Raw genomic sequence first — 50,063 nt, forward strand, 5'->3', positions numbered from 1 at the left:
CCGGCGTTGGACCAGCGCAGCCGGGTCAGCCCCGCGGCCTGCTGCTGCGGGCTCTGCTCCAGGCGGGCCACCACAGCGGTGGCGGTGGTGTCGACGGCCAGGCCCTCCATGGTGGCGTCCAGCCCGGTCAGGACCGCCGCCGGGGCGGCTCCGGAGTAGTAGCCGATGCCGCGCAGCAGGGCCCGGATCTGGCCCATGGCGGCGGCGGCGTCCACGTCGTGGCCCATGACGTCGCCGATGACCAGCACGGTGGCCCCGTCGGGCTGGAGGAAGGCGTCGTACCAGTCCCCCCCGACCTGCGCGGCGGTGGCGGCGGGCTGGTAGCGCACGGTGATCTGCAGGTGGTCCGGCTCGGGGGGTTCGGTCAGCAGCGAGCGCTGCAGGCCCTCGGCCAGGCGCTGCTGCTGGGTGTACATCCGGGCGTTGTCCAACGCCAGGGCCGCTCTGTCCCCGACCTCCTCCAGCGTCAGGAGGTCCTCCCCGTCCGGCGCCGTCCGGTGCGCGCCGTAGTAGAGGCTGAGCAGCCCCACGGTGCGGCCCCTGGCCCGCAGCGGCAGGACGACCACGGAGCGCGGCGCCAGCCGGGTCACCAGCTCCCGCGCCTCGCCGGGCGTCAGGGTCCGGATGATCCGCTCGGTGGCGTCGTCGCGGAAGACGTGGGTGTGCCGGTACCCGGTGGCCTGGCGCAGCGGCGCGTCCGGGGCGATCGCCCGCAGGCGCAGCCGCGTGTACCGCTCCAGCACCGGCTGCAGCTCCTCCTCGGCGTGCCGGCAGGAGACGTCACGCAGGGAGCCGTGCTCGTCGACCAGCGTCACGATGCACGCGTCGGCCAGGGCGGGGACGACGTGGTCCGCGAGCCGGCCGAGCGCCTCGTCCACGCCCAGGGCCGCGGACAGGTCCGCGCTCGCCGCGGCGACGCGCCGCAGCCGCTCGGCGGAGCGCTCGGCGGCGTGCTGCGCCCGGCGCCGGGCGGTCACGTCGAGGAAGTACACCGACAGCCCGTCGGGGGTCGGCCACACCCGCAGCTCGTACCAGCCGTCCAGGGGTGGGGGGTAGTACGCCTCGAACGTCACCGGCCGCCCGGTCTGCGCGGCCGTGCGGTACTGCACCTCGAACTCCGAGCCGGCCGCGGCGGGGAACAGCTCCCAGATCACCCCGCCGAGCAGGTCCTCGCGCATCCGCCCGAGGAGCTTCTCGGCCTCCGCGTTGACGTAGGTGAAGCGCCAGTCCGCGTCCAGGGAGTAGAACGCCGCGGACATGCTCTCCAGCACGCGCCCCAGCCGGACGTCGGCCTCGCGGTCGGCGGTGGTGTCCTGGGCGGCCCCCAGCAGGCGCACCGCCCGCCCGTCCGGCCCGGCCAGGGCCTTGCCGCGCGCCCTGACCCAGCGGGTGCGCCCGTCGGGCTGCGAGGAGCGGAACTCCGCCTCGTAGACGCCGCACTCCTCGACGGCGCTGTCCAGGGCCTGGCGCACCCGGGGCAGGTCGTCGGGGTGGACGCGCTCGAAGAAGGCCTCGATGCGCCCGGCGAAGGTGCTGCGGTCGTGGCCGAAGAGCTCCAGCAGGCGGTCGTCCCACTCCAGCGCGCCGCTGACGAGGTCCCAGTCGAAGCTGCCGATGCCCGCCGCGTCGATCGCGAGCTGCCAGCTGAGCTGGTGGGAGGCGAAGTCCAGCGACAGGGCGGACAGCTCCAGCTCCCGCGCGGTGGCGGCGGCCAGCTCCCCCAGGAGGGTCACCTCGCCGGGCGTCCAGCTGCGCGGCTCGGGGCCGAAGACGCACAGGGCACCGACGACGTGGCCGTCCTGCGCGGTGAGCGGCACGCCGAGGTAGGTCCGCACCTGCCCGGACGTGACGGGCGGCAGGTCCGCGACCCGCTCGTCGCGGGCGGCGTCCGGCACGACCAGGGGGGCGCCGCCGGCCGCGGTGACCGTGCAGAGGGAGTCCGCCAGGGCGCCCTCGCTGCCGAGGGCGGGTGCGGCCAGGCCCGCGGCGGCTCCCACGGTCTGCACGTCGCTCAGCAGGGACAGCTGCGCCGCGGGCGCCCCGAGCAGCCGGGCGGCGAGGTCGGTGAGGCGGTCGGCCGCCGAGCCGCGGCTGGTGGTCACGAGCCGGCGCGCGGCCCGCTGCCGCTCCGCACCGCCCGCCAGGGCCCCGGCGGGAGTGGCGGGAGGCTGTGCGCCGGAGCCGGTGTACCTGCCGACGGCTCGCTCGCCGCCCGCCGCGGGCGTCGCCCTCTCGACCACGTCCACTCCCGACCCGGTCCGCGGCTCCTCCGCGGGCTGCACCCGGCCACGATAGGTGACGCACGGCCACCACACCGCCGGGCCCGCGTCCGCGCCCCGGGACCACCGTGCGGGCCCGCCCGGGTTGCCGCACCGCCGGGTGCCGGGGACAGTGGCTGTCGTCCGTTCCGCCGTGCCCGGTACCCGCCGGGGACCTCCGCGCACCGCGCGGACCTACCCGTCGCAGAAGGGTGAGATGAGCCGGCTCGAGGTGGATGCCCAGCCCGCCGCCGTCCCGGCCGCCCGCCACTGGGTGGTCGACACGTGCACCGCCTGCGCGACGTGCTCCGACGATCTGGACCTCGGCGTCCTGGAGCTGCTCACCACCGAGGTCGTCGCCAACGCCGTCCTGCACGGCACCGGGCCGGTGAGCATCGACCTGACGTGCCGGGCCGGCTGCGTCCGGGTGGCCGTGGCCGACTCCAGCTCCACCCGGCCGGTGGTCCGGCACGTCGGGACCGGCGCGACCGGTGGGCGCGGCATGGCCCTGGTGGAGGCGCTGGCGGACCGCTGGGGCAGTGCGGCGGCGCCGGGCAGCGGCAAGACGGTGTGGTTCGAGCTGTCGGCCGACGCCACCGCGGGCTGAGGCCGTACCTCCCGGGACCGCTCCGGACGGCTCAGGAGCGGCGTTCCTCCCGCAGCGGCTTCACCGCCGCCGGCACCGCGTCGCCGACGACCTCGGGGAACTCGCACACGAACCAGCCCCGGTACCCCGCCAGCGGGCCGAACCGGCGGTTGGTGACCCGCACGTCGACGGTGTACCGCTCCCGTGCGTCGTCGTAGCCCTCCCGCAGCTCCGCCGTCCCCGACAGCAGCAGCGGGAAGCGGAAACCCACGGGGCCCTCGTAGAAGCGCTGCCCGCCGGAGAGGATGCGCAGGGAGCCGTCGGGCAGCACCGACGGCTCCAGGTCCACCGCGAGGTGCTGGTGGGTGCCGAGGTAGTCCAGGACGCGCCCGGGCCCACCCGCCACCAGGGTGGCGTCGAAACGGCGCCTGCGCCCGGGGGCGACCTCGAAGGTGCGCACCACGGTGACCGTCTCGCGGCCCAGGGAGTCCACGTAGGCGTAGTTCTCCACCGTGAACGGCACGTCCACCGCGTCGTCCGGCACGAGGATGTTCCGCCACGCCCCGAGGTGCAGGAACGGCAGGGTCCACGCCGGCCCGTGCCAGAGGCGCTCCATCACCCCGCGCCCGACGCAGGAGTACCCCGCGGACGTGGACACCCCGAAGCGGCGCCGCAGCATCGGGTGCAGCCGCTGCGCCTCGGGGCCGAGGGCGTCCAGCACGACGCTCACGCCGCGCCTCCCGCCGCGACCGCACCCGTGCCCGTGCCCGTGCCCGTGGTCGTGGTCGTGGTCGTGGTCGTGCCCCGTCGCGCCGGGCCGGGCAGCGAGGCCAGCGACGACGGCGCCCGGCGCGCGAGCGGGTCCGGTGGCCGGCGCAGGCAGCGGCGGGCCGAGGGGACGGAGGCGGGGACGGGCGCCAGCACCGCCGCGGCCGCCAGGCCCGCCGCCGCCACGGGGGCGCGCCGGACCAGGGCGGCCGCCCCCGCCAGGCCCGCGGCCCGCAGGGCGGTCCACACCAGGGCGCGGTCGCGGGAGCGCGCCGGGTCCACCCCCTCGGCGGCCCACAGGCGCAGCCGGTCGAAGCTCCACGCGGTGGCCCAGCCCACCGCCGGCCGCGTCAGCCACGGGTCCAGCGCGGCCCCGAGGCGGCCCCAGCCGGGCGTGTAGTCGTAGCCGGTGAGGAAGCGCACCGTGCCGTCGGGCCGCGGCACGTAGCGCCAGTAGCCGGCCCCGTCGCCCAGCGGGGACAGCCGGTCCGCCGACGTCCAGCGCAGCGCCGACGTGCCGCGCCCGTCCGCCCGCCGGCGCTGCCCCGCGGAGATCCCCGTGCCGGTGACCCGCAGCAGCGGCAGCCGCGGGGAGGGCAGCGCCAGGGCGTACCCGAAGTGCACGTTGCCGCGCCCGTCCGTCCCCGAAGGGGTGATCGCGGAGAACCGCAGGTCCCACCTCGGGTGCAGCGCGGGGTCCTGCGTCAGCCGCCACAGCCGGTCCACGGCCTCCGGGTCCCCGCAGCGCACGGACGTCTCGACGTAGACCGGGGTTCGCACCGGCGGGACGGTAGCGCGCACCGCGCCGTGATGTTGCGAAACGGTCACATCTGCGGGCCCGGCCGACGGCTGCGCTGGTGGGCGGCGGCACGGGTGGGCAGGGTGGCCGCACCAGCGGCCGACGGAGGGAACTCCCATGCGCACCCTGCCCGCACCCGCCGCCCTCGCGGCCGCCGTCCTCGCCCTGGCGGCGTGCAGCGCGGGGGAGGGGGTCGACACCGGCGGCACCGGCGGTTCCGGCGGCACCGGCGGTTCCGGCGGTTCCGGCGGCGGCAGCCTCGTCGCCGCCATCAGCGCCCAGCCCGACCAGTTCGACCCGCACAAGACCACCGCGTACCCCAGCTTCCAGGTGCTGGAGAACGTGTACGACACCCTCACGGTGCCCTCGGCGGAGGACCAGACGATGCAGCCGAGCCTCGCGGAGTCCTGGACCACCAGCCCGGACGGGCTGACGTGGACGTTCACCCTGCGGGACGGCGTCACCTTCCACGACGGCTCCGAGTTCGACGCCGCGGACGTCGTGTACTCGTTCGAGCGGATCATCGGGGAGGAGCTGTCGAACTCCTACCGCTTCGAGAACGTCACCGACGTCGTGGCGGTGGACCCGCGCACCGTGGAGTTCCGGTTGGAGCAGCCCATGCCGCACCTGCTGTCGCAGGTCGGGGAGTTCAAGGGCATGGCGATCCTGCCCGAGGGCGCCGCCGAGAAGACCGACCTCGCGACGAAGGCCGTCGGCACCGGCCCCTTCACCCTGGAGAGCGCCGGCGCCGACACCGTCGAGCTGAAGGCCTACGAGGAGCACTGGGGCGGCAAGCCCACGGTGGGCGGGGTGGAGTTTCGGTACGTCGCCGAGCCCGCCGCCGCCCTGACGTCGCTCAGGAGCGGGCAGGTGCACTGGACGGACAACGTGCCGCCCCAGCAGGTGGAGACCCTCGACGGGGACGACGCCGTCGAGCTCGGCCGCACCGCCAGCGTCGACTACTGGTACATGTCGATGAACCTGCGCAAGCCGCCGTTCGACAACCGGGAGGTGCGCCAGGCCATCGCCACCGCCGTCGACCGCGCCGCCGTCACCGAGGCCGCCCGGTTCGAGGCCGCGCGCCCCAACCAGACCGCCATCCCCGAGGGCAGCTTCTGGCACCACGAGCACGCCCCCTTCGAGCCCGACGTGGAGGCCGCGAAGCGCCAGCTCGCCGAGGCGGGCGTCAGCGGTCCGCTGCGGATGGGGCTCATGGTGACGTCGGAGTACCCCGAGACCGTCACCGCCGCCGAGGTCATCGCCAGCCAGCTCGAACCGCTCGGTATCACCGTCGACATCCAGACCGAGGAGTTCGCCACCTGGCTGGACCGGCAGGGCCGCGGGGACTTCGACGCGTTCCTGCTCGGCTGGATCGGCAACACCGACCCGTACGGCTTCTACCACTCCCAGCACCGCAGCGGCGCCTCGAACAACTACCAGGGCTACGCCAACCCCGCCGTCGACTCCCTGCTGGACCGGGCCGCCACCGAGCGGGACCAGGGCGCGCGCAAGGCGCTGTACGACCAGGCCGCCACGGCGATCGTCGACGACGTGTCGTACCTGTACCTGTACAACCCCGACGTGGTGCAGGCGTGGAAGCCGGGCCTGGAGGGGTACACCGTGCGGGCCGACCGGGCGGTGAACTTCGAGAAGGTCGTGCTGCCGTCGTGACAGCTCACCTGCTGCGCCGCACCGGGCAGTCCGTGCTCGTGCTGTTCGGCGTGGCCGTCGCCGTCTTCGCCCTCGTCCACCTCGTGCCCGGTGACCCGGTCCGGCTCGCCCTGGGGACCCGGTTCGACCAGGCCGCCTACGACGCGCTGCGCCAGCGGGCCGGCCTCGACCTCCCGCTGCCCACGCAGTTCGTGCAGTGGCTGGGCGGGGCCCTCACCGGCGACCTCGGCGTGAGCTTCCGCAGCGGCGAGCCCGTGACCCTGCTCATCCTGGAGCGGCTGCCCGCGACGCTGTCCCTGGCGTTCGCCTCCATCCTCGTGGCCCTCGCCATCGCCGTGCCGCTGGGGACCCTGTCCGCGCTGCGGCCCCGCTCCCTGGTGGACAGCGCCAGCACCGTCGTCAGCCAGGTCGGCATCTCCGTGCCGGAGTTCTGGATGGGCATCCTGCTCATCCTGCTGTTCGCCGGGGTCCTCGACTGGCTGCCCGCCGGGGGGTACGTGCCGCTGTCGCAGGACCCGGGCGGCTGGCTGGCCAGCCTGGTGCTGCCGGCGCTGACCACCGGCCTGGTCTCCGGCAGCGTCCTGACGAGGTTCACCCGCTCCAGCGTCCTGGAGGCCCTGGGCGCCGACCACGTCCGCACCGCCCGCGCCAAGGGGCTGCCGGCCTCGGCGGTGCTGCGCTGGCACGTGCTGCGCAACGCGCTGCTGCCGCTGGTCACCGTCACGGGGGTGCAGCTGGCGTACCTGCTCTCGGGGGTGGTCATCGTGGAGATCGTGTTCGCCTGGCCCGGTCTGGGGCTGATGGCGCTGCAGGCGGTGCAGGACCGCGACTACCCCGTCCTGCAGGGCGCGGTGCTGCTGTTCGCGGTCGTCTTCCTCGTCATCAACCTCGTCGTGGACCTGCTGTACTCCCGGCTCGACCCGAGGATCGGCGCGTGAGCGCCCAGGCCGCCGCCGGGCGTGCTCCCCTCACCGCGGAGCGGCCCCGCTGGCGGGAGACCCTGGGCCTGCTGGCACGCACCCGCACCGCGGCGTTCGCGGCGGCGGTGCTGCTCCTCATCGTCGTCGTCGCGCTGTTCGACGACGCCCTGGCCCCCGCCGGGCCGAACGAGGTGGACGTGCAGGCCCGCCTGCAGGGGCCCAGCGCGGCGCACCCGTTCGGCACCGACGACCTGGGCCGCGACGTGCTCTCCCGCGTGATCCTGGGCGCGCAGGTGTCGCTGCGGGTGGGGCTCGTCGCCGTCGGCATCGCGCTCGTGGCCGGAACCCTGGTGGGGACGCTCGCGGGTTTCTACGGCCGCTGGCTGGACGCGGTGCTCATGCGGCTGATGGACGTGCTGTTCGCGTTCCCGGCGCTGCTGCTGGCGATCGCGGTCATCGCCGTCCTCGGGCCGGGGGCGACGAACGCGATGATCGCCATCGGCATCACGTACACCCCGGTGTTCGCCCGGGTCTCCCGCGCCGCCGTGCTCGGGGTGCGCGAGCAGGTGTACGTGCGGGCGTCGCGCTCCCTGGGCGCCTCCGACGCCAGGCTGCTGCTGCGGCACGTGCTGCCGAACGCCGCGCCGCCGATCATCGTGCAGACCTCCGTCAGCCTGGCGTTCGCGGTGCTGGCCGAGGCGGCGCTGTCGTTCGCGGGTCTCGGCATCCAGCCGCCCGCGCCCTCCTGGGGCGGGATGCTCGCCGACGGGCGGGACTTCCTGGAGCAGGCGTGGTGGATGGCGGTGTTCCCCGGCCTGGCCATCTTCCTGCTCGTGCTGTCGTTCAACCTGCTCGGCGACGGGCTGCGGGACGTGCTGGACCCGCAGCAGCGCACCGCCATGGACGCCGGCAGGCGTCGGTCGGGCGGGGACGCCGGCAGGCGTCGCAGCCGGAAGGAGGCGCGCCCGTGAGCGACCCCGTCCTCACCGTCTCCGACCTGCGGGTGCGGCTGCGCACGCCCCGCGGTCCCGCGGACGTCGTCAACGGCCTCGGCTACGCCGTGCACCCCGGCGAGACCGTCGCCGTCGTGGGGGAGTCCGGCAGCGGCAAGAGCGTCTCCGTGCTGGCCCTGCTCGGCCTGCTGCCGCGCACCGCGACCGTCACCGGCGAGGCGGTCTTCGAGGGGCGGAACCTGCTCGCCCTGTCGGAGGCGGAGCTGCGCACGGTGCGCGGCAACGGCATCGGCATGGTGTTTCAGGACCCGATGACGTCGCTGAACCCGGTGCTGACCGTCGGGCGGCAGGTCGCCGAGGGGCTGCAGGCGCACGGGAGGGTCACGAGGCAGGCGGCCCGCGCGCGCGCCGCGGAACTGCTCGGGGAGGTGGGCCTGCCCGACCCGCGCGGCACGCTGGACCGCTACCCGCACCAGCTCTCCGGCGGCATGCGCCAGCGCGTGATGATCGCCATCGCGCTGGCGGGGAGCCCGCGGCTGCTCGTCGCCGACGAGGCCACCACCGCCCTGGACGTGACCGTGCAGGCGCAGATCCTCGACCTCGTCGAGCGGCTGCGGGCCGAGCACGGCACCGGGGTCGTGTGGATCACCCACGACCTCGGGGTCGTCGCCGGCATCGCCGACCGCGTCCTCGTGATGTACGGCGGGCGGTGCGTGGAGGACGGCGCGGTGGACGACGTGTTCGACCGGCCCGCGCACCCGTACACCCGCGGCCTGCTCGGGGCGCTGCCCGCGCGCCTGGGTCCGGAGCTGGACGCCGCCGAGCCGCCGGACCTGGTCACCGTGCCCGGCACGCCGCCGCTGCCGACGGACCTGCCGCCCGGCTGCGTGTTCTGGCCGCGCTGCCCCGTGCGCTCCGACCCGCGCTGCGAGCACGAGCAGCCGCCGCTGACCGTGGTGCGTCCCGGTGGGACGGTCCCGCACCGCGCCGCCACCTGGTGCGAGGGAGGTGCCGCGTGAGCGGTGACGTGCTGGTCTCCGCCCGCGGGCTGCAGGTGCACTTCCCCGTGCTGTCCACGGGGTTGCGGCGCAGGCGGACCGGGGCGGTGCGGGCCGTGGACGGGGTGGACCTCGACATCCGGCGGGGGGAGACCCTCGGGCTGGTGGGGGAGTCCGGTTGCGGCAAGTCCACCCTCGGCAACGCCCTGCTGCGCCTCGTGGAACCCACCGGCGGGCGGGTCCTCTTCGACGGGCAGGACGTCACCGCGATGGGCCCGAAGCAGCTGCGGGCCCTGCGCCGGCGCGCCGTCATGGTGTTCCAGGACCCCTACGCCTCCCTGGACCCGCGCATCCCCGTGGGCCGCACCGTCGCCGAACCCCTGGAGGTCCACGGCCTGCACCCCGGCGCCGCCGCCCGGGCCGCGCGGGTCGCGGAACTGCTGGAGCTGGTGGGCCTGGACCCCGGCGTCGCAGGCCGCTACCCGCACGAGTTCTCCGGCGGTCAGCGCCAGCGCATCGGCATCGCCCGCGCCCTGGCCGCCGAACCGGACTTCGTGGTGTGCGACGAGGCCATCGCCTCCCTCGACGTCAGCGTGCAGGCGCAGGTGCTGAACCTGCTGCGGGACCTGCAGCGCAGGCTGGGCCTGACGTACCTGTTCGTCTCCCACGACCTCGCCGCCGTCCGGCACGTCTCCGACCGCATCGCGGTGATGTACCTGGGCAGCGTCGTGGAGGTCGGCACCGCCGCGCAGGTCGCGACGTCTCCCAGGCACCCGTACACGCGGGCCCTGCTGTCCGCTGTGCCGGTGCCGTCCCCGTCGGCGGAGCGGGGCAGGCAGCGGATCGTGCTGCGCGGCGACGTGCCCTCCGCCGCGGCGGTGCCCTCCGGCTGCCGGTTCCGCACCCGCTGCCCCGACGTGTTCGAGCCGTGCCCGGACATCGCCCCCGCCCTCGTGGACCGCGGCGGGGGCCAGCTCGCCGCGTGCCACCTGCACGGGGTGGTGGGCCTGCCGGACCCGGCCGCGGCCCGCCCCGCCTGAGCCCGGTCCTCCCCTGGCTGTCCGCACCACGGGGCGGGGACGTTCCGCCCGCGGCGCGCCGGTGTCGCGCGACGGAACGTCCCCGCCCCGGCCGGGGCCGCTCCGCGCGGGGACGTCCTGCGGCGACACGCCCGCGTGTCGCGTGCAGAACGTCCCCGCCCCGGCCCCGGCCCCGCGCCCGCCCGCCCTGTCACACCCGCGCCCCCGCCGGTGTCTGCATGTCACGACCAGCGGACGAGGAGGAGACATGAGCAGCAGCACCCGGGTCCCCAGGGCCGAGATCACCGGCGTCCACGGCGCCGTGCTGAAGGCGGTGAGCAGGCGGGTGTTCGGTGCGGTGGCCGAGCCCCTGGAGGTGATGTGGCACCACCGGCCCGTGCTCAGGGCGAGCATGAGCGCCGGGCAGCGGGCGGGCAGGTGGCACGAGTGCGACGAGGACCTCAAGTCCTACGCGCACATGGCGGTGGCCTCCCTCGTGGGCTGCACCTGGTGCCTGGACCTCGGCTACTTCCTGGCCCACGACCGCGGGCTCGACGAGGCCAAGGCGCGCGAGGTCCCGGCCTGGCGGACCTCGCAGGTGTTCACGCCGCTGGAGCGCGACGTGCTGGAGTACGCCGAGGCCGTGACGGCCACGCCGCCCACCGTCACCGACGAGCTGTCCGCCCGGTTGCTGGAGCGGCTCGGGGCCCCCGGGCTGGTCGAGCTCACCGCGTGGGTCGCGCTGGCCAACCAGCAGGCGCGCACGAACTCCGCCCTCGGCATCGAGGCCCAGGGGTTCGCCGCGGCGTGCGGCCTGGAGCCGCTGGCCCGGCCGGGCGGCGTAGCGTCACCGGCATGAGCGACGACCCGTTCGTCGCCCACCGCGGCCTGCTGTTCACGGTCGCCTACGAGATGCTCGGCTCCGCCGCCGACGCCGAGGACGTCGTGCAGGAGACGTGGCTGCGGTGGGCGGACCTGCCGGCCCCGGCCCGGGCGGACGTGCGCGACCCGCGCGCCTACCTGGTGCGCACCGTCACCCGGCAGGCCCTCAACCGGCTGCGGACCCTGGCTCGGCGGCGCGAGGAGTACGTCGGCGAGTGGCTCCCCGAGCCGCTGCTCACCGGACCCGACGTGGCCGAGGACGCCGAGCTCGCCGAGAGCGTCTCCTTCGCGGTGCTCACGGTGCTGGAGACCCTCGGCCCGGTCGAGCGGGCGGTGTTCGTGCTGCGGGAGGTGTTCGACGTGCCGTACGGGGAGATCGCGGAGGCGGTCGGCAGGACGCCCGCGGCGGTGCGGCAGATCGCCCACCGCGCCCGCGAGCACGTCGCCGCGCGCCGGCCGCGGGTGCGGGTGAGCCGGGCCGAGCAGACCGCCGTCGTGGAGCGCTTCCTGGCCGCGGTGCGCGGCGGGGACCTGCAGGGGCTGCTGGACGTGCTGGCCCCGGACGTCGTCCTGGTCTCGGACGGGGGCGGGGTGGTCGCCGCGGCCCGCCGCCCGGTCGTGGGCGCGGAGCGGGTCGGGGCGTTCCTGGCCGGCCTGGCCGCGCTGGCCGCGCAGGGCGTCGGGGTCGAGGCGGCGACGGTGTGGGTCAACGGGGCGCCGGCCGCGCGGTTCGACCTCGACGGCGAGCTGAGCACGGTGGCGAGCCTGGTCGTCGAGGACGGCCGGATCGCCCGGATCTACGCGGTGCGCAACCCGGGCAAGCTCGCGCGACTCGACGAGGAGGTGCTCCTCAGCCGCTGAGGTGCCCGGCGCGCCCACCCGGGCACCCGCTCCGGCAGGGACGTTCCGTGGGCGACACGCCGGTGTCGCAGGGCCAAACGTCCCCGCCTCGAACGTCCACCCCTGGAGCGGGGACGTTCCGCGGGCGACACGCGGGCGTGTCGCCGCAGAACGTCCCCGCCCCACCCAGCCCTACCCAGCCCCACCCCGCACCGCGCGCCGGGCGTCGCGCCCTACCCTGTGCCGGTGACCGCCGCGCCCGCCGAGCCGCTGGACCTGCCGCTGGTCCGGCGCTGGCGACCCGGCCGCGAGGTCGACGTCCCGCTGCACCTGTCCGCGTTCCGCCGCGGCGGCTCCGACCCCACGTTCGCCTCGGCCGGCGGGGTGGTCTGGCGCGCCACCCGCACCCCCGAGGGCCCGGCCACCCTGCGCGTGGTGGCAGTCCCCGCCGACGGCGAGGTCGAGGCCGCCGCCTGGGGGCCCGGCGCCGCGTGGGCGCTGGACGGGGTGCCGGACCTCCTCGGCGCCTGCGACACCGGCGCCGGCGACTTCTCCCCGCTGCCGCAGCACCGGGTGCTCGTGGAGGCGTGGCGCCGGCACCGCGACTGGCGCGTCCCCCGCAGCCGGGCGGTGTTCGAGTGCCTCTCCGCCACCGCGCTGGAGCAGGTCGTCTCCACCCGCGAGGCGTTCGCGTCGTGGCGCTGGCTGGTGCGCCGCTACGGCGAGCCGGCCCCGGGCCCGGTGAACCTGTACGTGCCGCCCACCCCGGAGCAGTGGCGGCGCATCCCGTCGTGGGCGTGGCTGGAGGCCGGGGTGGAGCTGCGCCGCCGCCGCGTCACGATCTGCGCGGCGCCCTGCGCGGGGCGGCTGGAGCAGACCCTCGACCGGGACCCCGCCGTCGTGGACCGCGCCCTGCGCACCCTGCCGGGCCTGGGCGTGTGGACGTCGGCGGAGGTGCGCTCCCGGGCGCACGGGCACGCCGACGCCTTCTCCTTCGGGGACCTGCACGTCGCGAAGGACGTCTCCTTCGCCCTGACCGGGGAGGTCCTCGACGACGCCGGCTGCGCCGAGGTGATCGAGCCGTACCGGGGTCACCGCTACCGCGTGCAGCGGCTGATCGCGTTCAGCGGGGTGCGCCGGCCGCGCACCGCGCCGCGGATGGCCTTCCCCACCCACACCCCCAGCCGCACCACCCCCGGCCTGCGGGGCCGGCGGGGGGTGCGGTGAGGGTTCTCGTGGTCGGCTGGTCCAGCCCGCTGCACGGGGAGGCCACCGCCGGGGACGTGCTGAGCGCCGAGGCGGTCTGCGCGCGCCTGGCCGCCGACGGCGTGCCCTTCGACACGGCCTGGAGCCCCGCGATGCACCGGGCGTACGGCCCGCGCGGCGGGCTGCTCCTCGACGACGCGCTCGCCGGCGCCGGGCGCTGGACGCACCTGGTCTGGGCGTGCGGGCCGGTCACCGGCTGGCAGGTCGAGGAGCTGCACACCGCGTTCGCGCACGCCCGCCGCATCGCCGTGGGCGTCTCCGTCCTGGACCCGGCGGACCCGGCCGTCACCGGTTTCGACGTGGTCGTGCCACGCGACGCGCCGGGTGCGGAGCCGCAGCGCGACCTCGCCGCCCGCGCCCCGGTGCCCGCCCTGCCCGTGCTCGGGGTGTTCCTCACGCACGGGCAGGGCGAGTACGGCGCGCACCGCCGCCACGACGAGGTGTCGGACGCGCTGGGTGGGTGGCTGGCCCGGCAGCGCTGCGCGCGGCTGCTGCTGGAGACCCGGCTGGACCCGAGGGACTGGCGGATGCCCGCCACCGCGGAGGAGGTCGTCGCGCAGGTCGCCCGCACCGACGTGGTCGTCACCACCCGGCTGCACGGTCTGGTCCTGGCGCTGCGCGCGGGGGTGCCGGCGGTGGCGGTGGACCCGGTCGCGGGCGGCGCGAAGGTCAGCGCGCAGGCCCGGGCGTGGAACTGGCCGGCGCTGGCCGGCGCCGAGGAGGTCCTCGCCGACGAGGCCGTGCTGGACCGGCACCTGGCGTGGTGCCTGTCCGGCGCCGGGCGCGCCGCGGCGGGGCGCACCCGCGCGCAGGCCCCCGCCGCCGGGGAGCACCAGCTCGACGAGCTGAGCGCGGCGCTGGGCGTGGTGCCGTCCCCGCGGCGCGAGGCCAGGCCGCTGCGCGGGCCGGCGCGGCGGCTCGGCGGGGGCTCCGGCGGCGGGGTGGGCGAGGGCTTCAGCGGGGCCTGACGGACACCACGACGTCCGCGCCGTCCCGGGCCACCGTGCCCGCCAGCTCCTCCGCCCACAGCGCCGCCAGCAGCCGCTGGGCGAGCATGCCCAGGGCCACGGCGTCGCCCCCGGCGAGGCGGACCCCGGTGCCCGCACCGCCCTGCGCACCGCACTCCGCGTCGTCCTGCACGTCGTCCTGCACGTCGTCCCGCACGTCGTCCCGCACGTCGTCCGCCACGGCGGCGGTGCAGCCGGAGGCCTCCGCGGCCAGGGCCACCGCCACCGCCCGCGCCACCCGCTGCGGCAGCGGCCCGGGCACCACCGGTGGCGGCGGCAGCGCCCCGGCGCCCAGGGCCGCGCGCACGGCCTCCACGTGCCCGAGGCGGAACCAGTCCTCGCCCGCGGGGCGCAGCAGGGACGCCGCGCCGGGGCCGTCCTCGTCGCCCACGTCCGCCGCCAGGCCCCGGACCAGGGCCGCCGGCACCCCCAGCGACTTGCCCTTGACGAGGTCGGCGGCCGCGGCGGCCTCGTCGGCCACCGCCCGCACGGTGACCTCCAGGGGCCGCCCGTCCGCGTCCGCGCCGCCCCGCAGGTCCTCCACCACGCGCAGGCCCGCGCAGCCGAGGGCGAAGTCGGTCTGCCCGACCCGCCAGGCGCGACCGGCGGTGTCCGTGAGCAGCACGGCCACCCGCACGCCCGTCAGCTCCCGCAGGCGCGCCCGCAGCGCCCGGGCCTCGGCGTCGGGGTCCTCCGGCAGCGTGAGCACCGTGCCCGCCGGGGTGTTGGAGGCGTCGACGCCCGCCGCGGCCATGACGGGTCCCGCGGCGGACTCCACGATCGCCGCCAGCCCCCGCGGGGTGCGCCGCGCCGCCACGACCCGGCGGGTCTGCCCGGCCACGACGGCGTCCCGGTCCCCGGTGCGGACCACGAGGCCGCGCGCCTTGGAGACCACCTTGCTGGAGACCGCCAGGACGTCGCCGTCGGCGAGGGGTTCCGGCAGGGCGGCGAGCAGCAGCGCCGCCAGGTCGTCGCCGGGGTGCACCTCCGGCACCCCCGTCAGGGGCAGGACCCGCAGCCCCGTCACGGCCGCGGCCCCGCGGCGCGCCCGCGCAGGGCCAGGGCCAGGTCCAGCGCGGCCCCGGCGAGCGCGGTGGTCGCGGCGGTGCCGCTCATGAGGAGGGGGCGCGCCAGCACCCGCAGGCGGGGCCCGCCGTCGAAGGCGTCACCGGGCGCGACCAGCCAGCCGTCGAGGAGGTCCGCGTAGAGCCCGGCGACCGCCTCGGCGGTGGAGGGGACGCCCAGCGCGGCCAGGCAGGCGTCGGCCATGCCCCGCACCGGGGCCCCGCCGATGACGGGGGAGACCCCGACGACGGGCGCGGCGGTGGCGCGCAGGGCCTCGCGGATCCCGGGGACCTGCAGGACGGTGCCGATGGAGACGACCGGGTTGCTCGGCGGCAGCACCACGACGTCGGCGCCGGAGACGGCCTCCAGCACACCGGGGCCGGGGGTGGCGCGCTCCGCGCCGACCGGCTCGATCCGCAGGGCGGGGACCGCCGCGTGCAGGCGCACCCACCACTCCTGGAAGTGCACCCGCCGCCCGCCGGCCTCCCCGCCGTGCCGGGCGGGGTCGACGGGGGCGAGGTCGACGTGGGTCTCCACGACGTCGTCGCTCATGGGCAGCAGCCGCACGGGGGTGCGCTGCGGGGGCCGCCACCGCTCGCAGAGGCGGGCGGTGACCGCCGACAGGGGCACCCCCTCGCCGAGCAGTCGCGTGCGGATGATGTGGGTGGCGAAGTCCTTGTCCCCCAGCGTGAACCACGTCGGCTGCTGGCCGTGGGCGGCGAGCTCGGCGGCGACCCCGTACGTCTCCTCGCTGCGACCCCAGCCGCGCTGCTCGTCGATGCCGCCGCCGAGGGTGTACATCACCGAGTCCAGGTCCGGGCACACGCGCAGGCCGTGCAGGGTGACGTCGTCGGCGGTGTTGACCACGACGGTGACCTCCGCGGCGGGGCGCGCCGGGTCCTCGAGGGCGTCGAGCAGCCCCCGGAGGAAGCGCGCGCCGCCGACGCCACCGGCCAGGGCCGTGATGCGCAGGGGGCGCCCGCCGTCGTCCTGCGGGGAGGGAGGCGGGGGTGCTGGGTTCACGACCGCATCCTGCCGCGCCCGCGCCGCGGGCCCGCCGGGGGCGGTCGCCGGGCAGGGTCGGACAGCGTGGGGCCGTTACCACGACGCCCCGCGCTCGGCTTGACTCTGCCAGATGACACGCGTGTAATTCCATCAGTGACATCTTCAGAGTCATGACAACGTCACCGGGTGTAGCGGGGCCGGGTGACGACGTGAACGCGGTTCCAGGGGGCGCAGTGAGCGGCAGCGGCGTGGGTGGCAACGGTGACATCGGCGCGGACGTCGGCGAGGACCTCCTCGCCGACGCCGGTCCCGGGGGGACCGGCGCGGAGGAGGGCACCGCGGGCAGGGTCCTGCACCTCGTGCCGGTCCCCGCGGACCGGCCCCTGACCCCGGAGGACCCGGGCTGGCAGGAGCTGGCCCTGTGCGCCCAGACCGACCCCGAGGCGTTCTTCCCCGAGAAGGGCGGCTCCACCCGTGAGGCCAAGCGCGTGTGCGGCTCCTGCGAGGTCCGCTCCGAGTGCCTCGACTACGCCCTCGCCAACGACGAGCGGTTCGGCATCTGGGGCGGGCTGTCCGAGCGGGAGCGCCGCCGCCTCAAGCGCCGCGTGAGCTGACCGACCGCAGGCCGGCCGTCCGCGGCCGGCCGGCACGGAGCCGGCCCCCGGCCCGGGCGCGCCGTCGCCGCCCGGGCCGGGCGAGGTCCCGTCGCCGCAGCGCCGCCGCTCAGCCGCCGCCGTAGCGGGGGTCCACGTCCTCCGGTGGCAGCTCCAGCAGGTGGGCGACCTGCTCGACGACCACGTCGGCCACCAGGTCCTCCAGCTCGCCCTCCTCCGCGCGCGTCTCCACGGGCCGGCGGTAGACGACGACCCGCGCCGGGGCGCCGCCGTCGGCGGGGAAGAGGCGGCCCAGCGGGACACCGCCGTCCTCCCACGGCGCCGGGTCGGAGGGGGGCACGTCCTCCACGGCGAACTCCACACCGGCCAGCTCCCGGGCCCAGCGCCGCTCCAGCAGCTCCACGGCGTCCAGGACGAGGTCGTCGAAGCGCTCGGCGCGGGTGCGGGCACCGGGCACGGTGGGCGGCAGCAGGGGGCCGCGCAGGCCACGGCCGTGCCGGTCGCGCCGGCGACGGCGTGGCCCGCCGATCGCGCGCCGGAGTCCACCCACGCCGGGCAGGCTACCCGGCGGTGATCGCCGCGGCGGGCTCCGCCGCCCCGGCGTGGCGGCTCCCCGCGGCACAGCGCGGACACCCGCGCGAAACATGCCGGGGATGCTCGGAACCGGGGCGCGCCTCGGGTACCGTCCCGCTCGTGGCAGGTGGACGGAGGTGCACGCGCACCGCGTGCGGGCAGGCGGCGGTCGCCACCCTGACGTACGTGTACTCCGACTCGACCGCCGTCCTGGGGCCGCTGGCCACCTACGCCGAGCCCCACTCCTACGACCTGTGCGCCGAGCACGCCCGCCGGCTCACGGCGCCGCGCGGCTGGGAGGTCGTCCGGCTCGTCCCGGACGAGGGGATGCCCGTCGGCCGGCACGACGACTGGCTCGCGATCGCCGACGCGGTCCGCGAACCGGTCCCGCCCGCCGACGACGGCGCTCCCGACGCCGTGCGCCGCGGACACCTGCGGGTCCTGCGCGACGTCGGCGGCCGCGGCAGGCGCCCGAGCGCCGGCCCCACGGGCTGACGGCCCACCGCGCCCGGTGCGGCGGCGATCCCCCGGGCGGGCGCTCAAGGCCGCGGCGCGCCGTGCCGATGAGAGGTGGACCCGAGCCGTCCACCACGAGGGAGCCCCGTGGCCACCACGCCCCGCACCAGCGACAGCACCCCCCGCCGCCCGAGGCGGGCACGTGCGACCCGCACGGCACCGCCCCTCGGTTCGCTGACGCAGCCGGAGCACCGCGACCCGGCCATGGGCTGCGGCTCGTGCGGGAGCGTCCGGGTCACCCAGCTGTCGATGTCGCTGACCGACGGCTCGCCCGTCGTCTTCATCTCCTGCCACGTCTGCGAGGAGCGCACCTGGCACGGTGACGAGGGCGCCCTGAGCGTGGACGCCGTCCTCGACCGCTCCCGCAAGCAGACCGTCAAGGGCGCCTGAGCCCGCCCGGGTGGTGGGGCGCCCTCCCTGCCACCCGGAACGCCACCGCGCCCGCGCCCGCCCCGCCGCGGGAGCCGTCCCGGCGGCCCCCGCCACTACGCTCCAGGCGTGGCTCCCGATCTCTCCGCCTTCGTCAAGGCCTACGACGTCCGCGGCACCGTCCCCGACCAGCTCGACGCGACGGTGGTGCGCGCCCTCGGCGCCGCCTTCGCCGACGTCGTCGTCCTGCCCGAGCAGCCCGCGGACGCGCGTCGCGCCGTCGTCGGGCACGACATGCGCCCCTCCTCCCCGGAGCTCGTCGCGGCCTTCGCCGAGGGCGTGGCCTCGCGCGGGGTGGACGTCACCCTGATCGGCCTGGCCTCCACCGACGGCCTGTACTACGCCAGCGGCGCGATGGGCGTGCCGGGGGCGATGTTCACCGCCAGCCACAACCCCGCGCAGTACAACGGCATCAAGCTGTGCCGCGCCGGCGCCCGCCCCGTGGGGCAGGACACCGGGCTGTCCGCGATCCGCGAGCTCGCCCAGTCCTGGCTCGACGCCGGGGCCGTCCCCGTGCCCGGGGGCACCGCCGCCGGCGCCGTGCGCGAGCAGGACGTCCTGGCCGACTACGCCTCCCACCTGCGCTCCCTGGTGGACCTGTCGGGCGCGCGCCCCCTGAAGGTCGTCGTCGACGCCGGCAACGGCATGGCCGGGCACACCGTCCCCGCGGTCCTCGGCACCGCGGCGGGCCTGGCGGGCCTGCCGCTGGAGGTCGTGCCCCTCTACTTCGAGCTGGACGGCACCTTCCCCAACCACGAGGCGAACCCGCTGGAGCCGGCGAACCTGCGCGACCTGCAGGCGGCCGTCCCCGCCCACGGCGCCGACCTGGGCCTGGCCTTCGACGGCGACGCCGACCGCTGCTTCGTGGTCGACGAGCGCGGCGAGCCGGTCAGCCCCAGCGCCGTCACGGCCCTCGTCGCCGAGCGCGAGATCGGCAAGGAGCGCGCCGCGGGCCGCAAGGCGGTCGTGATCCACAACCTCATCACCTCCCGCGCCGTCCCGGAGATCGTCGCGGAGAACGGCGGGACCCCCGTGCGCACCCGGGTGGGGCACTCCTTCATCAAGGAGCGCATGGCGCAGGAGGGCGCCGTCTTCGGCGGGGAGCACTCGGCGCACTACTACTTCCGCGACTTCTGGTCCGCCGACACCGGCATGCTCGCCGCGATGCACGTCCTGGCCGCACTCGGCGAGCAGGACGGGCCCCTGTCGCAGCTCGGCGCCCGCTACGAGCGCTACGTCGCCAGCGGGGAGATCAACTCCACCGTCGCCGACGCCGCGGCCGTCACCGCGTTCGTCGAGGACGTCCTCACCCGCGAGTGCCGCGCCCGCGGGGAGGACGTGGAGGTGGACCGCCTCGACGGGCTCACCCTCACCCACCTCGCGAGCGGGGCGGAGCCGATGTGGTGGTTCAACCTGCGCGCCAGCAACACCGAGCCCCTGCTGCGGCTGAACGCCGAGGGCGCCGACGAGGCCACCATGACCCGGGTGCGCGACCGCGTCCTCGGGCTCGTGCGCGGCGAGCACGGCGGCTCCCTCACCGTGCCCGCGGGCGGCCGGCAGGCGGACGGGGCGTCCTGATGGAAGGGTGGCTGCGCGCCGCGCTGCGCTGCCCGCGCTGCGGGGGGGAGCTCGTGGACGTCCGCGACGGGCACGCCGCCGCGCTCGCCTGCGGCGGCGCCTGCCGCTGGACCTACCCCGTCGTCGACGGCATCCCCGTGCTGCTCGCCGACGAGGGGCGACCGCCCGCTGGAGGGAGCTGACATGACCGTCGACGAGGCGCTGCTCGACGACCCGCTCGCCCTGGAGGCCGCCGACCGCGGCGGGGTGCTGCGCACCCTCGCCACCGCCGGCGCGCAGGTGAGGGAGGCCGTGGAGCTGGCGGGGGAGGCGGGCGTGGAGCGCCTGGCCGACGAGCACCGCCCCCGCGCCGTCGTCGTCGCCTCCCTCGGCGGCTCCGCCGTGGTCGCCGACGTCCTGACGGCCCTGGCGGGACGGGCCTGCCCGGTGCCGCTGCTGGTGCGCCGCGGCGGCCCGCTGCCCGCGTGGGTGGGACCCCTGGACCTGGTGGTCGCGGTGTCCATGTCGGGACGTGCGGCGGGACCGCTGGCGCTGGCCGCGGAGGCCTCCCGCCGCGGTGCCCGGGTCGTCACCGTCGCCGAGGCCGGCTCGCCCCTGGCGGTGGTGGGCGCCGGGCGCGGCAACGTGCAGGTGCCCGTGGCGCTGGGCGCCCGCTCCGAGCAGCGCTCCACCTCCCGCTCCTCGCGGCTGTCGCTGTGGTCGCTGCTGGTGCCGGTGCTCTCGGCGGCCGACGCCCTGGGCCTGGTCCGCACGCCGCGCGAGGAGCTCGGCCTCGTCGCCGACCGCCTCGACGAGGAGGCCGAGGGGTGCCGCCCCGCCTCCGAGGCGTTCCTCAACCCGGCCAAGACCCTGGCCCTGGACCTGGCGGGCAGCGTGCCCGTCGTCCTGGCCGACGGGGACCTGACGTCCGCGGCCGCGGCCCGGGTCTCCTCCATGCTGGCCCGCACCGCGCGGGTGCCCGCGGTGCGCGGTGCCCTGCCGGACGACGCGAGCGACGTCGTGGCGGCCTTCGGCGGCCCCCTGGCCGCCGGCGCGGGCGACGTCTTCGCCGACCCGTTCGAGGACGGTCCCACCGCCGCGCGGCTGCGCCTGCTGCTGCTGCGCGACGCCGTCGCCGAGGGCGGCCCCGACGTGGGGACCGCCGCGGGCGCCGTGGTGGACGCGGTGGCCCAGACCGCCGCGGACGCCGGTGTCCGCACCAGCGAGGTCGTCCCCGACCCGGGCCCGCCCCTCGTGCGGCTGGCGCAGATCATCGCCCGGACCGACTTCGCCGCGACCTACCTGGCGCTGGCGACGGGCACCGACCCGGCGACGTCCCCGCACGTGGCCGACCTCAGGGACCGGCTGGGCTGAGGGACCGCCCAGCCGGCCTGCCGGCACGACAGGGGCCCCCCNGGGGGGCCCCTGTCGTGCCCTGGGCTAGTGCGCCCCGGCGCCGGCGGCGTGTCCCTTGCGCCGGTGGACGGTGAGGGCCATGACGACCGCGACGAGCGCGCCGACGACGAGCCCGAGGACGGCGCTGGCGAGGGTGTTGACGAGCCAGCCCAGCAGGCCGCCGAGGGACCCGGTCGCCGCGTGCACCGCCTCCTCCGCGTGGTGCACGGCCGCGTACAGGGGGTGGAAGCCGAGGTCGTCCATCCCCACGAGCAGGATGTGGCCGCCGACCCACAGCATCGCGGCGGTCCCGACGACGGTGAGGGCGGTGAGGAGCTTGGGCATGCCCTTGACCAGGCCGCGACCGAGGGCGGCCACGCCCTTGCCGGGCCGCCTCGACAGGTGCAGCCCGACGTCGTCCATCTTCACGATGAGGCCGACGACGCCGTAGACGAGCACGGTGATCCCGATCCCCACGACGACGAGGATCACCGCCCGCGACAGGAACGGCTGGTCGGCCACCTCGTTGAGCGCGATGACCATGATCTCCGCGGAGAGGATGAAGTCGGTGCGCACAGCTCCGCCGACGATGGTGTTCTCGTCGGGCATGGCCCCCGGCTCTTTCGTCGCGTGGCCGTGGCCGTGGTGGCCGCGGATCTTGGCCCACACCTTCTCCGCCCCCTCGTAGCAGAGGTAGGCACCGCCGATCATGAGGATGGGCGTGAGCAGGAACGGCAGGAACTGGCTGAGCAGCAGGATCGCGGGCAGGATGATCAGGAGCTTGTTCCGCAGCGATCCCAGGGCGATGCGCCGGATGATCGGCAGCTCGCGCTCGGCGGCCAGCCCGTGCACGTACTGCGGCGTGACGGCGGTGTCGTCGACGACGACGCCCGCGGCCTTCGCGCTGGCCCGCGCGGCGGCGACACCGACGTCGTCCACGGAGGCGGCGGCGGCGCGCGCCAGCACGGCCACGTCGTCGAGCAGGGCCACGAGTCCACCGGGCACGGCGGTTCCCTTCGTTCGGTGCGCTGTGCGACCGCCCGGATCTCCGTCCGGGCGGCGCGTGTCCAGCCTCGATGGTGCCGTCGAACGCGGTGGGGCGCGAACGCCACGCCCGGCACCGGGTGGATCCCGCCGCGCGGCGCGGCCAGCGATCGCACCCCTGCGGCCCGTCCTGCCGGGAAGGAGCCGGGCGGGCCTCGCGGTTACGCTGGAGGGACCCGGCGCAAGGGGACGCCGACGGCCGAGAGGGGCCGCGCCGGTCCGAACCACTGACCCAGTGCGAGAGGACACCCATGCCCACGTACGTCCCGGCCACCGAGGGCCGCCCCGACTTCCAGGTCGCCGACCTGTCCCTGGCCCCCGCCGGCCGCCACGAGATCCGCCTCGCCGAGCACGAGATGCCCGGCCTGATGTCGCTGCGCGCCGAGTACGGCGACGCCCAGCCGCTGGCGGGCGCGCGCATCGCCGGCTCCCTGCACATGACCGTGCAGACCGCCGTGCTCATCGAGACCCTCACCGACCTCGGCGCGCAGGTCCGCTGGGCGAGCTGCAACATCTTCTCCACCCAGGACGCCGCGGCCGCCGCGGTCGTCGTCGGCCGCGGCGGCACCGTCGAGGCCCCCGCCGGCTCCCCGGTCTTCGCCTGGAAGGGCGAGACCCTGCCCGAGTACTGGGAGTGCGCCGAGCGCATCTTCGACTGGGGCACCGACGCCGACGGCGACCCCGTCGGGCCCAACATGATCCTCGACGACGGCGGCGACGCCACGATGCTCGTCCTCAAGGGCGTGGAGTTCGAGGCGGCCGGGGCCGTGCCCGCCGTGCACGCGGAGGACTCCGAGGAGTACGGCCTCGTGCTGGAGCTGCTGCGCCGCTCCCTGGCCGCCGACCCCCGGCGCTGGACCCGCGTCGCCGCGGGCGTCCAGGGCGTCAGCGAGGAGACCACCACCGGGGTGCACCGCCTCGTGGAGTTCCACCGCGCGGGTGTCCTGCCCTTCCCGGCGATCAACGTCAACGACGCCGTGACGAAGTCGAAGTTCGACAACAAGTACGGCACCCGGCACTCCCTGATCGACGGCATCAACCGCGCCACCGACGTCCTCATCGGCGGCAAGGTCGCGCTCGTCGCGGGCTACGGCGACGTGGGCAAGGGCTGCGCGGAGTCCCTGCGCGGGCAGGGCGCCCGGGTCCTCATCACCGAGGTCGACCCGATCTGCGCCCTGCAGGCCGCGATGGACGGCTACCAGGTCGTGCGCCTGGCCGAGGTCGTCGACCAGGTCGACATCTTCGTGACCGCCACGGGCAACAAGGACGTGATCATGGCGTCCGACATGGTCCGCATGAAGCACCAGGCGATCGTGGGCAACATCGGCCACTTCGACAACGAGATCGACATGGCCGGGCTCGCGAAGGTCCCGGGCGTGGAGCGCGTCGAGATCAAGCCGCAGGTGCACGAGTGGCGCCTCCCCGCCGCCGACGGCCGCCCCGCCCACAGCATCATCGTGCTCTCCGAGGGGCGCCTGCTGAACCTCGGCAACGCCACCGGCCACCCGAGCTTCGTGATGTCGAACTCCTTCGCGAACCAGACGATCGCGCAGATCGAGCTGTTCACCCGGGGGAGCGAGTACCCGGTCGGGGTGCACGTGCTGCCCAAGCACCTCGACGAGAAGGTCGCCCGCCTGCACCTGGACGCCCTCGGCGTGAAGCTCACCGAGCTGACCAAGGAGCAGGCCGACTACATCGGCGTCGACGTGGCCGGCCCGTACAAGCCGGACGCCTACCGCTACTGAGCCCGCAGCCGCCGGGCCCGCGGCCGCCGGGCCCGCACCGGGACGGCGGGCCACCGCACCGGCCCGCCGCCTGCGGGTGCGCCCCGGTCCGCGAGGACCGGGGCGCTCAGTCCGACTCGACGAAGCGCTCCACGTCCTCCGGGCGGCCGGCCACCAGGATCTGGTCGCCGTAGCTCAGCTCGGTGTCCGCGTCGGCGTAGGTGAACTCCTCCTGCCGGGCCCGCTTCACCGACACCACCGTCACCCCGTGCCGCGCCCGCAGCTTCGAGCGCCCCAGCGGCGTCCCCACCAGGGCGCGCGGCGGCGTCGTGCGCGCGATCGCCCAGTGGGGGTCCACCTCGATGTAGTCCAGCATCCGGCCCGTCACCAGGTGCGCGACCCGCTCGCCCATCTCGTGCTCGGGCAGGACCACGTGGTGCGCCCCGACCCGCTCCAGGATGCGGGCGTGCTGGCGGCTCAGCGCCTTGGCCCAGATCTTCTCGATCTCCAGGTCCGCCAGCAGCGCGGTCGTGAGGATGCTGGCCTGCTGGTCGCTGCCGATGCTGACCACCGCGCGCGAGAAGTCCGGCACGCCGATGTCACGCAGCGCGTCGGCGTCCGTCGTGTCGGCGATGAGCACGTGCCGCAGCCGGCCGGCGAGCCGCTGCACCAGCTCGGGGCGGCGGTCCACCCCGAGGACGTCCGTGCCCTGCCGGGTCAGCTCCAGCGCGAGGGCGGTCCCGAACCGCCCCAGGCCGATGACGACGACGGGTTCCCTGTACCTGGCCAACGCACCCTCTCCCAGCCGGCCGCGGACCCGCCCCGGGATCCCGGGGTCCCGCGGTGTGTCACCCGAGCACTCCTCACACGGGCCGCCCCACCGCGCGGGACAGCTCCCCCAGACGGTCCTGCTGGCGCCGCAGGCGCCGCAGCTCCCGGTCGTGCCGCTCCACCAGCACCGCCGCCAGGTACCGCTCCGGGGTCGTCCCCGCGGGCGCGGCCGGGGAGACGTGGGTGGAGAGCGCCTCCGCCAGGGAGCGCCCGAGCCGCTCCCGGGACGGCGCGGCCAGCTCCGCCGAGCGGGCCAGGAACTGCCGCGCCGCCACCGACAGCCGGTCCGGGATGCGCCCGATGTCCGCCGCCCGCGCCCACCCCGCCAGCTCCGGCGGCATCGGCGGCAGCGGCACGTGCCGCGCGGCGGTGCGCTCCCGCACCACGTACGTCCCCGCCAGCAGGTCCCCGAACCGCTTGCCGCGCCGGTTCACCAGCGCGCACAGGATCGCCGGGCTGCCCACCAGCGCCCACAGCTCGAACGCGCCGAGCAGCCCCCGCACCAGCGCCTGCCGGAAGCGCACCGGCCCGCCGTCGTCGCGCACCACCCGCAGCCCGCACGCCAGCTTCCCCAGCGTCCGCCCCCGCGACAGGGTCTCCGTGAGCGTCGGCACCCCCACGAGCACCAGCACGCTCAGCGACAGCACGATCGCCGCCGTGGCCGCCTCGTCGGTCTCGCTGAGCAGCGAGGTCGCCAGCGCCAGGAGCAGCGCGAGCAGCACCCCCAGCAGCAGCCCGTCGAGCAGCCCCGCCACCAGGCGGGAGGCGAACGAGGCGGCCCGCAGGTCCAGGACCACGGCCTCCCCGGTGACCACGTCACCGGAGAAGGGGTCCGCCAGGGACGACGCCCCCGGGGAGCGGGGGAGCGCGTCCGGAGCGGGTCCGGTCTCGGCTGCCATGCGGGCACGCTACCGCCCGGGCCGCCTGCGCCCCCGGCCTGCTGCGAGGATGACCGCAGCGCACGAGAGGCAGGGGGACGCATGGACGTCGACGCCTTCCGCACCGTCCACGCCCCGCAGTGGGAGCGGCTGCGGGAGCTGAACCGCAGCCGGCGGCTCGACGGCACGCAGGTCGACGAGCTGGTCGTGCTGTACCAGCGCACCGCCACCCACCTGTCCCTGCTGCGCTCGCGCACCACCGACCCCGTCCTCGTCGACGAGCTGTCCACACTGCTGGCCCGCACCCGCGCCCGGCTCACCGGCAGCCAGCGCGCCGGCTGGCGCGGCGTCACCCGCTTCGCCACGCACGGCTTCCCCGCGGCGCTGTGGCGGCTGCGGTGGTGGACGCTCGGCACGACGCTGCTGTTCCTGCTGGCGGCGGTGCCCGCGGGGCTGTGGGTGGCGGCCGACCCGCTGCGGCAGGCGGCGGTGTTCGGCTCCCAGGAGGACATCCGGGTCCTCGTGGAGGAGGAGTTCGCCGGGTACTACTCCGAGTACGCCCACGCCTCGTTCGCGGGGCGGGTGTGGACGAACAACGCGTGGGTGGGCGCGACGTGCATCGCGCTCGGCGTCACGGGCGTCTTCCCCCTGTACGCGATGGTGTCCAACGCCGTCAACGTCGGCCTGGTCGGGGGCCTCATGGTCGCCAACGACCGCGGGGAGCTGTTCTTCGGGCTGATCCTGCCGCACGGCCTGCTGGAGCTCACCGCGATCTTCGTGGCGGGTGCGGCGGGCCTGCGGGTGTTCTGGGCGTGGGTGTCGCCGGGGCCGCGCCCCCGCACGCAGGCGCTGGCCGCGGAGGGCCGCGCCATGGCCGGTGTCGCCCTCGGCCTCGTCGTCGTGCTCTTCGTCTCCGGGCTCATCGAGGGCTTCGTCACCCCCTCCGGCCTGCCCACCGCCGCGCGCATCGGCATCGGGGTCCTCGCGCTCGGCGCGTTCCTCACCTACGCGGGGGTCCTGGGCCGCCGGGCCGCGGCCGCCGGGGAGACCGGCGACGTCAGCACCGCCGACGCGGGGGACACCGCGCCCGTCACCGGCTGACCGGGCCGGGGAGCGCGCACCGGCGCGTCAGCCCGGGTAGCGCCGCGGCATCCGCTGGTGCACGCCGGGGTGCGGGGCGGGCCCGGCCCAGCCCACCGCGCGCCCCTCCCCGCCGCCCCCGCCGTCGGGGGCCTCCTCCACCGGCGCGCCGCTGCCGAGCAGGCTGCGCGTCAGGGCCTCGCCGTCCGACAGCAGCTCCTCCAGCGCCGTCAGCAGGTCCCCGTCGCCCACCTCCCGCCCCGCCACGGCGCCCACCAGCACCGCCCGGCGCAGCAGCTCCTTCGTGAACGAGGCCGTCACACCCTCCGCGCGGGCCGCCGCCTCCTCCAGGGCCGCCGGCGACAGCGGCAGGTCCCGGGCGTACAGCCGCAGCAGCGCCCGCCGCGCCGCCTCGTCCGGCAGCGGCACCTCCACCGCCAGGTCCACCCGGCCCGGGCGCTGCGCCAGGGCCCGCTCCAGCCGCTCCGCCCGGTTCGTCGTCATCAGGAACGCCACGTCCGCGTCCCCGCCCAGGCCGTCCAGCGCCTCCAGCAGCTCGAACAGCAGCGGCTGCCCGCCCGGGTGCAGACCGCGGTCCTCCGCCACCAGGTCGCAGTCCTCCAGCACGATGAGCGTGGGCTGCAGCGCACGGGCCAGGTGGGCCGCCGTCGTGACGTGCGCCAGCGCCTGCCCGCTCAGCAGCACCACCGTCGTGCCCTCCGTGCGGGAGAGCAGGTGCCGCACCGTGTGCGTCTTGCCCGTGCCCGGCGGGCCGTACAGCAGCACGCCCCGCTTCAGGTGCTGCCCCGCCGCGAGCAGCCGCGCCCGCTGCTCGCCCACCCCCACCACGTGCCGCGCGATGCGCTCCAGCACCCCCGGCGGCAGCACGACGTCCTCCGCCGCCACCTGCGGCCTGCGCAGGAAGGTGAACCCGCCGCTGGACGGCTCGAACGGGGAGCCGGAGAACGACAGCACCTGCCCCCGCAGCACGCTGAGCTCCACCGACAGCTCCCGCACCCGCGCGAGCAGGCGCCCGGCGAGGTCCTGGTCCGCGGCCAGCACCTCCAGCGCCGGTTCCTGCCCCTGCACCGGCCCGCGCTGCAGCACCGCGACCGGGCGGCCCTCCGTGTGCAGCAGCCGCACGCCGAGGGCCACCACGCGGCGGTCGGTGTCCGGGCCGGCGGCGACGTTCACGGTGTCCGGGGCGGCGGTGACGGTGAGGTCGCGCCCCTCGCGCAGCAGGTCGGCGAAGGGGACGTGGAAGCGGTGCTCGGCCCCGGCGACGCCCACGACCCGCTGCCCGGGCGTCACGGCGTCCAGGGCGATGTCGACGTCCACGAACCGGTAGGGCGCCACGGCCTCGCGCAGCACGGGCAGCTCCAGCGGGTCCTGCCCGAGGTGGTCGGCGACGGCGCGGGCCAGCGCGCCGGGCTCGCCGGCCGGGTCGGGGCGGGCGGCGTTCACCACCTCCTGCAGGAAGGTGCGGAAGGTGTCGACGAAGGCGCGCTGCTCGGCATCCACCCGCCGAGCATGGCGGTGCGGCGCCCCGCGCGGTAGGGACCCGCGGCCGGTCCCCGCCGGTGGGTGGCCTCTCCCAGCCGGCTGGGCTCAGAGCCGGCCGGCGGCCTTGAGGTCCAGGTAGCGGTCCGCCAGCGCCGGGGCGAGGTCGTGCGGCGGGGCGTGCACCACCTCCACGCCGAGACGGCCCAGCAGCTCCGCGGTCCCCGCCCGCTCCGCCGCCGTGGCCTCCGCGGCGGCCGCCGTGTACACCGCCTCCCCGTCGGAGCGCTGCGCGGCCAGGCGGCGCAGCGCCGGGTCGTCCACCGACGCCAGCACGACCGTGTGCCGCGCCGTCAGCTGGCCCAGCACCGGCAGCAGCCCCACCTCCAGCGCCGCGGAGTCCAGCGCCGTCAGCAGCACCACCAGGCACCGCTGCCGCGCCGTGGCCAGCACCTCCGAGACCACCGCGTCCCAGTCGGTCTCCACCAGCTCCGGCTCCAGCGGCGCCAGCGCGTCCACCAGCGCCGTCAGCAGCCGCGTGCGGGAGGCGCCGCGCACCCGCACCCGCACGGCCCGGCCGTGGGCGAGCAGGTCCACCCGGTCCCCGGCGCGGGCCGCCAGCGCGCCCAGCAGCAGCGAGGCGTCGATGGCCGCGTCCAGGCGCACCTCGCCGACCTCCGCGCCGCCCGGCGCCCCCGCGTCGGGGCCGCCGATGCGCGCGGCCGCCGTGCGGGAGGCGTCCACGACGATGAGGACGCGCCGGTCGCGCTCCGGGCGCCAGGTGCGCACCACGACCGTCTGGCGCCGCGCGGTGGCCCGCCAGTCGATCGAGCGCACGTCGTCGCCGTCGACGTAGTCGCGCAGCGCGTCGAACTCGGTGCCCTGGCCGCGGTGCATCACCGCCGTGCGCCCGTCCAGCTCCCGCAGCCGCGCCAGCCGGGAGGGCAGGTGCCGCCGCGAGCTGAACGGCGGCAGCACCCGCAGGCAGCCGGGCACCGGCAGGGACGCCTGCCGCGCCGCCAGGCCCAGCGGACCCGACAGCCGCACGGTCACCCGGTCCGCCGAGCGCTCCCCGCGCCGCACCGGCCGCAGCCCGGTGACGGTCCGGCGGCGCTCGCCCGGGGGCAGGTCCACCCGGTGCCGCTCGCCGCGGGGCCCGGCGGAGGGCTGCCAGGCGTCGCGCAGCACGCCCCTGGCCCGGCGCGTCCCCGTGTTCGTGACGGTCAGCACGCTCCAGCACGTCTCGCCCAGGCGCACCGAGGAGGGCAGCTCCCGCTCCACCGCCACCGCGCGCGGGGAGGCCGCCAGCAGCAGGTCCGCACCGAGCAGGAGCGCGAGCACGGCCAGCCACGCCACGACGGCGGGCCAGCCCGGCACGAGGACCACCACGACGACGCCGAGCAGCGCGACCGCGGCCGCCCGGGGCAGCACGGCCACGGCTCAGCGCCCCCCGCTGCGGTCCGGGCCGCGGCCCGCGGGGCGGGTCACCGGGGCACCGGCACGGCGCCGAGCACGCCGTCCAGCACCGCGTCGACGTCCACGCCGTCCAGCTCCGCCTCCGGGCGCAGCTGCACCCGGTGGCGCAGCGTGGGGCGGGCCAGCGCCTTCACGTCGTCGGGGGAGACGTAGTCGCGGCCCGACAGCCACGCCCACGCCCGCGCCGTGGACAGCAGCGCCGTCGCCCCGCGCGGGGACACCCCCAGCGCCAGCGACGGGGAGGCGCGGGTCGCGCGGCACACGTCCACCACGTAGCCCAGCACGTCCCGCGAGACCTGCACCCGGCGCACGGCGGCGCTGCCCGCGGCGAGCTCCTCCGGCCCGGCCACCGCCCGCAGCCCCGCCGCGGCCAGGTCACGGGGGTCGAAGCCCGCGGCGTGCCGGGCCAGCACCTCCACCTCGTCCTCGCGCGGCGGCAGCGGCAGCGTCAGCTTGAGCAGGAACCGGTCCAGTTGGGCCTCGGGCAGCGGGTACGTGCCCTCGTACTCCACCGGGTTCTGCGTGGCGGCCACCACGAACGGCTGCGGCAGCATCCGCGGCAGGCCGTCCACGCTGACCTGCCGCTCCTCCATCGCCTCCAGGAGCGAGGCCTGCGTCTTCGGCGGTGTCCGGTTGATCTCGTCGGCGAGCAGGATGTTCGTGAACACCGGGCCCTCGCGGAAGCTGAAGCGCGCGGTGTTCGCGTCGTACACGAGGGAGCCGGTGACGTCGCCGGGCATCAGGTCCGGGGTGAACTGCACGCGCTTGGTGTCCAGCTGCAGCGCGGTGCACAGGGAACGCACCAGCAGGGTCTTGGCGACCCCGGGCACCCCCTCCAGGAGCACGTGGCCCCGGCACAGCAGCGCGATGACGAGCCCGGTGATCGCGGCGTCCTGGCCGACGACGGCCTTGGACACCTCCTGCCGGACGGCGCCGAGGGCCTCGCGGGCGGCGGAGACCCGGGCGGGGTCCGCCAGGGCGGCGTCCACGGCCGCCTGGGGGACGCCGGGGGTGCTGCGGGGAACGGCTTCGCTCACGGTCGGGGTGCCTTCCGGGGGTGGGCGGGCGCCGCTGCGGGGTGCGCGGCGGCGGGGTCGTGGGCGGGTTCCTCGGTGGGGTCCTCGGCGGGGTCCCGGGCCGGGTGCGCCCCGACGCCGGGGGCCGCGCCGGGGCGGCGCGGCGGGGGGGCGGGCGCGGCGAGGTGCCGCTCGAGCAGCTCCAGCTCCGCAGCGAGGCGGACCAGGGCGTCCTCGTCGGCGGGCGGGGGCCCCTGCAGCAGGGCGTGCACGCCGGCCGCGGGCCGTCCCGTGGCCGCCGCGACGGCCTCGGCGACCTCCCCGGCGCCGACGGACGTGCCGCGACCGAGCCGCAGGCGCTGGCAGCAGCGGCGCAGGGTGCCCGCCCGCAGGGCCGCGGCGGCGCGCTCCAGCGCGTCCGCGCGCGCGTAGAGCCGCCCGCGCCCCTCCACGGTCTCCGCCGAGCGCACCACCACGGGCAGGGGCTCGGGCACCAGCCGGCCCAGGCGCCGCCCGTGCGCCAGGAGGAGCAGGACACCCGCTGCGGCCAGCACGGCCAGCGCCGGGGCGAGCCAGCGCGGGAGGAGCTGCCCGAGGGAGGGACCCTCCTGCTCGGCGGTGTCCACGGGTCCGGGCTCGTACCAGAACAGCGTCGGCTGCCCGCCCAGGACGCGCAGCGCCAGGGCGGCGTTGCCCTGCTCGTCGAGCGCCTCGTTGGTCAGCACGGCGCTCTGCCCGAGCGCCGTGACGGTGCGCCCGGCCGGGGTGCGCGCCTGCGCGTACGACCACCCCTGCCCGGCCGGGTAGCACAGCAGCGGGTCCCCGACGTCGGCCACCGGCCGCGCGCCGCCGTCCGCGCCGCCCTCCCCACCGGCGGGCGCGTACAGCCGCCCACCCGCCCCGGCGCGGCCGGCGGCGGTGGGGGCGGGCGCGGTGCAGCCGGGCGCGGTGGTGCTGCGCGGGGCCGTCCCGGCGTCGCGCAGACCGGGCAGGAGCTCGGCCACGACCGGGCCCTCGGGGGCGAGGAGCACGACGTCGGCGTCCAGGCCGGCCAGGCGCTCCACGGCCTGCGGTGACAGCTCCTCCGCCCTCCTGACCAGCACGGTGGCCCGCCCGCCCGCACCGCGGGTCAGCTCCGCCACGCGTTCCAGCCGCCCGGAGGGGCGCACCTCGACCCCGCCGTCCTCCAGGAGGCGGGCCACGGCGCGGGCGCCGTCCGGTGCCACGGAGGCGGGGTGCAGCGACAGGCGGTTGGTGTCGTCGTCGGTGGCCACGAGCAGCGCCACCGCCGCCACCAGCAGCGTCAGGACGACCAGCGGCCAGCGCAGGCGCTCCCACCGCCCGGGGGGCAGGGGAGCCCGCTCCGCGCCGGGAGCCTCGCCACCGCTGCCGGGGACCTCGACACCCTCGCCGGGGCCGGCGCTCACCGTGCCCCCGTGCCGGCCGGGGTGCCGGCCCCGGCGCCGTCCCCGCCGGCCGCGGGCGCCCCGGGCCGCCCGGTGCGCACCTCGTCCTCCAGCGCCGCCACGGCCGTGTACGTCCCCGCGTCCGCCGGCCGCCCGCCGTAGCGCACGTCGTCGAACGTCCGCGCCGCCGCGCGCAGCCGGTCCGCGGCCGCCGGGAACCACGTCGAGATCTCCCAGCCGGCCTCGGCCGCGGTGCGGCCCGGGCGGCGGGCCAGCAGGGCCCGCTCCTCGGCGGAGCGCACCAGGGCCCGGAAGCGCTCGGTGCTGGCGGGCCCGAACCGGCCGGCCGCGGCGTGCTCCTCCGCGCGCCGCCGGTGCTCCTCGGCGGTGAGCACCCCGTCCGTGAAGACGGCGAGCTCCTCCTGCCTGGTGGCGGTGCGGTGCAGCGGTCCCGCCACCAGCAGCACGACCGCCGTGAGGACCAGCAGCACCAGGGCGATGAGGACCGGGCCGGACCAGCTCGTGCCCAGGCCCGGGACCGTGATGCCCTCCAGCCAGTCCTGGACGGCCTCCCACAGCGCCAGGACCCAGTTGTCCTGCTCCTGGTACTCCCGCCCCGACAGCTCCCGCGCCGCCAGGGCGCGCGCCTCGTCCCGGGAGGGTTCCAGGGGCGCGGCGGCGGGCACGCCGGGCGCCGCGGACCTCACCACCGGGCCGGGCCGGGCCGCCCGGCCGCCGCCCGGTGCAGCTCCACGTCGAGCCCTTCGCGGCGCATCCGCAGGTCGATGTAGAGCAGGGCGGTCACGGACGCGCTGAACGGGTACGCCACGGCGCCGGTCGCGATCGTCCCGAGGCCGGCGACGGCCTGCTGCAGCAGGAGCACCCCGAGGGAGGGCACCGGGTCGCCGGAGACGAGGACCACCGTGCCGATGAGGCCGGAGAGCAGCGAGAAGGGCACCGACAGGGCCGTGACGACCGCCATCACGATCACCAGGGTGAGCAGCACGATGCCCAGGACCCGCCAGAAGCTGCCCCGGACCAGCTCGGCGGAGCGGCGCAGCGCCGTGAGCACCCCGGCGCCCTCCAGCAGCAGCACGGGGGCGGCCAGCGACCACCGCACGTACAGCCAGACGCCCACCACCAGGGCCGCGAGGCTGCTCAGCAGGAGGACCGCGACGCCCGCGGCGACGTTCTCCGACGCCAGCAGGGCGATGCCCGGGCCGATCGCGAGGGCCAGCAGCACCAGCGGGTACAGGGCCAGCAGCAGGGCCAGCACCAGGAGGGCGGGCACGCGCCTGCGGGCCGTGCTCCACAGCTGTCCCAGGCCCACCCGCTCGGCGAGCACGGCGCGGCTGACGGCCACGATCAGCAGCCCGTTGAGGACGGTGACGGCGATCGACTGCAGGGCCACGGTCACCAGGAAGCCCGGCACCCCGCGGGTGAGGGTGGAGGACAGCTGCTCCAGCGGAACCTCCTGGGAGGTCTCCGCCGCGGCCCCGAGCGCCGCGATGTCACCGGCCAGCAGCGCCGAGGGGAAGAGCGTCAGCAGCGTGGTGGCCGCCACGACGATCGTCGACAGGCCGACCATGACGCGCGGGTTCTGCCGGAACGCGCGGAAGGCGCCGTCGTAGATCTCGCCCAGGCCCAGCGGGCGCAGCGGCACGATGCCGGGGCGCGGTGCCGCCGGGCCCCAGGCGGGCGCGGCGCCCGGCCCGCCGCGGGGCGGGGGGGTGGCGCCGTACGCGGGGGGCGCACCGGCGGCCCCGGGGGCGGCCTCCCACGGGCGCGGCGGCTGGTCACCGGCCTGCGGCGCCTGCCAGGAGGCGTCGTGCGCCCCGTGCTGCCCGCCCGTCCCCTCGCTCATGGGTCCCCCGATCCCTCGCCGTGTCGCGCCTGCCGTCATCGTGCCAGAGCGCGCCGGGGCGCCGGGTGGCGGACGTGTGGGCGTCCCGCCACGCGCAGGTGCGGCGAACACGGGGTCCGCCCGGGCGGCGGGCTGCATCATGGCCCCATGAGGGGACGCGTGCTCGTGGTGGACGACGACACCGCGCTGGCCGAGATGCTGGGCATCGTGCTCCAGGGCGAAGGCCTGGAGACGCGCTTCTGCGCGGACGGCGACAGCGCGCTGGAGACGTTCCGCCGCACCCGGCCGGACCTCGTCCTGCTGGACCTGATGCTCCCGGGCCGCGACGGCATGGAGGTCTGCCGGCAGATCCGCGCGGAGTCGGGCGTGCCCATCGTCATGCTCACGGCCAAGAGCGACACCGTCGACGTGGTCCTGGGCCTGGAGGCCGGCGCGGACGACTACGTCGTGAAGCCGTTCAAGCCCAAGGAGCTGGTGGCCCGGGTGCGGGCGCGGCTGCGCGGCTCGGGGGAGCACCCGCCGGAGACGCTGCGCATCGGGGACCTGACCGTCGACGTGGCGGGGCACACCGTCAAGCGCGACGGGCAGACGCTGCCGCTGACCCCGCTGGAGTTCGAGCTGCTGGTGACGCTGGCGCGCCGCCCGTGGCAGGCGTTCACCCGCGAGCTGCTCCTGGAGCAGGTCTGGGGGTACCGGCACGCCGCCGACACCCGCCTCGTCAACGTCCACGTGCAGCGCCTGCGCTCGAAGATCGAGAAGGACCCCGAGCACCCCGAGATCGTGGTGACCGTCCGCGGCGTGGGCTACCGGGCGGGGCCGCTGTGAGCGGTCGGGCGCACCCGGGCACCTCGGGAGCGGGCGCACGGCGCGGATGAGGTGGACGCCCGCCGGGACGTGGCGGCACGGGGCGCGGCCCGCGCGCGCCGTGGCGGCCGCGGTGCGCGCCCTCGTGGACGGGTGGCGCTCGTCGCTGCAGCTGCGGGTGGTGCTGCTGACCACCGCCGCGTGCCTCGCCGTCATCGGCGGGGTCGGCTCCTTCCTCCTCGACGGCATCGGCGACGGCCTGCTCGCCGAGCGGCAGCGCGCGGCGCAGGCGGACGCCGCGCGGGGCGCGGCGGAGGCCCAGGCGAGCTTCGAGTCCTACGACGCCGACGACGTGCCGGAGGAGGAGCGGACCGCCCACGTCGAGCAGATGGTCAACGACGTGGTGGCGCGGCTGGAGGGGGCCGGCCCGGAACGGGTGCGCAGGGTCCTGCTGCTGCGCGCGCCGGGCCCGCAGCCGGGGGACGGCGCGAACGTGGTCCGCGACCTGGTCTCGGCCGGGCTGTCGGCCGCCGACGTGCCGGCGGAGCTGCGCCGGGCCGTCACCGGCGCCCAGCAGCAGCAGCACCTGCAGGTGGTGCGCCTCGACGCCGGCAGCGGGGCCCCGGCGGTCGTCGTGGGATCCACGGTGAGCGTGCCGCAGGCGGGCACGTACGAGCTGTACCTCGTGTACTCCCTCGCCGCGGAGCAGCAGACGCTGGACCTGGTGCAGACGACGTTCCTCGGCGGCGGCATCGCCCTGGTCGTGCTGATCGCCGCGGTGGCCTGGGGGGTGGCCCGGGTCGTGCTGGAGCCGGTGCGGCAGGCCGCGGCCACGGCGGAGCGGCTGACCTCCGGGCGCCTGGACGAGCGGATGACGGTGCAGGGCACCGACGAGCTGGCCCGGCTGGGGCGCGCCTTCAACGAGATGGCGGCGGGCATGCAGCAGCACATCGAGCGCCTGGAGGAGCTCTCCCGGCTGCAGCGGCGCTTCGTCTCCGACGTCAGCCACGAGCTGCGCACGCCGCTGACCACGATCCGCATGGCCGGGGAGGTCATCCACGACGCGCGGGGGGCCTTCGAGCCCGCCGTGGCCCGCTCCGCGGAGCTGCTGCAGACCCAGCTGGACCGCTTCGAGTCCCTCCTGGCGGACCTGCTGGAGATCAGCCGCTTCGACGCCGGTGCGGCGGCCCTGGAGGCCGAGCCGGTCGACGTGCGCTCGGTGGTGGCGCGGGCGATCGGTTTCGCCGGTCCGCTGGCGGAGAGCCGCGGCAGCGAGCTGCGGGTGGCGTGGCCCTCGGCCCCGTGCACCGCGGAGGTGGACGCCCGGCGCATCGAGCGGGTGCTGCGCAACCTGGTCGGCAACGCGGTCGAGCACGGTGCGGGCCGGCCCATCGAGATCACCGTGGTGTGCGACGCCTCGAGCGTGGCAGTGGGGGTGCGGGACCACGGCGTCGGGCTGGAACCGGCGCACCTGGCGCGGGTGTTCGACCGGTTCTGGCGGGCCGACCCGGCGCGGGCGCGGACCTCCGGGGGCAGCGGGCTGGGCCTGGCGATCTCCGCGGAGGACACCCGGCTGCACAGCGGCTGGCTGCAGGTGTGGGGTGAGCCGGGCGCGGGCTGCCACTTCGTGCTGACCCTGCCGCGGCGCGCGGGGGAACCGGTGGTGGCCTCGCCGCTGCCCGTGGTGCCGGCGGAGCGGCGCCCCGCGGTGGCGGCCCTGCCGGGCGCGGCGCGCGGGCCGGCGGGCGCGGGGGAGGACGGCACGTGAGGCGGCCGGTGGTCGCGGCGGCGCTGGTGGTGCTGCTGGCGGGCGCGGCGGGGTGCGGGCGGCTGCCGGACTCCGGGCCGGTGCTCAGCGGGCCGCGCCTGGCCGACGACCCCGGCTTCGGCCTGCTGCAGGTGGTTCCGGAGGGCCCGCTGCCGGAGGCGACGCCGCTGGAGGTGGTCCGCGGGTTCCTGCGGGCGGCCGGCTCGGTGCAGGACGACCACGCGGTGGCGCGCAGCTTCCTGACGGAGCGGGCCGCGCTGCGGTGGCGGCCGGACGCCGCGACGACGATCTGCGTGCGCACCCCGACGGTCACGGACCTGGGCCGTGCCGGTGCGGGGCAGCCGTCGGACGGCGGGCCGCCGCCGTCGGCCGCGGCGACGGTGCAGGTGCTGCTCGAGGGGCCGGTGCTGGCGCGGATCGACGCGCAGGGCCGCCGCGCGGAGCAGGCGCCGGGGGTGCGCCTGGGCCAGCGGCTGCTGCTGCGCGCGGAGCGGGGCCGCTGGCGCATCGACGAGCTGCCGGACGGGGTGGTGGTCAGCGCCTCGGACGCCTCGCGGACCTTCCGCGCGTTCCCGCTGGCCTTCGCGACGCCGGACGGGAGCCAGCTGGTGCCGGAGGTGCGCTGGTTCGCGTACGGCTCCACGACGGCGACGAAGATCGTGCGGGAGCTGCTGCGTGGGCCCTCGCCGTGGCTGGCCCCCGCCGTGGTGAGCGGCGCGCCGGCCCGCACGCGCCTGCGGCTGGGGTCGGTGCCGGTGGCCGACGGGGTGGCGTCGGTGGAGCTGACGGAGGAGGTGGTGGACACCACCCCGCAGGAGCGCCGGCTGCTGCTGTCGCAGCTGCGGGCGAGCCTGCTGCGGGTGCCGGGGGTGCTGAGCGTGCGGGTGACGGCGGGCGGGGTGGCGCTGAGCGCGCCGTCGGGGCCGGACGTGCCGACGGTGCGCCCGCCCGACGACCCGCGGCTGCTCGTGCTGACGGAGGCGGGGCTGGCCCGCTGGGACGGCGCGGAGCTGACGACGGTGGTGAGCGAGCAGTCCGGCTGGGCGGCGGCCGGGGCGGGCACCCACCCGGCGGTCAGCCCGGTGGGGGGCCCGTTCGCGATGCTGGGCGTGGACGGGCGCCGGTTGCTGCTCCAGCGGCCGGGCAGCCCTCCGGTGCAGGCCCTGGCGGCGGCGGAGCCGATGCTGCCGCCGAGCGTGGACCGGTTCGGCTGGGTGTGGACGGCGCGTGGGCAGGAGCTGCTGGCCGTGCCGTCCGCCGCGCCGGACGCGGGCGCGGTGCCGGTGCAGGGCCCGGCGGGGGAGCCGCTGACGGGGCTGAGCCGGTTGCGGGTCTCCCGGGACGGCACCCGCGCGCTGGTGGTCAGGACCGGGCCGGACGGGGCGCCGGTGGTGGCGGTGCACGGGGTGCAGCGGGACCCCACGGGGCGGCCGGTGGGCCTGACGGGCGCTGGTCCGGTGCTGGCGCCGGGCGCGGTGGCGGTGCTGGACGTCTCCTGGCTGGGCGCGGACCACAGCGTGCTGCTCGTGCAGCGCCCGGGTGAGGAGGCGCCCCGTCCGGTGGTGGCGCAGGCCGGTGGCCCGGTGCAGGTGCTGCCCCCGGCGCCGGGGGCGGAGTCGGTGGCGGCCGGGGAGGCCGAGCGCGGGGTGGTGGTGGGCACGGGGGACGGCCGGCTGCTGGTGCGCAGCGGGGCGGACTGGGCGCCGGTGCCGACGGCGGCGGGCAGGCACCCGGTGTACCCGGGCTGAGCCGCACCGGCGCGTCCACAGCCCGGGTACACCGGGTGCCGTCCCCCCGCCGGGGGCGGGCGGGCCGCCGCGGGAGCGCGCACCCGCCAGGCTCGGGGGGTGCGGGCGGGCAGGGGTGGACGGCTGGGGGGACGGCTGGGCGGGGCGCTGGGCGGGGCGGCGGACCTGGTGTGGGCGGCGGCCTGCGCCGGCTGCGGGCGGGCGGGCGTGCCCTGGTGCCCCGGGTGCCGCGCTGCGCTCGCGGAGGCGCCGGAGCAGGTGCTCACCGGGGGCGGGGCGGGGGCGGGCGTGCCGGTGCTGGCCGCCGCGGTGCACGCCGGGGCGGCCAGGGCGCTGCTCCTGGCGGTGAAGGAGGGCGGGCGCGCGGAGCTGCGGCCGGTGGCGGCGGAGCTGCTGGCGGGTGCCGTCGGGCGGGTGCACGACCTCTGCGCGCGGGCGGACCCGCTGGTGCTCGTCCCCGTGCCCTCCCGCTGGGCGAGCCGGCGGCGCCGGGGCGGCGACCTCGTCGCGGACCTCGCGGCGCGGGCGGCGGCGCTGGCGCGGGCCGAGGGCGGGCGGGTGCGCGTGGTGCGCGGCCTGCGGCTGCGGCGCAGGGTGGTGGACCAGGCGGCGCTGGACCGGGCGGCGCGGCAGGTGAACGTGGCGGGGGCGCTGCGCTGGGCGGGCCCGCCCCCGGACGGCCCGTGCGCCGTGCTGGACGACGTGGTCACCACGGGCGCCACGGCCCGGGAGGCGGTGCGGGCCCTGCGCGCGGCGGGCGCGGACGTGCGCGCCGTGGTGGCGCTCACGTGTGTCCCGAGGTGAGGCCGGTGCGGCTGGGGCGCGCTGGTCGCGAGTTCAGCAGGGATTCGTCCTGGGGTGGTCGCGTGGTCGCACGGTGGTCTAGCGTCGGTGCATGGCAGGCCCCTGCTGTCCCTCCCGCGCCGCGCTGGCCGGCGCCCGTCCGGGGAGGTGATGCCGAGCACGACGTGACGTCCCTGCGGCCGTAGCAGTTCCGCGGCGGCCGCGAGCGCTCGAACAGGAGGTTCCCGTGGAAGTTGTGGTCACCGGTCGCCGCATCGACGTCCCGGAGAGGTTCCGCCGGCACGTGGTGGAGAAGCTCGAGAAGGTCACCCACCTCGCTCCGCGCGCGCAGCGCGTCGACGTCGAGGTCTCCCACGAGCCGAACAAGCGGCAGGCCAGCAGTTGCGAGCGGGTGGAGATCACCGTCCGCGACAGAGGGCCCGTGATCCGCGCCGAGGCGTGCGCCGACGACCCGTACGGTGCCCTCGACCTGGCGATCGGCAAGCTCATGGAGCGGCTGCGCCGCGTGAGCGACCGCAAGAAGGTGCACCACGGCCGGCACGCGCCGAAGTCGGTGCGCGAGGCGACGTCGGGGCTGTCGGACGAGGCGCTGGCGGTGGCGGAGCGCCTCGCGGCGGCCGGCGCGAGCGACCTGGACGACGCGCCCGGTGCCGCCGGCGCGGGGGAGGACACCGCTGACGAGAGCCCGGTGGTGATCCGCGAGAAGGTGCACCTCGCCCACGCCATGACGCTGGACCAGGCGCTGTACGAGATGGAGCTCGTGGGGCACGACTTCTTCCTGTTCATGGATTCCGCCACCTCCCGCCCGAGCGTGGTGTACCGCCGCAAGGGCTGGACCTACGGCGTCATCGCGCTGGACCTGGCGGACGCGCCGGCCGCGGCCGGGGTCCTCGACGGCGGCGGGGTCGACGGCGCGGCCGCGCCGCACGCGGTGGAGGCGCTGACCAGCTGAGCCGGCGCCCGGGGACCGTCCGCCGCGGTGGCCGGTCCCCGGGCGGACCGCTCCGCCGCGTGCCATGATCGGCCGGTCCGACCGAGGGATGTCACCGAAGGGGGTGCACGTGCAGCCGATCCGCGTGCTGGTCGCCGACGACCACGCTCTGCACCGGCGGGGGCTGGAGATGGTGCTCTCCACGGAGGAGGACATCCAGATCGTCGGCGAGGCGGCCGACGGCGCCGAGGCCGTCCAGCGGGTGGAGGAACTGCTCCCGGACGTCGTGCTCATGGACGTGCGGATGCCGCGCACCTCCGGGATCGAGGCGTGCGCCCTGGTCAAGGCCAGCGCCCCCTCCACGAAGATCATCATGCTGACCAGCTCGGACGAGGAGGATGACCTCTTCGACGCCGTGCGCGCCGGTGCGAGCGGCTACCTGCTCAAGGACGTCCCCGCCGAGGAGGTCGCGGACGGCATCCGCGCCGTCGTGGGCGGGCAGTCCCTCATCAGCCCGGCGATGGCGGGGCTGCTGCTGGGGGAGTTCGCCGCGATGCGCCGCCGCGACGAGGAGCGGGAGCTGGGCGTGCGCTCGCCCCGCCTGACCCCCCGGGAGCTGGAGGTCCTGCGCCTGCTCTCGCGCGGCCTGGCGAACCGGGAGATCGCCTCGGAGCTGGTCATCAGCGAGAACACGGTGAAGAACCACGTCCGCAACATCCTCGAGAAGCTGCAGCTGCACTCGCGCATGGAGGCCGTGGTGTACGCGGTGCGGGAGAAGATCGTGGAGCTCAGCTGACCCGGTGGCTGTCGCTCGCGCAGGCCCGCCGGGCCGCGCTGGCCGCACAGGGCTTCTCCCGCCGCCGACCGGACCGCCCCGGCACCGCGCACCTGCAGCGTGTCGTCGAGCGGGTCGGCGTCGTGCAGATCGACTCCGTCAACGTCGTCTCCCGCAGCCACTACCTGCCCTTCTTCAGCCGGCTGGGCCCCTACGACCGCGACCTGCTGGACCGCGCGTGCGGCGCGCGCCCGCACCGGTTCGTGGAGTACTGGGCGCACGAGGCGTCCCTGGTGGCGCCCGCGACGCACCGCCTGCTGCGCTGGCGCATGGAGCGGGCCGCGCAGGACGCCTGGGGGAGCATGCGCAGCGTCGCGCGGGAGTCGCCGCAGCTGCTGGACGACGTGCTGGCCGCCGTCACCGGCCGGGGTGCGAGCACCGCGCGGGAGCTGGAGGCGCTGCTGGCGTCCGCGGCGGCGCCGGTGGAGCGGGAGCACTGGGGCTGGAACTGGTCGCAGGTGAAGCGGGCGTGCGAGCACCTGTTCTGGGCGGGGGCGCTGACCTCGGCCGGGCGCACCGCGCAGTTCGAGCGCCGCTACGACCTGCCCGCCCGGGTGCTGCCCGCGCACGTCCTGGCGGCGCCGGACCCCTCCCCGCAGGAGGCGGTGCGCGAGCTCGTGGCGCTGTCCGCCTCGGCGACGGGGGTGGCCACGGAGCCCACCCTGCGGGACTACTTCCGCCTGCGCCCGCAGCAGTCGCGCCAGGCGGTCGCGGAGCTGGTGGAGGCGGGGCGGCTGGAGCCGGTGCAGGTGCAGGGGTGGGCGCGGCCGGCGTACCTGTCCTCCGGCGCGGTGCTGCCGCGGGTGCGGGCCCGGGCGCTGCTGTCCCCGTTCGACTCCCTCGTCTGGCACCGGGAGCGCACCGAGCAGCTGTGGGGCTTCCGCTTCCGGCTGGAGGTCTACACCCCGGCCGCCGCGCGGGTCCACGGGTACTACGTGCTGCCGTTCCTGCTGGGCGAGCGGCTCGTGGCGCGGGTCGACCTCAAGGCGGACCGGGCCGCCGCGGGCGGGCGCGGGGTGCTGCGGGTGCGGGCGGCGTGGGCGGAGGCCTGCGCGCCGCCGGGCACGGCCGCGGAGCTGGCCGCGGAGCTGGCGCAGCTCGCCGCCTGGCTGGGCCTGGCCTCGACGTCCGTGGAGGCGGCCGGGGACCTCGCGCCGGCGCTGGCGGCGGAGGTCGCGGCGCTGCCGTGAGCAGGCAGCCGTGCCGGGCCGCACCCGCGGCGCCCGGCACGGGGCTCCCCGTCGTTAGAGTGGGTGCGTGGCTGCACTCCTGGAGAAGGTCCTCCGTGCCGGCGAAGGCCGGGTCCTCAAGCGTCTGCACCGCATCGCGGACCAGGTGAACACGCTCGAGGACGACTTCGTCGCGATGAGCGACGCCGAGCTGCGGGAGGAGACCGACCGCTTCAAGGCGCGGCTGGCGGACGGGGCGAGCCTGGACTCCCTGCTGCCGGAGGCGTTCGCCGCGGTGCGCGAGGCCGGGCGGCGCACCCTGGGCCACCGGCACTTCGACGTGCAGCTCATGGGTGGCGCGGCCCTGCACGACGGCAACATCGCCGAGATGCGCACCGGTGAGGGCAAGACGCTCGTGGCGACGGCGCCGGCGTACCTCAACGCCCTCACCGGCAAGGGCGTGCACGTCATCACGGTGAACGACTACCTCGCCGAGTACCAGAGCGACCTCATGGGCCGCGTCTACCGCTTCCTCGGCCTGACCAGCGGCTGCATCCTGTCCCGGATGCGGCCGGAGGAGCGCCGCCAGCAGTACGCCGCGGACATCACCTACGGCACCAACAACGAGTTCGGCTTCGACTACCTGCGCGACAACATGGCGTGGTCCTCGGCGGAGCTGGTGCAGCGCGGGCACAACTTCGCGATCGTCGACGAGGTCGACTCCATCCTCATCGACGAGGCGCGCACCCCGCTCATCATCTCGGGCCCGTCGGACCAGGCCACGAAGTGGTACGGCGAGTTCTCCAAGATCGTGCGCCAGCTGAAGCGCGACCGGGACTACGAGGTCGACGAGAAGAAGCGCACCATCGGCATCCTGGAGGCGGGCATCGAGCGGGTCGAGGACCTGCTCGGCATCGAGAACCTCTACGAGAGCGTGAACACCCCGCTCATCGGGTTCCTCAACAACGCCGTGAAGGCCAAGGAGCTGTTCAAGCGCGACAAGGACTACGTCGTCATGAACGGCGAGGTCATGATCGTGGACGAGCACACCGGCCGCATCCTCGCGGGCCGCCGCTACAACGAGGGCATGCACCAGGCCATCGAGGCCAAGGAGGGCGTGCCCATCCAGAACGAGAACCAGACGCTGGCGACGATCACGCTGCAGAACTTCTTCCGCATGTACGACAAGCTCTCCGGGATGACCGGTACGGCCATGACGGAGGCCGCGGAGTTCCACCAGATCTACAAGCTCGGTGTGGTCCCCATCCCCACGAACCGGCCGATGGTCCGCAAGGACCAGCCGGACCTCGTCTACAAGACGGAGGACGCGAAGTTCGACGCGGTCGTCGAGGACATCGCCGAGAAGCACGCCAGCGGCCAGCCCGTCCTCGTCGGCACCACGAGCGTGGAGAAGAGCGAGCACCTCTCCGCCCTGCTCACGGAGCGCGGTGTGCGGCACGAGGTGCTCAACGCCAAGCAGCACGAGAAGGAGGCGGGGATCGTCGCGCAGGCCGGCCGCAGGGGCGCGGTCACCGTCGCGACGAACATGGCCGGGCGCGGCACGGACATCATGCTCGGCGGCAACGCCGAGTTCATGGCCGTCGCCGCGCTCAAGGAGCGCGGCCTCGACCCGGAGGAGACGCCGGAGGAGTACGAGGCGGCCTGGCCGGAGGCCCTGGAGCAGGCCAAGGGGTCCGTGAAGGCCGCGCACGACGAGGTCAGGGACCTCGGCGGCCTGTACGTGCTCGGCACCGAGCGGCACGAGTCGCGCCGGATCGACAACCAGCTGCGCGGCCGCTCCGGCCGGCAGGGCGACCCGGGGGAGTCCCGCTTCTACCTCTCCCTGACCGACGACCTGATGCGGCTGTTCAACGCCGGGCTCGTGGAGGCGTTCCTGACCCGCGCCGGCATCCCGGACGACGTGCCGATCGAGTCGAAGATGGTGACCCGCGCCATCCAGAGCGCCCAGTCGCAGGTCGAGGGCCGCAACTTCGAGATCCGCAAGAACGTCCTGAAGTACGACGACGTCCTCAACCGCCAGCGCGAGGTCATCTACGCCGAGCGCCGCCGCGTCCTGGAGGGGGCGGACCTGCACGAGCAGGTGCGCCACTTCATCGACGACGTGGTGACCGGCTACGTGCACGAGGCGACGGCGACCGGTTTCGCCGAGGACTGGGACCTCGAGAAGCTGTGGACGGCGCTGCGGGCCCTGTACCCGGTGTCCATCTCGATCGAGGAGGTCGTCGAGGCCGTCGGCGGCCGCGGCAACCTCAGCACCGAGACGCTCACCGAGGAGCTGCGCTCGGACGCCCAGCACTGCTACGACGAGCGCGAGGCGTCGCTCGGCGCGGAGGTCGTGCGCGAGCTGGAGCGCCGCGTGATCCTCTCCGTGCTGGACCGCAAGTGGCGCGAGCACCTCTACGAGATGGACTACCTCCAGGAGGGGATCGGCCTGCGCGCGATGGCGCAGCGCGACCCGCTCGTGGAGTACCAGCGGGAGGGCTACACCCTCTTCCAGGCGATGACCGAGGCCATCAAGGAGGAATCGGTCGGGTTCCTGTTCAACCTGGAGGTCCAGGCGCAGCCCGGTGTCGGCGAGGCGCCCGAGGTCCGCACGGGCCTGGAGCCGAAGAGGGTTCCGCTGCAGTACATCGCCCCCACCGCCGAGGGCGACGTGGAGGTGCACTCCGGCGACGCGAGCAGCACCGACGCCGAGGTCGGCAACCGGGCGCAGCGCCGGGCGCGGCAGCGCCAGGGCGACTGAGCCGCGGCCCGTCGCCCCGGGGGTCCCGTTCGCCGGGTCCCCTCCCGAGGTCCCGGCCCGAGGGGCTCCCGCCGTCGCGGCGGGGGCCCCTCAGGCCGTCTCGAGGGCGGTGACGCGCCAGCGGCCGTCCCAGCCCTCCATGCGCAGGGCGATGGCGCGGACCCTGCCGGAGTCGACGACGACGGCGGAGGTCTCCACGACCCCGTCCCGCGGCACGCAGGTGCGCACGGACAGCACGGCCGGCAGGCGCCGGGGGCCCCCCGGGCGGCGCACCCGTGCGCTGAGGGCGGCGCGCTTCTGCAGGGTGGAGTAGACCTCGGTGGAGCTCCACCGCAGCAGCTGCGTGGTGGGGCGCTTCCCGTCGAGGACCTCCAGCAGCACCTGCACGTAGCGCCGGCCCCACTGCTGCGCCTCGGGGAGGTCGCTGCTCGTGGTGGGCCGCGGCGCGGCGAAGGACTCGTCGAGGCCCGTGCGGCGGGGGTTCTTCAGGTTGAGGGCGAGGACGCCCTGACCGGGGCCGACGTGCGGCGCGGTGGAGGTCACGGCGCCGGGCTCGCCGGCGAACGGCGGTTCGCACACGGGCATGGGCAGCCGGCGAAGCCTCGAGCCGGAGTGCTCGGCGTCGTCGTGGTCGGTGCTCTCGTGGCGGTCGGCGGAGATGGTCACGGTTGCCTCCTCGCAGTGGGTCGTGCCGGGGTGGTTCGTGCAGCGGTTTCTCGTGCAGCGGTTTCTCGTGCAGCGGTTTCTCGTGCAGCGGTTTCTCGTGCGGGGGGTGCCGGGCGGTCGCGGTGGCTCAGTACCGGGCGGGGACCCGGAGGACCTGTCCCGGCAGGAGGACGTCGGGGTCGGCGCCGATGACGGCCCGGTTGGCGGCCCACCAGCGCTGCACCTCCGCGGCGACGGTGCGCTCGGCGGGGTGTGCGTCCCCGGAGGCGGTCAGGTGTGCGGTGACCAGCGACCAGAGGCTGTCGCCGCGCAGGACGACCACCGTGCCGCCCGTGCCGCCGGCCGTCTCGGTGCTCACGCCCGACCACCCGGGTGGGACGGCCGCGGGCACGGCGGTGGACGCAGGCGCGGGCACGGCGGCGGACGCAGCCCTGGGACGCGGCGCGGTCCGGGCGCGCGGCCCCGGTGCCCGCTCGCGCGTCTCCGCCGGCACGGCCCGCTCGGCGGGGAGGGGTGCAGCGGCCCGCTCGGCGGGGAGGGGTGCAGCGGCCCGCTCGGCGGGGAGGAAGGCGACGGCGGCCCATCCCGGCTCGGCGGGTGCGGCGTTGGCCGCAGCCGCGCCGGCGCCGAGCGTGAGGCCCACGGTGGCCGCCACGAGGCGGCGCACCAGCGCGGGGGAGAGCGTGCGCTCCCACCGGGTGGCACGCCGCCCGCGGGTGAGGGTGGCGGTGGCGCTGATCGCGACGACGAGTGCGAGCCAGCCGAGGACGACCACGCAGGCGGTGGCGCTGCCGGCGGTGACCAGGTCCTCCAGGGGGGCGGCGCCGGCCGCCGTGGCTCGCAGGGCGGGTGCCCCCGCGAGCGCCACGCCGGCGGCTGCGCCGAGGGGCGCCGCGGTGAGGACGGCAGCGGTCGCCAGTCCTGCGAGGCGGTGGGCGGCGTCGGCCACGGGAACTCCCAGTCGGGTACAAGAGGTGTCACCAGGCGGCAGGTGATGCCGTTTGGTGTCGTTTGATGCACTTTCGTACCGGACGGCTCACCGCGAGGGACAGCTTCGGCGGCCAGCTCCGCCCGATCGGCTGTCCGTTCCGACGCTGTGTCACGACAGGAGGGCTCACCGCAGGCGAATGTGGGAGCGCCGCGGTGGGGGAGCGCCGCGGTGGGGGAGCGCCTCGGGTGCGCACGCCGCGAGGGCGTCGCCGCCCCTAGCCTCGGACCGTGCGCTGGGAGGAGCTGTTCGCCGACGTGGCCGGCCGGTGGGCCGAGCACGAGCGCCTGGAGCACGAGGCGGAGGTCGCGGACCGGCTCCGCGCCGAGAGGGCCCGGGTCCGACTGGTGGACCGGTTGCGGGCCGCGGGAGGGCGCCCGGTCGAGCTGCACCTGAGCGCGGGCCCGCCGGTGCGGGGGGAGGTGCTCGACTGCGCCCCGCAGTGGGTGCTGCTGGCGGTGGCGCCGGGGGTGACGGGAGGCGGTGCGGCGGGCCGCGTCCTCGTGGTCCTCGACGCGGTGCTGGCCGCACGCGGGGTGCCCTCGCACGCGGCGGGACCGCCCTCACAGGTGCAGGAGCGCCGGGGGCTCGCGTCGGTGCTGAGGTCGCTCGCGGTCGGCCGTCACCCGGTCCGCGTCCGCACGACGCTGCCCGAGGGCGCCCTCGGTGCCGGTGGCACGCTGCACGGCACCCTCGAGCGGGTCGGCGCCGACCACGTGGACGTCGTGCAGCACGGCAGGGACGAGCTGCCGGGGCGGGCGGGACCCGTCACCACGATCGCCCTGAGGGCCCTCGTGGCGGTGTCCGACGCCGGCGGCGAGTGGTGGGGGTGAGCACGGTGCGGCTCAGTCCGCGCGCAGGCCTGCCGTCGAGGTCTGACCCGTGGTCATGGCCTCGGTCTCGGCGTACATGCGTGCGATGTACGCCTCGAGCTTGCTCTCCTCCACGCGCCACTGCCCGCGGCCACCGACCTTGATCGCCGGGAGTTCACCCGAGCGGACCAGCGCGTAGGCCTGGGCGGAGGAGATCGCCAGCATCTCGGCGACGTCGGCCAGGGGGAGGAAGCGGGGCATCGACGCACCTCCTCACGCTCGTCGGGCTCTGCCTGCCGGTTCGAGCGCTCATGAAACCACGGTCGGCGGACCGGCCGGACGGGACGGTCGCGCCTGTGGACGGCGGGCCGGGCGCCGGCGCTGCGCGACCCACCATGGGGGCCAGCACGTGCCGGGACGTCGTCCACCGGAGGCCCTCATGACCCTTCCCCCACCCCGAGCCACGAGGCTGCGCGCGCCGTCCTGGCGCGATCCGCGTCTGCTCGTCGGCCTGTCCCTGGTGCTCGGCTCCGTCGTGCTCGGCGCGCGCGTGGTGGCCACCGCGGACCGGACGGTGCCGGTCTGGGCCGTGGTGGGACCCGTGGCGGCCGGGCAGAGCATCGGCGCCGGGAACCTGCGGGTCGCCGAGGTCCGCCTGGGCGAGGACGTCCAGCGTGCCTACCTGCCCGCCTCGGCGGCTCCGGCGACCGACTGGGTCGCCCTGCGCACCGTCGCCGCGGGTGAGCTCCTCCCCCGGGCGTCCGTCGGCCGTGCAGCGGACCTGGCGGCGCGGCCGGTGTCCCTCCCCCTGGACTCGCTGCCGGCCGGTGTCGCGGTGGGCGGTCAGGTGGACGTCTGGACGACCGGCGCGGTCGTGGAGGGGCGGGCGGACCTGCCGGGGACCGCTCCGGCCGGACCCGAGCAGCTCCTGGCCGGTGTGGAGGTGTCCGCCGTGTCCAGCGCGGGCGCGGGTCTCGGCACGCGCCGCTCCGCCGACGTGCAGGTGCTCGTCCCCGCCGGGCGCCTGCCCGGGCTGCTGACGTCGCTGGCGTCGGGAACGCAGCTCGTCGTGGTCCCCGTCCCCGGGACGGGGGCGGGCGCGTGAGCGTCCCGGTCCTCGTCGCCGTCCCCGGCGGCGGGGAGGCCGCCCTGGTGTCCGGGTGGGAGGCCTGCCGGCGGGACGTCGTCGTGGCGCGCCGGTGCGCCGACGTCGCCGAGCTGCTCGCCGCGGCCGGAGCCGGCCTGGGGAGGGCGGCCGTCGTCGGGGCCGACCTGCCCGGTCTCGACGCCGAGGCCGTGGCACGTCTCGCGGCGGACGGCCTCGTCGTCGTCGCGCTCGTCCCGGACGGCGAGGAGGCGCTCGAGCGCCGCACCCGGCAGCTGGGCGTCCCGCAGGTCGTCCCGGCCGCGACGGAGCCGGCGACCGTGGCCTCGCTGGTCGTGGAGGCGGTGCTCGCCGAGCGCTCGGCGCGGCTCGGCGGTCCGGCCCTGTCCAGACCCGTGGCGCACACCCCCGTGACGCACACCCACGGGACGCCCCCGGATCCCTCGCCGGTGGTGGGTGACCCCGCCTCCGGGCGCGTCGTCACCGTGTGGGGACCGGCCGGCTCGACGGGCCGGACCACGATCGCGGTCAACGTCGCCGCGGAGCTGGCCCACGCAGGGGAGCGGGTGCTGCTCGTCGACGCCGACACCTACGGCGCCTCCGTGGCCCTGGTGCTCGGTGTGCTGGACGAGGCTCCCAGTCTCCTGGCGGCGGTGCGTGCCGCGACGGACGGGCGCTGGGACGTCCCGGCGCTCGAGCGGACGGCCGCGCAGGTGCAGCCCGGCCTGCGCATCCTCACGGGTGCCGTGACACCGCGACGCTGGCACGAGGTACGTCCGGCAGGCTTGCACCGCGTCCTGGACGTCGCCCGGGCCGCGGTGGACTGGATCGTCGTCGACGTCGCCTCGTGCGCAGAGCAGGACGAGGAGGGCCTGTACGACGTGCCGGTGCTCCGCCGCAACGCCGCCACGCTCACCGCGCTGGCGGCGGCGGACGTCGTCGTGGTCGTGGGGGCCGGCGACCCCGTGGGTCTGCAGCGCATGGTCACCGGCTGGCAGGACCTGCCGGCCCTCGCCCCGGACGCGGTGCCGCTCGCGGTGGCCAACCGCGTCCGCAGCTCCGCGGTGGGTCGCGCTCCCGAGCGTCAGGTCAGGGCGGCCCTCCAGCGCTTCGCGGGGATCGAGGACCCGGTCCTCGTCCCCGAGGACGGCGCCGCGTGCGACGCCGCTCTCCTGGTCGGGCGGACGCTGGCGGAGGGCGCGCCCAGGTCCGCGGCCCGACGCGCCGTCGCCCAGCTCGCCGAACGGGTCCGGGCCGCCCCGGTGCGCACGGCCGGGCGGTCCCACGACGGCACCAGCCTCGCCGGATGACGTTGCGGCACAACGTGATGGCTCGTCGAACCGGACCTGGTTTGACCCTCACCGCGCCGCCGCGTTAACGTTCTTCCTGTCGCCAGGACACGGCGGAGGAAGCCCCGGAAAGACCTCGGGGCGGACCTCGCCAGGGTGCTCGGCGGCCGGCGCGAACAGCGCATCCCCTGTGATCGACGATCACGCAGGCAGGCCCTCGCGGGCTCGCCGGGCGGGTCCGGAGCAGGCCGGGGTGCTGGTAGTGTTGGAGACGTCAGCCGGTGCGGCGGGCGGATCGGGGCCGGGTTTGCTGGTTGTGGTCTGCTGGTTGGGCTGGTTATGATGTGAAGGTTGCCTCCTTGGCTGCTGCTCTTCGGGGTGGTGGGTGGGTGTGCGTCCGATGTTTGAGAACTCAACAGTGTGCCGAATGTCGATGCCAA

46 protein-coding genes and 1 pseudogene are annotated in these 50,063 nt (G+C 76.7%); 29 read left to right on the plus strand and 18 right to left on the minus strand.

What is annotated here, in order from left to right; translation table 11 throughout:
* A pseudogene (locus ACYQBY_RS21835) lies at positions 1-2,444 on the minus strand (GAF domain-containing protein); the annotation flags it as partial.
* Between the two features lie 31 nt (positions 2,445-2,475).
* Here ACYQBY_RS21835 and ACYQBY_RS21840 point away from each other — a divergent pair.
* Positions 2,476-2,865, plus strand: a complete 390-nt coding sequence (locus ACYQBY_RS21840; RefSeq protein ID WP_459646009.1) for an ATP-binding protein — start codon at positions 2,476-2,478, stop codon at positions 2,863-2,865.
* A gap of 31 nt (positions 2,866-2,896) precedes the next feature.
* Here the strand turns inward: ACYQBY_RS21840 and ACYQBY_RS21845 are convergent, their stop codons facing one another.
* Both ACYQBY_RS21845 and ACYQBY_RS21850 read right to left on the minus strand, forming a co-directional pair.
* Positions 2,897-3,523 (minus strand): DUF4166 domain-containing protein, encoded by a 627-nt coding sequence (locus ACYQBY_RS21845; protein WP_459646052.1) that lies wholly within the window; start codon positions 3,521-3,523, stop codon positions 2,897-2,899.
* Positions 3,524-3,570: 47 nt separating this feature from the next.
* Entirely contained in the window at positions 3,571-4,392 is an 822-nt protein-coding gene (locus tag ACYQBY_RS21850; protein ID WP_459646010.1) for a hypothetical protein, read from the minus strand.
* A 136-nt stretch (positions 4,393-4,528) separates the two neighbouring features.
* On the opposite strand from ACYQBY_RS21850, the gene ACYQBY_RS21855 reads away from it, so the two are divergent.
* The 9 genes from ACYQBY_RS21855 (at position 4,529) to ACYQBY_RS21895 (ending at position 13,928) form a co-directional block, all read left to right on the plus strand.
* The gene (locus ACYQBY_RS21855; RefSeq protein WP_459646011.1) at positions 4,529-6,082 is read left to right on the plus strand and encodes an ABC transporter substrate-binding protein; all 1,554 of its coding nucleotides are present in this window, start codon (positions 4,529-4,531) and stop codon (positions 6,080-6,082) included.
* On the plus strand, positions 6,079-7,020 hold the full coding sequence (locus ACYQBY_RS21860) for an ABC transporter permease (protein ID WP_459646012.1): 942 nt from the start codon (positions 6,079-6,081) through the stop codon (positions 7,018-7,020). The genes ACYQBY_RS21855 and ACYQBY_RS21860 overlap by 4 nt, the downstream gene beginning before the upstream one ends.
* Positions 7,017-7,973, plus strand: a complete 957-nt coding sequence (locus ACYQBY_RS21865; RefSeq protein ID WP_459646013.1) for an ABC transporter permease — start codon at positions 7,017-7,019, stop codon at positions 7,971-7,973. The genes ACYQBY_RS21860 and ACYQBY_RS21865 overlap by 4 nt, the downstream gene beginning before the upstream one ends.
* A complete protein-coding gene (locus tag ACYQBY_RS21870) occupies positions 7,970-8,974 on the plus strand; it encodes an ABC transporter ATP-binding protein (protein WP_459646014.1) in 1,005 nt (334 codons plus the stop codon). Before ACYQBY_RS21865 ends, ACYQBY_RS21870 begins: the two co-directional genes overlap by 4 nt.
* Positions 8,971-9,993, plus strand: coding sequence for an ABC transporter ATP-binding protein (locus ACYQBY_RS21875; protein ID WP_459646015.1), 1,023 nt, complete (start codon positions 8,971-8,973; stop codon positions 9,991-9,993). Before ACYQBY_RS21870 ends, ACYQBY_RS21875 begins: the two co-directional genes overlap by 4 nt.
* Before the next feature lie 247 nt (positions 9,994-10,240).
* The gene (locus ACYQBY_RS21880; protein WP_459646016.1) at positions 10,241-10,831 is read left to right on the plus strand and encodes a carboxymuconolactone decarboxylase family protein; all 591 of its coding nucleotides are present in this window, start codon (positions 10,241-10,243) and stop codon (positions 10,829-10,831) included.
* Positions 10,828-11,715, plus strand: a complete 888-nt coding sequence (locus ACYQBY_RS21885) for an RNA polymerase sigma-70 factor (protein ID WP_459646017.1) — start codon at positions 10,828-10,830, stop codon at positions 11,713-11,715. The genes ACYQBY_RS21880 and ACYQBY_RS21885 overlap by 4 nt, the downstream gene beginning before the upstream one ends.
* A 225-nt stretch (positions 11,716-11,940) precedes the next feature.
* Complete coding sequence (locus ACYQBY_RS21890) at positions 11,941-12,921, plus strand: DNA-3-methyladenine glycosylase family protein (RefSeq protein WP_459646018.1); 981 nt, start codon at positions 11,941-11,943, stop codon at positions 12,919-12,921.
* Positions 12,918-13,928 (plus strand): polysaccharide pyruvyl transferase family protein, encoded by a 1,011-nt coding sequence (locus ACYQBY_RS21895; protein ID WP_459646019.1) that lies wholly within the window; start codon positions 12,918-12,920, stop codon positions 13,926-13,928. Before ACYQBY_RS21890 ends, ACYQBY_RS21895 begins: the two co-directional genes overlap by 4 nt.
* Here the strand turns inward: ACYQBY_RS21895 and cofE are convergent.
* Together cofE and cofD are read right to left on the minus strand one after the other, a co-directional pair.
* Entirely contained in the window at positions 13,915-14,994 is a 1,080-nt protein-coding gene (gene cofE, locus ACYQBY_RS21900) for a coenzyme F420-0:L-glutamate ligase (RefSeq protein WP_459646020.1), read from the minus strand. The two genes, ACYQBY_RS21895 and cofE, sit on opposite strands and share 14 nt — an antisense overlap.
* Positions 14,991-16,004 (minus strand): 2-phospho-L-lactate transferase, encoded by a 1,014-nt coding sequence (gene cofD, locus ACYQBY_RS21905; RefSeq protein WP_459646053.1) that lies wholly within the window; start codon positions 16,002-16,004, stop codon positions 14,991-14,993. The genes cofE and cofD overlap by 4 nt, the downstream gene beginning before the upstream one ends.
* A 266-nt stretch (positions 16,005-16,270) precedes the next feature.
* Between cofD and ACYQBY_RS21910 the strand changes: the two genes are divergently transcribed.
* Positions 16,271-16,651 carry a WhiB family transcriptional regulator gene (locus ACYQBY_RS21910; RefSeq protein ID WP_459646021.1) on the plus strand — a complete coding sequence of 127 codons (381 nt, stop codon included), beginning with the start codon at positions 16,271-16,273 and terminating at the stop codon, positions 16,649-16,651.
* Between the two features lie 109 nt (positions 16,652-16,760).
* On the opposite strand, the gene ACYQBY_RS21915 is transcribed toward ACYQBY_RS21910, so the two are convergent.
* On the minus strand, positions 16,761-17,201 hold the full coding sequence (locus ACYQBY_RS21915) for a metallopeptidase family protein (RefSeq protein ID WP_459646022.1): 441 nt from the start codon (positions 17,199-17,201) through the stop codon (positions 16,761-16,763).
* Positions 17,202-17,344: 143 nt separating this feature from the next.
* On the opposite strand from ACYQBY_RS21915, the gene ACYQBY_RS21920 reads away from it, so the two are divergent.
* The 5 genes from ACYQBY_RS21920 (at position 17,345) to ACYQBY_RS21940 (ending at position 21,100) form a co-directional block, all read left to right on the plus strand.
* Positions 17,345-17,719 (plus strand): DUF3499 domain-containing protein, encoded by a 375-nt coding sequence (locus tag ACYQBY_RS21920; protein WP_459646023.1) that lies wholly within the window; start codon positions 17,345-17,347, stop codon positions 17,717-17,719.
* A gap of 108 nt (positions 17,720-17,827) precedes the next feature.
* Positions 17,828-18,130 (plus strand): hypothetical protein, encoded by a 303-nt coding sequence (locus ACYQBY_RS21925; RefSeq protein ID WP_459646024.1) that lies wholly within the window; start codon positions 17,828-17,830, stop codon positions 18,128-18,130.
* Positions 18,131-18,238: 108 nt separating this feature from the next.
* Complete coding sequence (locus tag ACYQBY_RS21930) at positions 18,239-19,747, plus strand: phosphomannomutase/phosphoglucomutase (RefSeq protein ID WP_459646025.1); 1,509 nt, start codon at positions 18,239-18,241, stop codon at positions 19,745-19,747.
* Entirely contained in the window at positions 19,747-19,929 is a 183-nt protein-coding gene (locus ACYQBY_RS21935) for a Trm112 family protein (protein ID WP_459646026.1), read from the plus strand. The genes ACYQBY_RS21930 and ACYQBY_RS21935 overlap by 1 nt, the downstream gene beginning before the upstream one ends.
* Position 19,930: 1 nt before the next feature.
* Positions 19,931-21,100: an SIS domain-containing protein gene (locus ACYQBY_RS21940; protein WP_459646027.1), complete on the plus strand. Its 1,170-nt coding sequence runs from the start codon at positions 19,931-19,933 to the stop codon at positions 21,098-21,100.
* Between the two features lie 66 nt (positions 21,101-21,166).
* Here ACYQBY_RS21940 and ACYQBY_RS21945 read toward each other — a convergent pair whose 3' ends face one another.
* Positions 21,167-22,126: a DUF808 domain-containing protein gene (locus ACYQBY_RS21945; RefSeq protein WP_459646028.1), complete on the minus strand. Its 960-nt coding sequence runs from the start codon at positions 22,124-22,126 to the stop codon at positions 21,167-21,169.
* Between the two features lie 290 nt (positions 22,127-22,416).
* On the opposite strand from ACYQBY_RS21945, the gene ahcY reads away from it, so the two are divergent.
* Positions 22,417-23,910: an adenosylhomocysteinase gene (ahcY, locus tag ACYQBY_RS21950; RefSeq protein ID WP_459646029.1), complete on the plus strand. Its 1,494-nt coding sequence runs from the start codon at positions 22,417-22,419 to the stop codon at positions 23,908-23,910.
* Between the two features lie 106 nt (positions 23,911-24,016).
* Here ahcY and ACYQBY_RS21955 read toward each other — a convergent pair whose 3' ends face one another.
* Both ACYQBY_RS21955 and ACYQBY_RS21960 read right to left on the minus strand, forming a co-directional pair.
* Positions 24,017-24,679, minus strand: a complete 663-nt coding sequence (locus ACYQBY_RS21955) for a potassium channel family protein (RefSeq protein WP_459646030.1) — start codon at positions 24,677-24,679, stop codon at positions 24,017-24,019.
* Positions 24,680-24,752: 73 nt separating this feature from the next.
* Entirely contained in the window at positions 24,753-25,619 is an 867-nt protein-coding gene (locus tag ACYQBY_RS21960; protein ID WP_459646031.1) for an RDD family protein, read from the minus strand.
* Positions 25,620-25,700: 81 nt separating this feature from the next.
* Between ACYQBY_RS21960 and ACYQBY_RS21965 the strand changes: the two genes are divergently transcribed.
* The gene (locus tag ACYQBY_RS21965; RefSeq protein WP_459646032.1) at positions 25,701-26,699 is read left to right on the plus strand and encodes a stage II sporulation protein M; all 999 of its coding nucleotides are present in this window, start codon (positions 25,701-25,703) and stop codon (positions 26,697-26,699) included.
* A 27-nt stretch (positions 26,700-26,726) separates the two neighbouring features.
* Here the strand turns inward: ACYQBY_RS21965 and ACYQBY_RS21970 are convergent, their stop codons facing one another.
* The 6 genes from ACYQBY_RS21970 to ACYQBY_RS21995 form a co-directional block, all read right to left on the minus strand.
* The gene (locus ACYQBY_RS21970; RefSeq protein ID WP_459646033.1) at positions 26,727-28,199 is read right to left on the minus strand and encodes an AAA family ATPase; all 1,473 of its coding nucleotides are present in this window, start codon (positions 28,197-28,199) and stop codon (positions 26,727-26,729) included.
* An 87-nt stretch (positions 28,200-28,286) separates the two neighbouring features.
* A complete protein-coding gene (locus ACYQBY_RS21975; RefSeq protein WP_459646034.1) occupies positions 28,287-29,615 on the minus strand; it encodes a DUF58 domain-containing protein in 1,329 nt (442 codons plus the stop codon).
* Between the two features lie 47 nt (positions 29,616-29,662).
* Positions 29,663-30,643: an AAA family ATPase gene (locus ACYQBY_RS21980; protein ID WP_459646054.1), complete on the minus strand. Its 981-nt coding sequence runs from the start codon at positions 30,641-30,643 to the stop codon at positions 29,663-29,665.
* Positions 30,644-30,687: 44 nt separating this feature from the next.
* Positions 30,688-32,097 (minus strand): DUF4350 domain-containing protein, encoded by a 1,410-nt coding sequence (locus ACYQBY_RS21985; protein WP_459646035.1) that lies wholly within the window; start codon positions 32,095-32,097, stop codon positions 30,688-30,690.
* The gene (locus ACYQBY_RS21990; protein WP_459646036.1) at positions 32,094-32,762 is read right to left on the minus strand and encodes a DUF4129 domain-containing protein; all 669 of its coding nucleotides are present in this window, start codon (positions 32,760-32,762) and stop codon (positions 32,094-32,096) included. The genes ACYQBY_RS21985 and ACYQBY_RS21990 overlap by 4 nt, the downstream gene beginning before the upstream one ends.
* 17 nt (positions 32,763-32,779) lie before the next feature.
* Complete coding sequence (locus ACYQBY_RS21995; protein WP_459646037.1) at positions 32,780-33,940, minus strand: glycerophosphoryl diester phosphodiesterase membrane domain-containing protein; 1,161 nt, start codon at positions 33,938-33,940, stop codon at positions 32,780-32,782.
* A 147-nt stretch (positions 33,941-34,087) separates the two neighbouring features.
* Here ACYQBY_RS21995 and mtrA point away from each other — a divergent pair, with 147 nt between their 5' ends.
* The 8 genes from mtrA to secA all read left to right on the plus strand — a co-directional run bounded on the left by mtrA (position 34,088) and on the right by secA (position 44,763).
* Entirely contained in the window at positions 34,088-34,765 is a 678-nt protein-coding gene (gene mtrA, locus ACYQBY_RS22000; RefSeq protein ID WP_459646038.1) for an MtrAB system response regulator MtrA, read from the plus strand.
* Positions 34,766-34,811: 46 nt separating this feature from the next.
* Positions 34,812-36,512 (plus strand): MtrAB system histidine kinase MtrB, encoded by a 1,701-nt coding sequence (gene mtrB, locus ACYQBY_RS22005; protein WP_459646039.1) that lies wholly within the window; start codon positions 34,812-34,814, stop codon positions 36,510-36,512.
* Complete coding sequence (locus ACYQBY_RS22010) at positions 36,509-38,260, plus strand: LpqB family beta-propeller domain-containing protein (protein ID WP_459646040.1); 1,752 nt, start codon at positions 36,509-36,511, stop codon at positions 38,258-38,260. The genes mtrB and ACYQBY_RS22010 overlap by 4 nt, the downstream gene beginning before the upstream one ends.
* A 99-nt stretch (positions 38,261-38,359) precedes the next feature.
* Complete coding sequence (locus ACYQBY_RS22015; protein WP_459646041.1) at positions 38,360-39,064, plus strand: ComF family protein; 705 nt, start codon at positions 38,360-38,362, stop codon at positions 39,062-39,064.
* Positions 39,065-39,290: 226 nt separating this feature from the next.
* A complete protein-coding gene (hpf, locus tag ACYQBY_RS22020) occupies positions 39,291-40,016 on the plus strand; it encodes a ribosome hibernation-promoting factor, HPF/YfiA family (protein ID WP_459646042.1) in 726 nt (241 codons plus the stop codon).
* Between the two features lie 64 nt (positions 40,017-40,080).
* Positions 40,081-40,791: a response regulator gene (locus ACYQBY_RS22025; protein ID WP_459646043.1), complete on the plus strand. Its 711-nt coding sequence runs from the start codon at positions 40,081-40,083 to the stop codon at positions 40,789-40,791.
* Complete coding sequence (locus ACYQBY_RS22030; protein ID WP_459646055.1) at positions 40,788-42,020, plus strand: winged helix-turn-helix domain-containing protein; 1,233 nt, start codon at positions 40,788-40,790, stop codon at positions 42,018-42,020. The genes ACYQBY_RS22025 and ACYQBY_RS22030 overlap by 4 nt, the downstream gene beginning before the upstream one ends.
* A 67-nt stretch (positions 42,021-42,087) precedes the next feature.
* Positions 42,088-44,763 (plus strand): preprotein translocase subunit SecA, encoded by a 2,676-nt coding sequence (gene secA / locus ACYQBY_RS22035; RefSeq protein ID WP_459646044.1) that lies wholly within the window; start codon positions 42,088-42,090, stop codon positions 44,761-44,763.
* Positions 44,764-44,853: 90 nt separating this feature from the next.
* Here the strand turns inward: secA and ACYQBY_RS22040 are convergent, their stop codons facing one another.
* Both ACYQBY_RS22040 and ACYQBY_RS22045 read right to left on the minus strand, forming a co-directional pair.
* Complete coding sequence (locus ACYQBY_RS22040; protein WP_459646045.1) at positions 44,854-45,429, minus strand: Rv3235 family protein; 576 nt, start codon at positions 45,427-45,429, stop codon at positions 44,854-44,856.
* Positions 45,430-45,556: 127 nt separating this feature from the next.
* Positions 45,557-46,378 (minus strand): hypothetical protein, encoded by an 822-nt coding sequence (locus tag ACYQBY_RS22045; RefSeq protein WP_459646046.1) that lies wholly within the window; start codon positions 46,376-46,378, stop codon positions 45,557-45,559.
* A gap of 269 nt (positions 46,379-46,647) precedes the next feature.
* Here ACYQBY_RS22045 and ACYQBY_RS22050 point away from each other — a divergent pair, with 269 nt between their 5' ends.
* Positions 46,648-47,250 carry a hypothetical protein gene (locus ACYQBY_RS22050; RefSeq protein WP_459646047.1) on the plus strand — a complete coding sequence of 201 codons (603 nt, stop codon included), beginning with the start codon at positions 46,648-46,650 and terminating at the stop codon, positions 47,248-47,250.
* Between the two features lie 12 nt (positions 47,251-47,262).
* Here the strand turns inward: ACYQBY_RS22050 and ACYQBY_RS22055 are convergent, their stop codons facing one another.
* Positions 47,263-47,490 carry a helix-turn-helix domain-containing protein gene (locus ACYQBY_RS22055; RefSeq protein ID WP_459646048.1) on the minus strand — a complete coding sequence of 76 codons (228 nt, stop codon included), beginning with the start codon at positions 47,488-47,490 and terminating at the stop codon, positions 47,263-47,265.
* Between the two features lie 178 nt (positions 47,491-47,668).
* Between ACYQBY_RS22055 and ACYQBY_RS22060 the strand changes: the two genes are divergently transcribed.
* Both ACYQBY_RS22060 and ACYQBY_RS22065 read left to right on the plus strand, forming a co-directional pair.
* Positions 47,669-48,334, plus strand: coding sequence for a hypothetical protein (locus tag ACYQBY_RS22060; protein WP_459646049.1), 666 nt, complete (start codon positions 47,669-47,671; stop codon positions 48,332-48,334).
* Positions 48,331-49,644 (plus strand): AAA family ATPase, encoded by a 1,314-nt coding sequence (locus ACYQBY_RS22065; RefSeq protein WP_459646050.1) that lies wholly within the window; start codon positions 48,331-48,333, stop codon positions 49,642-49,644. The genes ACYQBY_RS22060 and ACYQBY_RS22065 overlap by 4 nt, the downstream gene beginning before the upstream one ends.
* The last annotated feature ends 419 nt before the right edge of the window (positions 49,645-50,063 follow it).

The organism is Kineococcus anabasis (assembly GCF_054590795.1).

Excerpts from the sequence above, each read along its gene's own strand:
- ACYQBY_RS21840 (WP_459646009.1), top strand. The coding sequence starts at position 2,476 with ATGAGCCGGCTCGAGGTGGATGCCCAGCCCGCCGCCGTCCCGGCCGCC.
- ACYQBY_RS21845 (WP_459646052.1), bottom strand. The coding sequence starts at position 3,523 with ATGCTGCGGCGCCGCTTCGGGGTGTCCACGTCCGCGGGGTACTCCTGC.
- ACYQBY_RS21855 (WP_459646011.1), top strand. The coding sequence starts at position 4,529 with ATGCGCACCCTGCCCGCACCCGCCGCCCTCGCGGCCGCCGTCCTCGCC.
- ACYQBY_RS21880 (WP_459646016.1), top strand. The coding sequence starts at position 10,241 with ATGAGCAGCAGCACCCGGGTCCCCAGGGCCGAGATCACCGGCGTCCAC.
- ACYQBY_RS21885 (WP_459646017.1), top strand. The coding sequence starts at position 10,828 with ATGAGCGACGACCCGTTCGTCGCCCACCGCGGCCTGCTGTTCACGGTC.
- ACYQBY_RS21935 (WP_459646026.1), top strand. The coding sequence starts at position 19,747 with ATGGAAGGGTGGCTGCGCGCCGCGCTGCGCTGCCCGCGCTGCGGGGGG.
- ACYQBY_RS21940 (WP_459646027.1), top strand. The coding sequence starts at position 19,931 with ATGACCGTCGACGAGGCGCTGCTCGACGACCCGCTCGCCCTGGAGGCC.
- ahcY (WP_459646029.1), top strand. The coding sequence starts at position 22,417 with ATGCCCACGTACGTCCCGGCCACCGAGGGCCGCCCCGACTTCCAGGTC.
- ACYQBY_RS21960 (WP_459646031.1), bottom strand. The coding sequence starts at position 25,619 with ATGGCAGCCGAGACCGGACCCGCTCCGGACGCGCTCCCCCGCTCCCCG.
- ACYQBY_RS21965 (WP_459646032.1), top strand. The coding sequence starts at position 25,701 with ATGGACGTCGACGCCTTCCGCACCGTCCACGCCCCGCAGTGGGAGCGG.
- ACYQBY_RS21995 (WP_459646037.1), bottom strand. The coding sequence starts at position 33,940 with ATGAGCGAGGGGACGGGCGGGCAGCACGGGGCGCACGACGCCTCCTGG.
- mtrA (WP_459646038.1), top strand. The coding sequence starts at position 34,088 with ATGAGGGGACGCGTGCTCGTGGTGGACGACGACACCGCGCTGGCCGAG.
- mtrB (WP_459646039.1), top strand. The coding sequence starts at position 34,812 with ATGAGGTGGACGCCCGCCGGGACGTGGCGGCACGGGGCGCGGCCCGCG.
- ACYQBY_RS22025 (WP_459646043.1), top strand. The coding sequence starts at position 40,081 with ATGATCGGCCGGTCCGACCGAGGGATGTCACCGAAGGGGGTGCACGTG.
- ACYQBY_RS22055 (WP_459646048.1), bottom strand. The coding sequence starts at position 47,490 with ATGCCCCGCTTCCTCCCCCTGGCCGACGTCGCCGAGATGCTGGCGATC.
- ACYQBY_RS22060 (WP_459646049.1), top strand. The coding sequence starts at position 47,669 with ATGACCCTTCCCCCACCCCGAGCCACGAGGCTGCGCGCGCCGTCCTGG.